The sequence below is a fragment of the Flavobacterium sp. P3_A6 genome (assembly GCF_056403035.1).
The window spans coordinates 57,672-115,342 of record NZ_JBFUGG010000015.1 but is presented as its reverse complement, the minus strand read 5'-3'; the positions used below and the strand labels follow the sequence as shown (position 1 = coordinate 115,342).

The 57,671-nt window shown below is 36.5% G+C and carries 36 protein-coding genes (2 of these 36 cut by a window edge); 7 read left to right on the top strand and 29 right to left on the bottom strand.

The features are described from left to right. The 25 genes from AC1DVP_RS14885 to AC1DVP_RS14765 all read right to left on the bottom strand — a co-directional run. A protein-coding gene (locus AC1DVP_RS14885; RefSeq protein WP_477184282.1) for an alpha-L-arabinofuranosidase C-terminal domain-containing protein crosses the window boundary here: on the bottom strand, positions 1-404 show its 5' end (the start). Its footprint begins 1,294 nt before the window's first position; 404 of the gene's 1,698 nt are visible here — the first part of the coding sequence; the start codon lies at positions 402-404; its stop codon lies beyond the left edge, outside the window. Positions 405-1,515: 1,111 nt separating this feature from the next. Then, a complete protein-coding gene (locus tag AC1DVP_RS14880) occupies positions 1,516-1,749 on the bottom strand; it encodes an L-rhamnose mutarotase (RefSeq protein WP_477184274.1) in 234 nt (77 codons plus the stop codon). Positions 1,750-1,927: 178 nt separating this feature from the next. Then, complete coding sequence (locus tag AC1DVP_RS14875; protein WP_477184273.1) at positions 1,928-5,086, bottom strand: glycoside hydrolase family 2 TIM barrel-domain containing protein; 3,159 nt, start codon at positions 5,084-5,086, stop codon at positions 1,928-1,930. 152 nt (positions 5,087-5,238) lie between these two features. Next, entirely contained in the window at positions 5,239-7,143 is a 1,905-nt protein-coding gene (locus tag AC1DVP_RS14870; protein ID WP_477184272.1) for a T9SS type A sorting domain-containing protein, read from the bottom strand. A 53-nt stretch (positions 7,144-7,196) separates the two neighbouring features. After that, positions 7,197-7,550, bottom strand: coding sequence for an L-rhamnose mutarotase (locus tag AC1DVP_RS14865; RefSeq protein ID WP_477184271.1), 354 nt, complete (start codon positions 7,548-7,550; stop codon positions 7,197-7,199). Between the two features lie 80 nt (positions 7,551-7,630). Continuing rightward, positions 7,631-9,268: an alpha-L-fucosidase gene (locus AC1DVP_RS14860; RefSeq protein ID WP_477184270.1), complete on the bottom strand. Its 1,638-nt coding sequence runs from the start codon at positions 9,266-9,268 to the stop codon at positions 7,631-7,633. Between the two features lie 108 nt (positions 9,269-9,376). Beyond that, a complete protein-coding gene (locus AC1DVP_RS14855) occupies positions 9,377-10,999 on the bottom strand; it encodes an alpha-L-fucosidase (RefSeq protein ID WP_477184269.1) in 1,623 nt (540 codons plus the stop codon). A gap of 95 nt (positions 11,000-11,094) precedes the next feature. Then, positions 11,095-13,011, bottom strand: coding sequence for a cellulase family glycosylhydrolase (locus AC1DVP_RS14850; protein ID WP_477184268.1), 1,917 nt, complete (start codon positions 13,009-13,011; stop codon positions 11,095-11,097). A 183-nt stretch (positions 13,012-13,194) separates the two neighbouring features. Further along, the gene (locus AC1DVP_RS14845; RefSeq protein WP_477184267.1) at positions 13,195-14,727 is read right to left on the bottom strand and encodes a glycoside hydrolase family 43 protein; all 1,533 of its coding nucleotides are present in this window, start codon (positions 14,725-14,727) and stop codon (positions 13,195-13,197) included. A 211-nt stretch (positions 14,728-14,938) separates the two neighbouring features. Then, entirely contained in the window at positions 14,939-17,374 is a 2,436-nt protein-coding gene (locus AC1DVP_RS14840; RefSeq protein WP_477184266.1) for a glycoside hydrolase family 2 TIM barrel-domain containing protein, read from the bottom strand. Positions 17,375-17,594: 220 nt separating this feature from the next. Then, on the bottom strand, positions 17,595-19,439 hold the full coding sequence (locus tag AC1DVP_RS14835; RefSeq protein WP_477184265.1) for a glycoside hydrolase family 127 protein: 1,845 nt from the start codon (positions 19,437-19,439) through the stop codon (positions 17,595-17,597). Positions 19,440-19,927: 488 nt separating this feature from the next. Beyond that, on the bottom strand, positions 19,928-21,943 hold the full coding sequence (locus AC1DVP_RS14830; protein ID WP_477184264.1) for an NPCBM/NEW2 domain-containing protein: 2,016 nt from the start codon (positions 21,941-21,943) through the stop codon (positions 19,928-19,930). 181 nt (positions 21,944-22,124) lie between these two features. Beyond that, a complete protein-coding gene (locus tag AC1DVP_RS14825; RefSeq protein ID WP_477184263.1) occupies positions 22,125-23,594 on the bottom strand; it encodes a cellulase family glycosylhydrolase in 1,470 nt (489 codons plus the stop codon). A 184-nt stretch (positions 23,595-23,778) separates the two neighbouring features. After that, entirely contained in the window at positions 23,779-25,245 is a 1,467-nt protein-coding gene (locus tag AC1DVP_RS14820; protein ID WP_477184262.1) for a cellulase family glycosylhydrolase, read from the bottom strand. 93 nt (positions 25,246-25,338) lie between these two features. Then, entirely contained in the window at positions 25,339-26,847 is a 1,509-nt protein-coding gene (locus tag AC1DVP_RS14815; RefSeq protein WP_477184261.1) for a glycan-binding surface protein, read from the bottom strand. A 13-nt stretch (positions 26,848-26,860) separates the two neighbouring features. Continuing rightward, on the bottom strand, positions 26,861-28,444 hold the full coding sequence (locus tag AC1DVP_RS14810; protein WP_477184260.1) for a RagB/SusD family nutrient uptake outer membrane protein: 1,584 nt from the start codon (positions 28,442-28,444) through the stop codon (positions 26,861-26,863). 25 nt (positions 28,445-28,469) lie between these two features. Then, complete coding sequence (locus AC1DVP_RS14805; protein ID WP_477184259.1) at positions 28,470-31,661, bottom strand: SusC/RagA family TonB-linked outer membrane protein; 3,192 nt, start codon at positions 31,659-31,661, stop codon at positions 28,470-28,472. A gap of 1,431 nt (positions 31,662-33,092) precedes the next feature. Further along, positions 33,093-33,506, bottom strand: coding sequence for an ester cyclase (locus AC1DVP_RS14800; protein WP_477184258.1), 414 nt, complete (start codon positions 33,504-33,506; stop codon positions 33,093-33,095). A gap of 82 nt (positions 33,507-33,588) precedes the next feature. Beyond that, a complete protein-coding gene (locus AC1DVP_RS14795) occupies positions 33,589-34,077 on the bottom strand; it encodes a YybH family protein (protein ID WP_477184257.1) in 489 nt (162 codons plus the stop codon). 101 nt (positions 34,078-34,178) lie between these two features. Further along, the gene (locus AC1DVP_RS14790) at positions 34,179-34,760 is read right to left on the bottom strand and encodes a Crp/Fnr family transcriptional regulator (RefSeq protein ID WP_477184256.1); all 582 of its coding nucleotides are present in this window, start codon (positions 34,758-34,760) and stop codon (positions 34,179-34,181) included. Positions 34,761-35,189: 429 nt separating this feature from the next. Continuing rightward, the gene (locus AC1DVP_RS14785) at positions 35,190-36,710 is read right to left on the bottom strand and encodes a DUF5605 domain-containing protein (RefSeq protein WP_477184255.1); all 1,521 of its coding nucleotides are present in this window, start codon (positions 36,708-36,710) and stop codon (positions 35,190-35,192) included. 190 nt (positions 36,711-36,900) lie between these two features. After that, entirely contained in the window at positions 36,901-38,271 is a 1,371-nt protein-coding gene (locus AC1DVP_RS14780; protein ID WP_477184254.1) for a glycoside hydrolase family 43 protein, read from the bottom strand. Between the two features lie 59 nt (positions 38,272-38,330). After that, a complete protein-coding gene (locus tag AC1DVP_RS14775; protein WP_477184253.1) occupies positions 38,331-39,917 on the bottom strand; it encodes a glycoside hydrolase family 43 protein in 1,587 nt (528 codons plus the stop codon). 553 nt (positions 39,918-40,470) lie between these two features. Beyond that, positions 40,471-44,490, bottom strand: a complete 4,020-nt coding sequence (locus AC1DVP_RS14770; RefSeq protein ID WP_477184252.1) for a hybrid sensor histidine kinase/response regulator transcription factor — start codon at positions 44,488-44,490, stop codon at positions 40,471-40,473. Positions 44,491-45,009: 519 nt separating this feature from the next. Continuing rightward, entirely contained in the window at positions 45,010-46,548 is a 1,539-nt protein-coding gene (locus tag AC1DVP_RS14765; protein WP_477184251.1) for an alpha-N-arabinofuranosidase, read from the bottom strand. Positions 46,549-47,629: 1,081 nt separating this feature from the next. On the opposite strand from AC1DVP_RS14765, the gene AC1DVP_RS14760 reads away from it, so the two are divergent. Both AC1DVP_RS14760 and AC1DVP_RS14755 read left to right on the top strand, forming a co-directional pair. Continuing rightward, entirely contained in the window at positions 47,630-48,067 is a 438-nt protein-coding gene (locus tag AC1DVP_RS14760) for a MarR family winged helix-turn-helix transcriptional regulator (RefSeq protein ID WP_477184250.1), read from the top strand. A 109-nt stretch (positions 48,068-48,176) separates the two neighbouring features. Then, entirely contained in the window at positions 48,177-49,397 is a 1,221-nt protein-coding gene (locus AC1DVP_RS14755) for a serine hydrolase (protein WP_477184249.1), read from the top strand. Between the two features lie 47 nt (positions 49,398-49,444). On the opposite strand, the gene AC1DVP_RS14750 is transcribed toward AC1DVP_RS14755, so the two are convergent. Continuing rightward, positions 49,445-50,299 carry an EamA family transporter gene (locus AC1DVP_RS14750; protein WP_477184248.1) on the bottom strand — a complete coding sequence of 285 codons (855 nt, stop codon included), beginning with the start codon at positions 50,297-50,299 and terminating at the stop codon, positions 49,445-49,447. A 170-nt stretch (positions 50,300-50,469) separates the two neighbouring features. Here AC1DVP_RS14750 and porX point away from each other — a divergent pair, with 170 nt between their 5' ends. The 5 genes from porX to AC1DVP_RS14725 all read left to right on the top strand — a co-directional run bounded on the left by porX (position 50,470) and on the right by AC1DVP_RS14725 (position 54,949). After that, complete coding sequence (porX, locus tag AC1DVP_RS14745) at positions 50,470-52,023, top strand: T9SS response regulator signal transducer PorX (RefSeq protein WP_477184247.1); 1,554 nt, start codon at positions 50,470-50,472, stop codon at positions 52,021-52,023. Positions 52,024-52,176: 153 nt separating this feature from the next. Then, positions 52,177-52,584, top strand: a complete 408-nt coding sequence (tsaE, locus tag AC1DVP_RS14740; protein ID WP_477184246.1) for a tRNA (adenosine(37)-N6)-threonylcarbamoyltransferase complex ATPase subunit type 1 TsaE — start codon at positions 52,177-52,179, stop codon at positions 52,582-52,584. 9 nt (positions 52,585-52,593) lie between these two features. Beyond that, positions 52,594-53,070, top strand: coding sequence for a GNAT family N-acetyltransferase (locus AC1DVP_RS14735; protein WP_477184245.1), 477 nt, complete (start codon positions 52,594-52,596; stop codon positions 53,068-53,070). 275 nt (positions 53,071-53,345) lie between these two features. Then, the gene (locus tag AC1DVP_RS14730) at positions 53,346-54,539 is read left to right on the top strand and encodes an alanine dehydrogenase (RefSeq protein ID WP_477184281.1); all 1,194 of its coding nucleotides are present in this window, start codon (positions 53,346-53,348) and stop codon (positions 54,537-54,539) included. A gap of 35 nt (positions 54,540-54,574) precedes the next feature. Continuing rightward, positions 54,575-54,949 (top strand): DUF4258 domain-containing protein, encoded by a 375-nt coding sequence (locus tag AC1DVP_RS14725; RefSeq protein ID WP_477184244.1) that lies wholly within the window; start codon positions 54,575-54,577, stop codon positions 54,947-54,949. Positions 54,950-55,071: 122 nt separating this feature from the next. Here AC1DVP_RS14725 and AC1DVP_RS14720 read toward each other — a convergent pair whose 3' ends face one another. The 3 genes from AC1DVP_RS14720 to AC1DVP_RS14710 form a co-directional block, all read right to left on the bottom strand. Beyond that, positions 55,072-56,025, bottom strand: a complete 954-nt coding sequence (locus tag AC1DVP_RS14720; protein WP_477184243.1) for a phosphoribosylaminoimidazolesuccinocarboxamide synthase — start codon at positions 56,023-56,025, stop codon at positions 55,072-55,074. A 125-nt stretch (positions 56,026-56,150) separates the two neighbouring features. Next, positions 56,151-56,990, bottom strand: a complete 840-nt coding sequence (locus AC1DVP_RS14715) for a Cof-type HAD-IIB family hydrolase (RefSeq protein WP_477184242.1) — start codon at positions 56,988-56,990, stop codon at positions 56,151-56,153. A gap of 215 nt (positions 56,991-57,205) precedes the next feature. Next, on the bottom strand, positions 57,206-57,671 hold the 3' end of the coding sequence (locus AC1DVP_RS14710; RefSeq protein ID WP_477184241.1) for a PhoH family protein. Its footprint extends 488 nt past the window's final position; 466 of the gene's 954 nt are visible here — the last part of the coding sequence; its start codon lies off the right edge, out of view — the gene reads right to left on this strand; it ends in the stop codon at positions 57,206-57,208.

Here is a 57,671-nt window from a genome sequence, read left to right as displayed (position 1 = left end):
AGGTCGCCTCCATTTTCGTTTCCTATCTCAATATATTTCATATTGAACGGTTTAGGATGGCCATTTTTAGCACGAATGCTTCCCCAAACTGAAGTCTCTGACCCATTTGCATATTCTATTGCATCGAACGCATCCTGTACCCATTGTCCCATTTGATCCATGGGTACAAAATCTCTATGCGACATTCCGACATTTATACAGAACAAAGGCTCAGCACCAAGATCTTCTGCCAGCTGCAGATATTCGTGATAACCTAAACCCTGAGTAGCATTGTAGCCCCAGTAATTCCATGAGGAGGTACGTGTATCGATGTTTCCAATTGTTTTTTTCCAGTTGTGCATTTGTTTGAAATTATCTCCCTCTACCCAGCAGCAGCCTGGAAACCTGAAAACCTTAGTCCGCATAGCATTAAGGGCTTCTGCCAGATCTCTCCGGAGTCCATGGCCCTTCCACGTTTGATCAGGCATGAGCGAAATCATATCCATATGTAAGCGGCCATTACCTTTCGCGCTTATCTCAATATGGGCTTTAGGGTCGCTGCCTGCCGCCGTTAAATTAACTGTATAGTGTTTCCATCCCTCATCAAAATCTTTCACCTCGGCATTGGCCAGCTCGATACCGGCAGCACTTACAATACTAACCTTGAGCGGTGCATTGAAGCCTTCGACACTGCGTGCTGCTAATTTGAAGGTGTATGAATTGCCTTTAACGATATTCATTCCCCAGAAACCATAGTTTTCAAGCTTAAATTCTCCTTTGGCCTCAATAGAAAGATATTTCCGATTGAATACGTTTAATCCTCCAACTGGGGGATACAGCGCATCTACATTAATAACCGAAGCCTTGCTGGTATCATTCTGTGTTATAAATTTCCAGTTTTGAAGGGTGTCAGAATCCTCAAACGAACGATTCCTTATAAGCTCTGGGTAAAGACCACCATCGGTTGAATGGTTAATGTCTTCGAAAAAGCTTCCGAATAATGTTGATGGAATATGATGTCCCGGTGTGTTGACTTCGACAGTAATTTTAGCCTTATCTGCTTTGTTCGTCTGAGCGTTCAGAACAGTACTCAATCCGCAAAGCAGTAAGCCTGCAATAAGCTGTTTATTTATGTCTTTTTTCATTCGTTTCTTAATTTTTTTCATTTATAGTTAACTGTAACATAGGCGGCGGTTACTAACCCCACCAGATTATTGGCAGTTCTCAGTTCGTCTGGCCTTATCTGACTCTTTACAGCTGTGTCGCTTGTGGAACTGCCTGTTGAAATAATATTTTTAAAACTCTTTTTATCGGATAATATAATTTATTACTACTACAAATTTCAAGTTGGTATTATGAGTTATTATTATTTTTACAGAGTATAATTCATTGGATAAAAGAATCAGGTATGCACAAAACACGGTCTCAAACTACTGTCTTGTCTATTACCAATCTGTCCAATGCTAAAATAAAATCTGTCAATATTTTACTAACTATTTTTTTACTTGCTGGTTCATCATATATACAATCACCCATTTATTTGTCCATTTTATAAATCCGATCCATCAATTGCCATTTTTGGTCGGCGGTTACCTCAACAGAGCTGTCCTGAAATTGCGACATATGTGCTTCCCATTCACTTTGATGTGGCTTTAATGCTAATTCTGTCATTGCCTTGTCGTGATCAAAATCTGTTGTGGTATCCATAATCATGAAAAGTTTTGTTCCAAGAAGGTAGATTTCCATATCGGTAATCCCTACTTCTTTCATGCCCTAGGTTATTTCAGGCCATGCAGCCCCTTTGGCGTGTGCTTTTTTATAGGCTTCAATCAATAATTGATCATTACGCAATTCCATGGTTTTGCAGTAACGTTTAAATGAAATTTGCATTTTTTTTATAATTAATTATATAAACAACACCTATTATTTTTATTCAAATTACAATTAACTACAGTTTATTAACATATTCCATAATAAATCCAAAGTGATATGGTTTATTACCGGAACTGGTGTATTTTTCCATTGTTTTGGCACCCCAGGTATCATCACCACCAACTCCATGAATATTCAAATCAATATTCAGGTTAATAAAATCACGTTTCGGAAGCTGGTAATCGTGTCCGGTGTTCTCCAAGTCGTCTTCCGTATATGGCCATGCGCGGAAATTCAGAGGCTGTAAACCTGTTATTTTAAAGGTTTCATTGTTTTGAGCCTGTAAAGAGAACCAGCGAACGTCGCCGCGATTTGCATTGTCTTGCGGCACCGGATACGGAACTGTGAAATTTTCTAATGCTAAATGGTATAAACCAATCAGCGAAGCTGTTTTCCTATCCGGGTAATTTTCATAAGGCCCTCGACCATACCAGTCAATAGTACTATAGTTATTCGGAATACGAACCCTCATACCAAATTTGGGAATCAGTGGAATAGTGTCACCCAAAGGAGTATATGTTGCCTCGACTTGTAATTTTCCTGTGCCATTTAATTGGTAATTCAGCGTATAATTGGCACCAACTTCAGGCAGGTTCATATCAAACTTAACAGCTGCTAAATTGCCTTGTTTAACTATATTAACATTTTTAACAATTCTGTTTTCTGCTGCTTTTTTCCATTTGCCTAATTCTATCGAATAACCGCTTTGCTTTTGATTATCGTTCGGCGTTTTCCAAAAATAGGGCTCAAGGTTGCCTTTCAACAACTCTTTACCATTTGCTCTCCAGCTTACCAATGAACCATTTTTTCGGTCAATGGTAAAGGACATTTTTTCGGCTTTTAGTTCAATTTGCAAAGCTGATTCTGTTACAATTACCTGTTTTTCAACCGGTGATATATTAGTCCAGTTATAGGGTTTGATAATAAACTGCTCACGGGCAATGCAAAAACCCTCTTCTGCCCAAAGGGTTGCAGTCTTGAGCCTAACATAAATATTCAATCCTATTTCTGAGGAAATCGTACCTGCCAATTGTGGCGAAGGAACCATTATATCTGAAGATGTGCCCGGTAAAATGTCATCACAATTAAGTTTGCCTTTTTGTAACGATTTACCATTCGATGTATATTCGTATTCAAAATCAAATTTGTCAAGCGACAGGAAATCAAAATGATTTGTAACCTTAACTGTTATGTCCTTATCATTTAAAAGCTGAAATGCTACTTGTTGATACACTTTCTGAACCTCAAAATAATGAGGGTGTGGCTTTCTGTCGGATGAAATCAAACCTTTCATAGTGAAAGTTCCATCGTTTGGCTTATCGCCAAAATCACCGCCGTAAGCCCAATACTCATCATCTTTCAATTGATAATCATCCGGGTGTTCGGTGAGTTTTAGGGGAGAACCATCCTTTTTCTTTGCCAGACCCTGATCTACCCATTCCCAAATGGCAGCACCGGTAAGGCTTGGATCGGCATAAATTACATCCCAGTATTCCTGAAGATTTCCACCTGAATTACCCATTACATGCGCATATTCACGCATAAATACTGGCCTGTCTTTTATTTTTTCCCCTAACTTTTTCAGATCGTCAGGATGCAGGTAACCTTCATCGTAAATATCTGATACACTACGATCTGTATCAGAATATACCGGTCGGCTTCTATCCAGCTTCTTTACGGTATCCGCCATGGCTACAAAGTTTTGTCCGCTGCCTCCTTCATTTCCTAATGACCAGAAAATAACGCAGGGATGGTTTTTATCCCGCTGTACCAACGCAACGGCTCTTTCTACATGCTGCTTTTTCCACATTGGGTTATCGCCCATTTCCTTATTTCCAAGACCAAAACCGTGGGATTCCTGATTTGCTTCGTCCATTACATAAAAACCGTATTTGTCACAAAGTTCATAAAACAAAGGATCGTCAGGATAATGGCAGGTACGTATCATGTTGATATTTGCCTGTTTCATCAGCTCGAGGTCACGAATCATGATATTACGGCTTACATGCTTACCCGCACGCGGGTGCTGCTCATGGCGGTTCACACCTTTAAGTTTAACACCTTTACCATTGACATAGAGTACATCTCCCCGAATTTCAATTTTACGAACGCCAAAATAACATTCAGCCTTGTCGACAATCTCATTCTTTTTATTTTTGAGTTTTAAAATAAGACGGTATAAATCCGGTGTTTCGGCAGACCATAGCTTGGGATGTTTTATCAATGAATTCAATTCGATTGATACTTGCTTTGATTTTTGAATCACCACAGCTTTCTTGGAAAAAGAAAGATCAACCCATTCCCCTTGTGCAGAAAAACCTGAAACTTCAGCGTCTGCGTACAGCCCTTCATTATTTTGGTTTGAGCGATTATCGATATTCAGGCCAATAGAAATGTTAGCGTTGTCAAACGAATTGTCCGGCACAGCTTTTACAAAAAAATCGCTGATATAGGTTTTGGGACGGGCAATTAAATCAACATCCCTGAAAATACCACTTAATCGCCACATATCCTGATCTTCCAGGTAACTGCCGTCACACCATTTGTAAACTTCAACAGCCAGTTTATTCGCTCCTTTATGGATATATTTTGTTATATCAAATTCGGCCGGGGACATCGAATTTTCGCTATAGCCAACTTTTTGTCCATTTATCCAAATATAAAATGCTGATTGCACGCCTCCAAAATTGATGAATACCTGTTTTTGGTTCCAGCTTTCAGGAATGGTAAAGGTGGTACTATAACTGCCCACCGGATTTCGCTGAAGGAAACTCGTAAAATGTTTTTCAGGTTCGTTGGTAACTTTTGGAAAATCAGGCTTGAACGGATAGACAAAGTTAGTATAGATCGGAGTCCCAAATCCTTGGAGTTCCCAGTTTCCCGGAACCAGAATGTTGTCCCAATTTTTTGTTGAATAATTCTCCGTATAAAAATCAAACGGCCGCGATTGCGGATCAGGCGACCACTTAAATTTCCAGATACCGTTAAGCGACTTAACCATCGAATTATTCATTTTCTCTTCAGACAAGAAACCATACGCATGGGGATTTTCTTTGTTTATGCCATTAATATCAGGGTTTTCCCAATCGGGAAGACTTTGGGCATTAAGAAAATTTATTGAGAAAAACAGGATTCCCAAAAAGAGTTTTTTTATTATACTGATTGATTTATTCATACTTGTTGTATTAGTAATCTTATTCGGTTTTAAGAATAATTTCAGGTTCTTTAAGCGTTTCGGGCACTGTCTTTAATTTAATTATGCCAGCTTATTTATTAGTTTTAACCAGTGTCTATACAATATCCATTAAATGCATGGGCTGGCTAATTTTATCGGGCAATTATAAAAGGTATCGTTTTTTTATACCTGCTGTTTTTTACTGATAAGAAATACGAACCAGCAGAAAATGCATTCACATCCAGGGTATGTACTACTTGTCGGTCACTATTTACAGTAAAAACTTTTAATCTTTGTCCTGCAAGATTATACACTGTTATTTCCGTAGGCTCTGCAATTGCCAAATCAAATTTTACCTGAAGTTTATCGCTTACCGGATTAGGGTAAATCACCACTGTTTCACTAGCTGGCAATTTTTTCACATCATTAACCGATAATTGGGCAGCATTTGCCTTAAGCAAAACTGCGGTAGTTGACAAAGCAGGTACAGTAATCGTAAATGAATTTGAATTAACATTTACAGTATTCTTTTTTAAGGCATTATTAGCATGAGATACAAATGTTTCTGTTGCTGGGAGTGAGGAAAGCTGTAATGTTTCGGAATTTCCATTTTCAGCAGAAAAACCATTAAGGTTTACCGTTACAGTACGTGATGCATTCATATCTTTGTTCACAATCATTACAGTCATCGCGTCTCCAGTTTGGCTAACAGTGGTGTAAGCCGAAACTGTGTCCTCAAGTGAAGAAGTGCTGGAAACACTATAATCTTTAGCGTAGCGGCTAAAAAGATGCAAAGTTTCCCACATACCAACAGACCAGTTCCATGGGCTAAATAATTCAACGCCATTATTGGCAAATGTGCCCAAATGCGAAGCATATATAACAGATTCAAGGCTTGGATTACTGCTTGACATGGTTCCCCATTCGCTTACACCAGTTGTTATGCCGTGGTTTGCACCAAAATGTTCGGTTAACCAGTCGTTGATGCGCTTGAAAATATATTGTTTTTTAGGTGTGTTCTCCCAACCACCTGTAATTGTTTTAATACCGTTTGAACCCGGATAATCATAATTTGTATCATAATAAATTCGGTGTCCCTGCAATGCCGCTGCATCATTATTATTATACGAAGGGTAGTTGTGAATATCTAACACATCGACCAATTTGATGCCGGTTGCTTTATACTCATCGCCAAGGCGTTTTATAAAATACTCAATCCATGGATAATACCTGCCATCGATGTATATACTTTCATTTGACCATTTGTACCATTGCCATTCAGAGGTTGTAACAGGCCCGCAGAGCTTGATACCAGGATATAAAGCTTTCGCTTTCTTTGCTAATTCAATATAACGATCCATAAAAGCAGAAGCCGATAGTAACGTTGGCATAGCCCAATCATGTGTGCCGTTCCATATATCTACCTCGTTGTCCATATTCCAGTATACAAACTGGTCTTTGTTAAGTCCTTTACCTCCGGCTCCAAACCAATCATTTAGAATTCCCACCGAAGAGTCGGCTGGCCATGCCTTACTGAACAAATTAGGATTTCCGTCAACTAGGGCCTTACCACCGCCGTTTGGATCAGGAGTTCCTCCACCAGCCAAATTCTGATTAACACCGGACCAGTATTGTGCCTGATTGTATCCCCAGTCATTGAAGTTATTATTGGTGTTGGATGCAACTCTGCCCAGTAGCTGAAAAGCATACATGCCCTGCATATCAGGAAAGCTGGTATTGATTTTTTGCGCCGAGACACTCCAATCAGTAGCATAAACATTATTATACCAATCGGGATGAACAGTAAGTTTTGCCTGCCAGTTATAGGCTGATGCATTATTACCACCATTCAGACGGGCAAAGCGCAAACCTGCATCTTTATAAAATTGGTCGGGGTGGTCAAAGAAGTCATTTTTTCCATAGATGTTTGGTGATACCTTTTTTTTGTTTACAGCAGTATTTACTGTAATCTGAACAACCTGAGCAAATGTTGCAATACTGGAAAGACAACAAAAACTTACTACAAAAAAACTTTTTTTTAAGAACAAAAATTTCATATCTATACCAAATTTTATTTATTTATCATTATAACTTTTTTTAAGTAGGCAGTTTATTTGTCCATTTTATAAATCTGCTCCATCAATTGCCATTTTTGGTCAGCGGTTGCCTCGGCAGAACTGTCCTGAAATTGCGCCATATGTGCTTCCCATTCACTTTGGCGCGGCTTTAGTGCTAATTCTGTCATTGCCTTGTCGTGATCAAAATCTGCTGTGGTATCCATAATCATGAAAAGCTTTGTTCCAAGAAGGTAGATTTCCATATCGATAATCCCGACCTCTTTCATACCTTGGGTTATTTCAGGCCATGCAGCCCCTTTGGCATGCGCTTTTTTATACGCTTCAATTAATGCTGGATCGTTACGGAGTTCCATGGTTTTGCAGTAACGTTTGAATGAAATTTGCATTTTTTAAATTATTAATCTGTTATTAAATAATAATGATTTTTATTGCTTTAGCCTTTGCTGGCAATAGCTCAATTTGGCTATTATTGTTTTATTTTTAATACTATGGCGATATCGTTCGGGATAACTTTTGGTTTTGTAATTACCAATGAATAGCCCGACTGTTTCCATAAAAGTTTCTCTTTGCTTCCAAGGATTTMAATACTCTTAATTTTACCATTATATCTATTCTTACCAAGCAATTTCAAGCTAATGTTATCTGAAGGCACACCTAAAAGAGTGGCGTAAAGAATTTTCCCTTTTTGATTATAGCGAATGTCATTGGCAGACAACTTTACTTTTCCTTCATTGAAACTTTGGTTGTTAACTGGTTTTACCGCTTCTGAAGCAGGTCCCTCACCATAGAGCTTCCACGGGCGTGTATCAAAAATGCTTTCTTTGTTCACATCCATCCAAGCTGCTATTTTTTCAAGAATTGCAACTTCCTTATCATCGATCGTGCCGTCTCCCTTAACAGGAATATTTAGCAGCAGGTTTCCATTTTTACTGACAATATCAATCAGCATGTGGATTACTGTAGCTGCGGATTTGTATCCATTATTTTCATAAACTGACTTACTGTAGTGCCAGTCGCCAATACAGGTACATGTTTGCCATGGAAGATCCTGGGCTTTATCCGGAGCACCTCTTTCTACATCCCATACCATGCATTTTTTTTGCTCATCGTTCAGCATTTTCCCGAACAGGACAGCCTCCAGCTTGTTATTGTGGGTTGCCATATTATGGTTATAGAAATCAGCCGCAATTTTTAATCCCGCATCGCTTACCGGGTAAAGCGGCAGTACGCTATCATCAAAATAAATCAAATCGGGATTATACTTGTTGATAAGGTCTATGGTACGATTATAGAATTTTTCACAGTAAGCCTGCGAAGGTATTGATGCACCATTGCCCCAATCCCACTGATTCCACAGCGCAAATATATCTTTATCACTTTTTTCGCTCAAAGGATGATTTTGGGCATAAAGCTCCTTCGGATCAAGTCCTTCCCACCATGTTCCTTTACCATCGGCTTTGGTAAGTTTTCCGTCGTACGGAACACCTGCCAGCGCTCCATTTTTATCTGATCGCTGGGATGTCTCAAACCATGTCCATGCATGTGAAGCGTGTACACTAATTCCGAATGGAAGGCCATATTTTTTAGCCGCTTTTGACCAGCCGGTCATAATATCTTTCTTAGGCCCTACACGTACCGAGTTCCATTCCTGGTATTTGCTGTCCCATAAATCCAGATTGTCATGATGATTTGCCATCGCAAAGAAATATTGGGCTCCTGCCCGTTTGTAAAGGGCTACAAGTTTTTCAGGATCCCAATTTTGGGCTTTCCAATCACGAATAACTTCTTTAAATCCAACTTTGGACGGATGCCCGTAATGTTCAACAAACCATTTATATTGGTCTCCCCCTTCATTATACATGAATCTCCCAAACCAGTCTCCCTGTTCGGGCTGGCACTGCGGCCCCCAATGCGCCCATATCCCAAACTTGGCATTACGGAACCATTCCGGAGTTTTATATTGCTGCAGTGATTGCCAAGTCGGCGCAAACTTTCCGGCAGCAACTGGTTCATTACCCTCTCTAATTGGTGATACATAATTTTCCTGAGCCAGCATAGGAAACGAGAGCAGCATACAGGCTGCTATAAATAATTTACATTTCATTTTTTATGTATGTGTGATTTAACAATCTCTTTTATTTTTGTCCGGTATATCGTCCGGTATTAACAAACAGTTCAGACATTACAATACTTTCCACTTCCCTCCCAAAAATTACTTTTGTATCTTAAAAACTACTGCGATATTATTGGGGATAATCTTAGGTTTTTGGATCACCAGCGAATCAGGATATTGTTTCCATGAAAGCTTTTCATTGCTGCCGAGTACTTTAATGCTCCTGATCGTGGCATTATCTTTCTTTTTGCCAAGTGACTTCAAGCATATTCTATCTTCAGGGACTCCTAATGCAGTAGCATACAGTATATTCCCTTTCTGATTGTAGCGAATATCTTTTGCTGAATATTGTATTTTCCCTTCATTAAATCCCTGGCCATTAATAGGGTTTGATACATCAGAGGTAGGGCCTTCACCGTACAGTTTCCAAGGGCGGGTGTCGAAGATGCTCTCTTTGTTTATATCCATCCAGGCGGCGATATTTTCAAGGACTGCCACTTCCTTGTCATCAATAGTACCATCTCCCCGAACCGGGATGTTAAGCAATAAGTTACCATTTTTGCTAACGATATCAACCAGCATGTGTATCACTGATGCTGCCGATTTGTACCAACCGTTCTCATAGAGCGACCTACTATAATGCCAGCTTCCGATACAGGTACATGTTTGCCAGGCATCAGATTGTATATTATCAGGCGCACCACGTTCCACATCCCATACCATACATTTTTTTTGTTCTTCGGTCAGTATTTTACCAAACATAACAGCTTCAAGCTTGCCTTTGTGGCTTGCCATATTATGGTTGTAGTAGTGGGCTGCTATTTTTAACCCTGCATCGCTTATAGGATAAAGTGGCAGAGCAGTATCATCAAAATACAGTAAATCGGGATTAAATTTATTGATGAGATCGATAGTACGGTTGTAAAATTTGTCACAGTATGCTTGTGAGGGTACTGATGCACCATCTCCCCAATTCCATTGCTTATTAAAATCTCCGCTTTTACTACGTTCATGGTTTTGGGCGTAAAGCTCCTGTGGGTCAAGCCCCTCCCACCAGGTTCCCTTGCCATCGGCTTTTGCGAGTTTTCCATCATAAGGAATTCCTGCGAATTCTCCTTTTTTATCGGCTCCCTGAGCAAATTCATACCAAGTCCAGGGACGAGAAGCATGAACACTCAATCCGAACGGTAGTCCGTATTTTTTCGCCGCCCCAGCCCAGCCCGCTACAATATCTTTTTGAGGGCCAACACGTACGGAATTCCATTCCTGATACTTACTATCCCATAAATCCAGGTTGTCGTGGTGATTGGCCATCGCAAAGAAATACTGGGCACCCGCACGTTTATATAATTTCACCAATTTTTCAGGATCCCAATTCTGGGCTTTCCAATCATGGATTACTTCCTTAAAGCCTGCTTTGGAGGGATGACCGTAATGAGCGACATGCCATTTGTAATAGTCTGAACCTTCTTCATACAAACCACGTGCATACCAGTCTCCCTGCTCTGCCTGACATTGCGGACCCCAATGCGCCCAAATTCCAAATTTGGCATTTCGAAACCATTCCGGAGTTTTATATTGCTCCAGCGATTGCCAGGTTGGTRCAAACTTTCCGGCAGCAACCGGTTCATTACCCTCCCTAATAGGCGATACATAATTTTCCTGAGCTGTCAAAAAATGTGAAAACAGGATACAAGCCACTATAAACCGGTCAATTTTCATATGTCCTTTATACTTTTATATTTATACTTTTTTCAAATCTCAACAAACAGACTTACTAAATCGTTCCAACAACATTGCTGAGATAAAAACATTATTTATTTTTTAAGAATCTTAAATGATTTTGAGAAATTTAAGTTTACTCCTTCAACCTGTACTATGTATAATCCTGATTTCAATGAAGACCCCATTAACAATTGCCCTGATTCAGGAGAGGATTCTGCTGCTTCTATTTTTTTTCCAGTAATATCAAAAATGCTGACACGAATTGGTTCATTCAATTTTGTAGCTTCAATCTTAAAATCATTAACAAATGGATTTGGAGAAAAATCTATCGAAAAGTTTGGCTCCTCTGCAATATCATCTTTAGACATCGAACCCATTTTGGCGGTTTGTCCATTCCCCACTGTAGTGATCGTCCACTGCTGGTTATTATGGTTGCTTGCAGCCCATTGGCCTAAATCAGCACCGTTGGTCTTTATACCCATTCCATCGAGATATAATCCGGTCGCCTTATTCTTAAACTTAACATAGCTTCCAGCAGTTTCGCGTGTCCAATATTGTGCATCACTACCACTAAAACTGTATTGCCCTGCAGCGGAACCATTCGTATTTCTATACATACCATCAAGATACAATCCTGTAGCACGATTCTTTAACATCACATAGTTTCCAACCGTCTCTATGGTCCATTGCTGGTTAAAACTTCCTCCACTAGGCCATTGTCCACAGTTGGAGCCATTTGTGGTTCTGCCCATTCCATCGATACGCAAGCCAGTACCACGGTTGGCTAAAGTAACGTAGGTAACAGAAGGTACTGCTGCAGCATTATATCCTGCAATAATGGCATCAAACAGAGGCTGATCCTTTACCACATTATTAGCTCTGTCAAACATAAAACCTGTTTCAAAATAGTATGGTATAATACCATTTGCTTTAGCCTGTTTAGTCACATATCCTGTCCAGTAATCCACAGACTGGTTATGCTTATTCAGATCTTTAGGAAGATAATTCGCGTTGTCAATGGCATTCCTTTTCCATGCTCCATATTCCCCCAGTATCACAGGGATACCTTTATCAACAAAATTCTCTTTTATCCTTTTGAATTCATTATCGATCAAAGTCTCTTCTTCACCTGTGGCGTTGCGCTCTGGCTCAATAGTAGAATGATTCCCGGCTCCCCAATAGTAAACCATCTTGCCCCAACTTGCATCTCCCTGCGTTAATATCGTAAATGTAGAAGGCGTGTAGTCATGCACCTCGAGCATCAACTTGTTAGGAATGTTGTCTGTTGGAAACGTAGTCATCAAATCAGCAGTTCTATGAGGATCAGTGTCAGGTCCCTGCACAACCAGTACTCTATAACTGTTTCTTCCACCCGTAGAGCGAACTGCCTTGATGAATGTTTCATGAAAACCATTAAGTATGGCCATCCCCTGGGCATCTCGAACATCAGGTTCATTCGTACCTGCAAAAAGAAGGTGCTCATCAAAATCACGCATGGTGGTAGCAATCTGCTCCCAAAGCGCTTTTTGTTTAGCGTTAACCGAGTCTTTCATAGTTTCATTAATATTATCTTCCAGCCAGCCAAGATCCGCATGAGCATTTAGTACCACATACATATCATTAGCCACACACCATCCAACTATTTCTTTCACTCTGGCAAGCCATACAGGGTCAATTTTCATTTTTGCCGGATCGCTTAAATGACCCCAAACCCAGCCAGTGGCAAGCCGTACAGTATTGAAACCTTTTTGTTTTACAAATTTCACATACGATTCGGTAACTTTACCAGTCCACTCACCTTCTTCTGGGGTTACCATGGTATTGCCAAAATTTATTCCCAAATGCATTTTTGCCCCCAGTTGCACGGCATTACTGGACATACCCGTAGCATCGGCTGGTTTTGGGGAGGTATTATAAGACGGATAGCTCACGGGTTGTGAATATGAAGAAAGAAAAATCATATTAACAATAAGTAATACTAATACTTTGTAAAAATGTTTGAAATTCATAATTTTAATGGTTTAATTGGTTAGATAGTATAGAAACACTTTAAATATTATTCTACCTTTTTGTTTCAAATTCTGAATCATCTGAACTCAAAAAAGCTTTATTGCCTTTCATCCTTATTATTATGACCAACAAAGAAAGCATGGGGATACATCTGTGCTGTTAGTTACAAGACCAGTAACGGATTAATAAATGAATTTCCATTCATCAAACAAAAAATCTTCTCCATTAAATACAAAATAAATATTCCCAACTCCTTTATCTATTTTCTGTCCTATTTTCTTTGAGAGTGTAGTCCATTCCTTCCCATCACATGTAAGAGAAACAATAGGTGTGCCTTTCAAATTATTTACATACACATCAATTTTACCTTTTCCTTTCACCCTGGCTTCAAATTTTTTAGGAATCTGTTTGCTGAAATCAGCTCCCCGAACCATGAGACATTGTTTATCTGCTTTTCCTTTGGCAGCCATATTGCCCACATTACCAACAGCTTCAAACTGGACTTGCCCCGAAGTGCCTGCTGTAGTTTCTGCCTGCTGAAGAACAAATGGATTTAATGGGTTAAGTTGTGACGGACCTTTAAAAGTTGCTTTGCCCATAGGGATATTCACATTCTTTTCATCCACTTGCATTTCTTCGATACCTACATTACGAAAACCACCCTTAGTGCCAAAATAATCCTGTAAATACATGGCATGGTAAGCAATATAATATTTCTCTTTAAACTTGAACAGGTGCGTGTGATTGTTTGTCAAAGGCCCCACATTAACATCGCCTGTATTCTTAAAGTAATTATCGCGATACTTCCAGCTATCCGGATTTAAGGGTGTTTTACTCGTCATATAGGACATATTGCATTGGGTTGGTTTATCAATATTCGTATAAGGCCATTCAGTACGTGGTTCCCAACTCGTATTATAGGTATAAACCCAGGTTCCATTGATAAAGTTAAGATCGCTGGCCTCAAAAAAATAAGGAGCGGGGATCTTGGCAACATCGCTCGCCAAACTGATCATATCTGCTCCTAATTTGACGATTCTGGCATTATCCGGCATATATTTGGTTTTAGGCGTTCCGCCTCCAAAAGTCAGCCAGCCTGTACCCTGGTCGTCAATAAGAACTCCGGGATCGAATGGAGCATCTACATCTACACCGGGAACAGAACGGTCAACTATGTTCTTTCCTAACGGGTCACTCCACGGACCAACGGGAGAGGTGGAAGTAAGCACGGCTGAGCCAACACCGCTATTGGAGTAATACAAATAGAAGTGAGTCTTACCATCTGCTTCCTGTCTGGATGTAATGGAAGGCGCCCAGGAATTCTGACTCCATGGTGCCAGCTTTGCAGTATCTATGAGACCATGATATGTCCAGTTGACCATATCATCGGTAGACATCATGACCAGTGTATGGATATGCTCGTATGAATTTTTCCCTTCCTTTCCTACATGCTCGTACTGTTGATGATCATTCGTGGCATACACATAAATTCTTCCATTGTATTCTACAGCTGTCGGGTCGGCCGTAAACATAAAATCTAATAATGGATTCGCATCATTGGAAGTAAGCTTCGGCGAAACATTTGCGAATTTTTCTACCAGGTTTTCTTTAAACTTTTTCGATTTACCTGCACTGGTCTGAGCTTCTGCAGATTCTCTGCCTCCCAGAACAGCCATAACAACGGCTGTACTTAATAATACTTTTTTTCTAAACATGCTTTTTTTATTTTACCCAAAAACGGATACTCGTTAAGGGTTAATTTCAATTAATTATTATTCTTTAAGCAACTGTAACAAACAGGTTAATCCTTCCCCGGGGCGAGTGAATGCTTTTATAATTTTCTTTTATAATGCATCAATTTTTTGCTCCACACAAACCTATTCCGTGTCCTGTCCCCTGACTTCAATAAATATTTTTTTACTCAAATCAGGGCTTAACTGTTTTGACATTTAAAACAGCCTCAGGTAAACCCGGTGAACTAACTGTAAGCTTAATATCTCCAGTAATGTGAGTGCTTTTAATGACCCCCAAGGCGCGTCCCTTCCATGCTTTGCGTGAATTGCCAACGTATGGATCGAAGTCTTGCAAATCGGCATTATCAACTCCGGCAATTATACCCGGACCTTTAATTTTGAATTGCAAAGGGTTCGCGGCATTCGGTTGAATTATTCCATTTTTGTCTGTTAATTCTATTGTTACATAAGACAAGTCTTGTCCATTTGCCAATATTTCTTTCCGATCAACAGTTAGTTTTATGTTTGCAACATCGCCGGAAGTTTGAAGAACTTTTGATTCAATTTCTTTATCATTTTCTACACCCACAGCTTTTAAAATACCAGATGAATAAGGCACATAAAATGTAGCTTTAAACTGCTGCTCCTCAGCCGTTGCTTTTTCTTCAATGAGTTTATCATTGAGATAAAGTCGAACTTTGGGATATTTTGAATAAACTTCAACCTGAACATTTTTCCCTTCAAACCCCGGCCAAGTCCAGCTTTCCCAGGTAGGCCCTGACGTCCACCAGTTGACTTTAATTCCCAAAGAAGGTTTTTCCGGCTCACGTACTGCCATATATAATTTTTCGGTATTGTTATATAACAGACTTCGATAATGTGAAATAGGTTTTCTCCAACCAATCACATCTATGTCGCCGCAATAGCCTCCATGCCATGGATACATTTCGGGTGCATCAACAGTATAATACCAACCGCCTATTCCTGATTCTCCCAGATAATCCATAGCTGTCCATACAAAATCTCCGATAACATAATTATTGTTTTGCACCATCTTCCAATTGTCAAAAGCATCTTTCGCAAACGACTCTGTCTGAAGAATAATACGCGAAGGAACTCTCTTATGGTCATCCGGTGCGTTGTTCATTTTGTAATTATAACCGGCAACATCGTGTACCGCAAACAGCGAATCAAAAATAGTCCAGGGTTTATCATTTAACTCACACACAGCGGATGTAACAGGACGGGTGTTATCTATTTTCTTCAGCGCTTTTGCAAGCATTGCAGCGGTTTCTACAGCTTGAGGTTCGCCCCTCTCCACTATTTCATTGCCTATGCTCCACATAATAATCGAAGGATGGTTCAGGTCACGTTTAACCATTGCTTCCAAGTCACGTTGCCACCACATTTCAAAATATTTGGAATAATCATGCTCGTTTTTTTTCCATTTCCAGCAATCAAATGATTCATCCATCACCAGTAGGCCTAATTTATCACAAGTGTTTAAAAAAGCTTCGGAAGGGGGATTATGTGACGTTCTCACCGCATTAAAGCCTGCGGATTTAAGCAACTCAATCTTTCTTTCCTCCGCACGATCAAAAGCGGCCGAGCCCAGGCAGCCATTGTCATGATGTACATTGCCTCCATTTATTTTTACTGTTTTTCCGTTAAGCCGAAAGCCATTTTCGGCAGTATATTCTATGGAGCGTATACCAAAATTGGTTTTCGTATCATCCACAACCTTGTTATCTTTTATTATCTGCACCTGTGCTTGGTACAAACTGGGAGATTCCGGTGTCCACAGTAAAGGATTTAAAACCTTGATGATCTGTATAACTTCCTGTTTGCTCTTGGCAGGTAATTGTACCTTCGTTTGATTATCCGCAACGCTTTTAGAATTTCCAGCTAGTATCTGGGTTTTAAGGATAATATTTTGAGGCGAACTTGTTTCATTCTCTACCAAAGTTTTTATCTGAACGCTTGCCTCTTTTGAAGACACCTCAGGAGTTGTAATGGCTACGCCCCAATTGTCCACATGTACAGCGTCAGTAACCATCATCCAGACATGCCGATAAATACCTGAACCACTATACCAGCGGCTGTTCTTATGTTGGGAATTGTCCACCCTTACTGCAATGACGTTTTCCTGGCCAAAAGCAAGATGAGGCGAAAGGTTATAACTAAACGATGAATAGCCATAAGGATATGTTCCCAGCGATACCCCGTTAATAAACACTTCGGAATTCATGTAAACCCCCTCAAAATAAATGGAAACATTTTTACCTTTCCATTCTTGAGGAACTTTGAAAGTTTTCCGGTACCATGCCACACCGGCCGGAAAATATCCTCCATCTTTCCCTGTCGGATTTTTACGATCTATTTTTCCTTCAATACTCCAGTCGTGAGGTAAGTCGAGCTTACGCCAATTCTTCTCGTTGATTTTTTTCGATGCGGCTGTTAAAGGATCTCCTAAAAAGAATTTCCAATCATTATCAAATAACTGCTTTCGCTCAATGCCAGCAATATTTTGCGCATAACATGAAAAAAAACAGCTTGCCAAAAGCACGAACACCGACGCTCTTAGTTTTGTATAATAGGATTTGTTTGTATTTGAATTTAGCTTGTACATATTTGTTAAATTTTAGGAAGATGCCTGCCTAAGAAATTATTTATTGGTTATCGTATTTTTTTTAAACTCTTATTTTGTTTCACTTATTTTTGACAAAATATATTACATTATATAAATGAGAGACATATAAAGCTTCGTTGCTTATAAATCGAGCTCAGATTAAAAGATATTATCCTGCTATTTAACCGGCGTAAATTTATACAGAGCCACTCCATGAATTTCACTCAACTTTTCTAGATAACCATACCTTCATCTTCCCCACCCCTCTGTTTGACCATGTATAATAGGGTATAAAAATCGGTTTGTCAGTTCCTTTTAACCCGACTATATTGCCTTTAAGAATGTTAACCTGGTTAGATAAAATATTTTTGTTCTCAACAAAAAATTCATCATTGTCATGAATGGTCATTTCAGATAATTGTCCGGCATTGTCAATCTGTTCTGTACAGTAAACAATAGGGCCATATTCAAGAGCGACGAGGTCTTTGTTTGATTGTACTTTTTCATTGGTAATAAGACGTCGGACATTCATAGGAATTGACCATTCGATTTTGTCTCCCTTAGTCCAGTTTCTGTTTATTTCAAGATAACCGTTATTCATTGTCAGGTTTTCATTTTTACCATTGATCTTCAGATTCATTGTTCCGGAATTTACTCCTATGTATTGATAAAGAGTCCCGGGAACAGGCTTATTCACTGCCCATCCGGGAATACGGAGCTTTAAGGTAAAAGCTGTTGCTTTCTCCGGATTAACTTCAATATTAACCTGCCCATTCCATGGATATCCAGTTTGTTGTTTTACTTCAACCTTTGTATCTCCTACAATTAACTTCGCTTGATTAGACATAAAAAGATTGATATATAAATCTTTTTCATGAGTAGCATAAACGAGCCCTGGTACTGTGGGTAAGAACCGGATTAAATTGGTTGGGCAGCAAGAACACTCAAACCAGGACTGGCGGGTACAGGAACCATGGTTAAAAGTATATTTGGCATCCGACTCTAATGGATTTGGATAGAAAAATTTATTCCCATTCAAAGAAATACCAGCAAGCAATCCGTTATACAATGTTCTTTCAATAATGTCGTAATATTTTGATTCACCAGTCAGAAGAAATAATCTATGGTTCCAATATACACTACCAATAGCAGCACAAGTCTCGTTATATGCTGTGAGATTGGGTAATTCATAATTATCTCCGAAAGCTTCTCCATCATGTCTCGAGCCGATACCTCCTGTAATATACATTTTCTTGTTGACCACATTTTCCCATAGCTTATCTACAGCATTCAGATAAGCCTGATCTTTATAGATGGCAGCAATGTCAGTCATCCCTGCATACATGTATACGGCTCTTACTGCATGTCCAACTGCTTCTTCCTGTTTAACAACAGGCAAGTGATCCTGGTTGGAGTTTCCATACAATTGATGAGTCGTTGGATCTCCTCTCCAGTCCAGATAAAGTTTTGCCAGTTCAAGATACTTTTCATTTTTAGTAATAAGATAGAGTTTGATTAATCCCGTTTCAACAATCTGATGCCCCGGCGGAATTTGAAGCTTGCCAGGACCGAAGACAGCCACCAGCAAGTCAGCATTTTTAATGGCGATATCTAAAAAATTTCTTTTGCCCGTGGCGATGTAATGTGCCGATGCAGCTTCAAAAAGATGTCCGCTATTGTATAACTCATGGCTCGCACTTTCTCCAGCCCATCGTTTCCCAGCCGGTTTATACCAATTTGCGGGAGAAGTTGTCGGGTCTATGGTCATCCAGGTAGTAATATATCCATCTTTCTCCTGTCCGATTTTAATAATGGCGATAATGGAATCAAGGTAGGCATGAAGAACAGGATTAGGATTGCTGATAAGCGAAAAAGAAGCTCCTTCTATGATCTTATATAAGTCTGAATCATCCCAGGGCATTTTCCCGTGCACCTTGCCTTTTTTCATTCCACCCGCAATAAGAAAACTTTCCATTCGCCCTTCCTTTGAACATTTGTCAAAAGCATAAGGAATGGTAGTATCCTGAATGACCTTAATTTTGGGTAGCCAGAAACTATCGGTCAATACTACATTTTGAATATTTAATGCTTTAATAGGATAATCGCTATACTTTGTTTGTGCTTTTGTACAAAAAGCACTAAATATTGATATTAAGAGAAAAATAAAATTTTTCATTAATTTGTGTTTAGTTGAAAATTTATTTAGTGTTTTTTTTTTCATATATCCGTACGAAAAGGTATGGCGGGAAGCCCTACCTTGTTAATTAAATTACAATCAAGGTTATCCGCCCCCAGGCATAACGAACTGCGACGGAAAAATCTACTTTATCAGAAGTTACAATAATTTCATTATCTTCTATTTTTGCAGAAGCCCAATAAAAATTTTGGCCATTGCCTGCTATGGTAAACCTTTAAGGACTTCATTGTTACGAGCCTCAAGGCCTGAACCAAATATTTTAACAACCATAACCCTGCATATTAAGTTTATCCCAAATGATTACCAAGTAAGCTTCCTTACTTGGTAATCGAGTCAGGTTAAGAGATCTGATCCTGCTATTTAACCGGCGTAAATTTGTACAGAACCACGCCATGCAACGGAACCTTCACCGAAAGAGCCTCTTTGTCCGCATGGATTGTTGTAATGTCTTTCTGCCGCCAAAGATCACGCACCTTTTGCTTTCCTGAAATACCAAGCTTATTCAGATCCTTGTAAGAGATATCCACTTTCTCCAGACCGAAATTGCAAAAGCCTACTGCACGACTGCCATCCTCCAATTCTTTTGCATAAATGCGCAGATCTCCGATAGTCTGAACACAGGTAGCCTGTTTGCCAAGAGCATCCTGATTAACAGCAATCACTTCATTGTTTGTCAATAAATTCAGGGTAAAAGCATCCAGCTTTTCCATATCGCAGCCAATTAACAGAGGAGTAGAGAAAAGGCTCCAAAGGCTGACGTGAAGATACTGCTCGTCTGGTCTAAGCAAGGTCGGATGAAGGTTCCCCCAGCCTACATGTCCTACAACCAGCATGTCCGCATCGTTCCAGTTACCGGGTTTAGCGAAGGCTGCAGACTGATCCTGAGCCAATGCAATGCCTTTAACGTTGGACCAGTTGTCCGTTATATCATTCGTTGTACGCCAGGAGTTTCCATTTACCGAATCGCCCCATTTCCAAACATCCGACATTCCGTACTGACACAAGCTGAAAACAATGTCGCGGGGCTGCTGACGGATGTACTCTCCCATTAGTTTGTATGGTTTGACGGCCGTAGCCAATTGATAACCTCCATTGTAAGAGATAGAGATTACTTTGCTTGGGTCGTTATCAGGTATTCCATTTAACGCCCCTCCATAACTGCACCAATCGTATTTCAGATAATCGAAACCCCATTTGGCATACGTTTCGGCATCTTGCTTTTCATGACCATAACTGCCGGCACAGCCACCACAGGTCCAGGGGCCGGGACTGGAATAGATGCCGATCTTCAAACCGAGACCATGCACATAGTCTGTCAGGGCTTTCATATCTCCAAACTTTTTATTGGGAACTATAGTACCAGCCTCGTCCCGCAGCCTGCCCTGCAGGGAAGGATCTTTCGAATCGCGGTTATTTTGCCAGTAGTCGTCAATATTTATATAAGTCCATCCGTAATTTATAAGTCCTGTTTTCACCATTATTTCCGCGGCGCGCTTAACTTTTTCACCGGAAACTTCATGAGCGAAACAATTCCAGCTATTCCAGCCCATTTGCGGGGTAAGGGCAATTTTATCACCACAGATAATGCGTAAACTTTTTTCGGCTGTGCCTTTCGCATTCTTTGCCTTCAATTGAACAGCGTAAGTGCCGGCTTTTTCAAGCTTGCCGGTGATAAGTCCTGTTTTTGGGTCCAGCTTTAGTCCCTGAGGCAGGCCGGTAACCTGAAAGGTCATTGGACGGTCTCCGGTGGCAGGTATCCTGAACTGAAACGGAGAGCCCGGGCGGACACCAAAAACGCTTGCGCTATTGATCTTCGGTTTTGCCGATGGTTCAGGGGTAAGAATGTAGGGCTCACTTGGGACAGGATAAAAAGTAGCAAAAGTTGATACGCCGACCGCCTCAAATTTTGCATCTGCCCAGTCGGCATGATCGCTGCCACCGTTTCCTGCGTCTATTACCCGCAGCTCAAGTTGTTTCACACCCGAAAGTTTCACACTACATAGCCGTGCAGTATCATCTTCATGCATTACACCGCTCGACCAAAGCTTTGCTCCATCGCCGTATACAATAAACTCTACGTCGGGCTGACGCCCTTTCACCTCATCATCAATGCCAACCTGCGCGGTAAACGAATCTGCCTTACCATCAAGCCGAATAAAAAGAGAGCTTTCCGCATGTGTGCCGAAGCCGCGCTCAAATGTTTTGCCTGCGATGGTCATGATGTTGTCATCAACCGTCCTGTTTTTTTTAGGTATGCCCCAGCCCTGTGAAGCTACGCTGAGATCCAGCTGATCCAACCAAACAGTTTGTGCTGAAAGAGTACCGTTAACGATCAGCAGTAAAATAATTTTATAAAAATGTTTAAGTATCATTTTTTGTTTTTTTTTCAGAATCAATAAATTTTAAATCCCATTGTTTCACTGGGAATTCTTTATTAAGTAAATCTGTGACTCCTAAGAGTCACAGATTTTTTAAATTCAGTCCTTACTTAATGGTACCAATACATGATACCCTGCAAAACTGTATTTTTATTTAGTTATAGCGTCTTACTTTTTAATTATATCCTGCTTTAACGGCATCTAACATAGCCTGATCCWTTACCTTATTATTAGCTCTGTCTAACATAAAACCTATCTCCCATAAGAATGGCACCATACCATTAGCTTTAGCCGTTTTGGTCACAAAAGTTGTCCAGGCATCTACAGATTTGTTGTGCATCTCCGTATCCAGAGGAATCTGCACGTCGCCATGCTCGGCAGAACGCCTCCATGTTGCATATTCACCAAGCATCACAGGGATACCTGCATCAACAAACTTTTTAATCTTTCCTAATTCTACACGGAGATCATCCTCTTCTCCATCAGGCGCGTTGCGCAATGGCTCAATAATAGAATGGTTCCCACCCCCCCAGTAATAACTCGCTTTGGTGTCCGCATTATATACTCCATCTTTTGGCAGATTAAAATGCCAAGGTCCATAAAAATGTACCTCAAGCATCAAACGATTAGGTATTTGGTCATGAGGAAGCGTAGTTGGAGTCATCAGCTGAGAAGTTTTAATAATGTCAGTTGAAGGTCCCTGTACAACCAGCACTCTATAACTATTTTTACCTCCGGTAGCGCGAACTGTCTTGATGAAAGTTTCGTGATAACCATTAAGTATGGCCATCTGCTCGGCATTCTCTACCGAAGGTTCATTTGTGCCGGCAAATATAAGGTGCTCATCAAAATCACGCATTTCTGTAGCAATCTGCTGCCATATCGCCTTTAGCTTCGCATTAATCACCTCTTGGTTTGCCGCATTGACATTTTTTTCCAGCCAGCCATCATCCCCGTGAGCATTCAGCATCACATACATATCATTATCCACACACCATTTAACCACTTCGTGCACACGTTTAAGCCATACAGGGTCAATTTTCATTTTTGCCGGATCGCTTAAATGACTCCAAACCCATCCGGTAGGAAGCCTTACAGCATTGAAACCTAATCCTTTTACAAATTTCACATACTCTAGGGTAATTTTACTATTCCACTCCCCTTCGACTGGAGATTCCATGGTATTGCCAAAATTTATTCCCATAAGCATTTTATCCGATAATTGCATCGCTGTACTGCTCATTCCTGTTTCATCGGGAGCTTTAGACGTTAAATTATATGATGGATATAAATTACCTGTTTGTGTAATCGTAATTCTTCGGGCCTGACCATTAGCTGCCTCAACAGTTAGTACAACAGACCTGGTAAACTGGGTTTCGTTACTTGCAGCAGTTATTGTTGTGGCTGCAGTCCCATTATCGCCACTCGCTTTGCTTAACTGCAACCAGGATGTTGCCGAATTACTAACACTCCATGCACTGTTTGCCTCAATGGTAATTTCTTCTGATGTACCTCCTTCCGGTTCAAAAGAAACAGTTGTTGCTGAAACCGATAATTGTGGTTCCTCATCGTTTTTTGAACAAGAGACCGAAAATCCGGTAATGATCAGCAGTAGTACAATTTTATAAAAATGTTTAAGTCTCATTTTTTACTTTTTAGAATTATTTATTTCAATTAATAAATTTCAAGTTTAAAAGTCATGATTCCAGTGAGATTCCCTATATGTAGTAAATCTGTGACTCCTAAGAGTCACAGATTTTTTTAAATTCAGTCTCTATGCATGAACCTCTGCAAAACTGTATTTCTATTTAGTTATAGCATCTTACTTTTTATTTATATCCTGCAACAATGGCATCATACATAGGTTGGTCCATTACCACATTATTCTTTCTGTCAAACATAAAACCTGTCTCCCAATAGAATGGCACAATACCATTCGCTTTAGCCTGCTTGGTCACATAAGTTGTCCAGTAATCTACAGACTGGTTGTGCTTAGCCAGATCCTTAGGAAGATAATTCGCGTTGTTAATGGCATTCCTCCTCCAGGCTGCATATTCACCCAGCATCACAGGGATACCTTTATTAACAAACTTCTCTTTTATCTTTTGGAATTCAGCATCGATCGCACCCTCTTCAACACCGGTGGCGTTGCGTTCCGGCTCAATAGTAGAATGATTACCAGCCCCCCAGTAGTAAACCATGTTTCCCCAACTTACATCTCCTTCCGTTAGTAGCGTAAATGTAGCAGGCGTATAGTTATGTATCTCAACCATCAACTTGTTAGGAATATTGTCTTTTGGCAGCGTATTCATCAGATTATAAGTTAATTCACCGTTAGTCCTAGGCCCCTGCACAACCAGCACACGGTAGCTGTTCTTGCCTCCGGTAGCGCGAACTGCATTAACAAATGTCTGGTGGTAACTATCGAGTATGGCCATCTGCTCGGCATTATCAACCGCAGGCTCATTCGTGCCTGCAAATATAAGGTGCTCATCAAAATCACGCATTGTTGTAGCAATCTGCTCCCAAACCGCCTTTAGTTTAGCATTAACGGACTCTTGCTTTGCCGCATTGACATTATTTTCAAGCCAGCCAGCATCTCCGTGAGTATTCAGTACCACATACATATCATTAGCCACACACCATCCAACTACTTCTTTCACTCGGTTAAGCCATACTGGGTCAATTTTAGCATTATCCGGATCACTTAAATGACTCCAAACCCAGCCAGTTGGAAGCCGTACGGCATTGAAACCTTTTTGTTTTAAAAATTTTACATACAATTCTGTAATTTTACTATTCACCCACTCCCCTTCGTTTGGTGATTCCATGGTATTGCCAATATTTATTCCCATAAGCATTTTTCCCGACAATTGCATCGCTGTACTGCCCATTCCTGTTTCATCGGGAGCTTTAGGCGATAAATTGTATGATGGGTATAAACTACCTAATTGTTTAACCGTAATTCTTCGAGCCTGACCATTATCTGCCTCAACAGTTAGTATAACAGAACGAGATAATTTAGTTCCATTACTTAAGGCTGTTAATGTTAGTACAGCAGCCTCACCATTGCCGCTTGTTTGGGTTAATTGCAACCAAGGTGAGGAATTACTAATACTCCATTTACTGTTTGCTTTAATGGTAATTTCTCCAGATGTACCTCCTCCGGCTTCAAAAGAAACAGTTTTCTCTGAAACCGATAATTCTGGAGCTTCATCCTCATTATTGGAACAAGAGACCGAAAATCCGGTAACGATCAGCAGTAGTACAATTTTATAAAAATGTTTTACTTTCATTTTTTACTTTTTAATAATTAGTATTTTTTTTATTTAAGACCTGCAAAAATTTTAACTTTTATGAAATAGATGCAGGTCTTTACTTAAAAAATGTTATTTAATTTTCACAACCCTAATATTGTCAATAGCGGCATAAAAACCTGTTGTTGTTTTAAAAGAAGCGAAATTTTTAAGTGTCATATTATAACTACTCGCACCAGTAGACCCTAATAATTGGTTTAAACGAGAAGCTGATTCACCATCTCCTAATGTGAGAACTTTTGATCTGAATTCAGACAAAGGAATAGTTACTGTTTGCCAACCATTCGTTTTATAAGCAAGAGTCTTATTAGAACCAGGGATTTTCCAAGGCTCATAACGCGCTACAAAATTATCACCTGCAAATTCAGTTCTAATATAAAGAGTACCACCATCCCATGGGTGAGCCACACTTATTTCAAATTGAAGCCCCCAGTTTTCAACAGGATCTGAAATATTCTCCGCAGGTATCCATTTATTACCAGTATTAGAATTACCTAATGGGGCGTACTTACTGGCACCGCCATCTAAAACAGGAGTATTAAAATACACGTACATAGAATTATTTGTTCCCATCGAACCATTAAAATCGGCTACGGGACCAAAAGCTAAAGAAATATCTCCCCACCATTGGTACCCAAAATAATCACCCCACTCAAAATTTGCTAAAAGACCTAACCATTTGTTATTTTGAGTATTTATATCATAAGGAGTAGAAACCGTTCCATAAGTATTAACAATAGTCACTTTTCCACTAGTGTAGCTCCACATATCAGGAGCTGTAAACTCTACATAAGTACCATCCGGATCTTCGGTAAAAGCTGTAACAGCCTTACTTCCAAAACTAAAACTTGAAATACCATTCAAATTTTTACCATACACCCTTACCAAATCACCTTGCGAAGGATTTGCATTAGAAACAGCATAAATTTCCGGAACGATTAAAACATCAAATTCATAGGTACCAGATGCAGCAACAAGCACTCCTGCCCAAGGCATTGGCTTATTAATTACCGGAAGTATAAATCCTACAGAACTACCATCATCTGCCGTTTTAAATGAAGAAATATCCATGTCGGCTAAAGTCAATTTTTTAATCAAATATAAATTGGTGCCGTAAATATAAATTGAATCACCAACCTTAGTAGCAGCAGTCATCGAATTGCCTGTGATGGTAGCTGGCGGTGGAATTACATCAAATTTAAAAGTAGTTGTTCCGGTATTGGTAACATATTGTATAGTATTAACAACATCAGGATCAATGTTATTAAAAGGCAAAGACCAAGGAACTTGTAAAACAGCTGTGTCGTCTGAAAACAATCCACCATCGAACTTAGCTGGACTACCATTAAAACTTATCTTAATGGCTTGTTTTAGATTCTTTCCATGGATTACAATCCATTGCCCAGGGACAATTTTTGTCACTAATGTATCATTAGGAGCGGCTGCATAATTCCTTACTGTTGTAATAACAGGAGCACCATTTAAATCATCATCGTTATTACAAGAAGTTAACATTGTAACAATCAACATCATACTTAAAAATAGCAAATGACTAATACGGTTATTTAATAATTTTTTCATATTTATATATTTATTATTCATAATAAGGAACTGAAGGTTGATTCAATTTTGGATTAGCAATTATTTCTGTTGCAGGCAATTGTAAAGTAAAAGTGGCAACAGTTGCAGGATTAATAATAGCTATAGGATCTTTAGGTGTAGCTATTTCAGTATCTTTATTATAGTCAAATACTACTCTTTTTTGATTATTAAGAAGATCAATGGCTTTTATAGGATTATAATAAGAAAGTCTTACCAAATCATACCAATATTGTCCTTCACAAGCAAATTCAACCCTTCTTTCATTTAAAATTACATCTGTATTAAGTACCGTTACCGGATCTACCCCTGCACGCTCTCTTACCTTATTAAAATACAATAACGCATCAGCATTACTTGTAGAACCATTATTACCTAAGACAGCCTCAGCATACACTAAATAAACATCTGCTAATCTCAATAATGCATTATGCTGTATAGAACCCAAAGCTGACATTGCAGGTGTATTGTTGTCTGCTTCATTACCTATAATATGTTTTTTCATCCATGGTGCAGTAGCAGTATAGCCACCACCAGCAGCATTTAACTCGGTATAATGGTCTCCAGTGAGCATAATACTCACTTTACGTCTTATAGAATCCTGCCTAGTATACGATAAATACAAATCATAACTAGGTGATGGAGCTCCCCAAGCATTCGTTTTTTGAGGGTTAATTTCATTGCTTGGCGAATATGTCAACAATTGATTTCCTTCCATCCATCCTGTAGTCGCAGACCATTGTAGTGCAAATAATGATTCTGGATTATCATTGAATTGTGTTCTAAAAAGATCTTTATAACTCGGAAGTAAAGTTAAGCCGCTGTTTTCAATTACATCTTTTGCATATTTTTTTGCCAAATCCAAATATTCCTGATTACGTGTACTACCACCTGTTTGACCTAGTCCTGCCATAGTTAAATACACTTTACTTAACATTCCCTTTGCTGACCAGCTAGTTACCCTACCTTTCACATCAGCTGCAGGAAGATTTTTGACAGCAAAAGTTAAATCTTCAGTAATAAATCGATACCCATCTGCTACTTTATTTTTGTTTACTAAAGGAGTTTCTATTAACTTCGAATTATCTTCAATGATAGGCACTTCTCCCCATAACATAACAAGATGATAGTATGCCATGGCTCGAATAAATCTTGCTTCGGCTATTGCAGCATTTTTATCTGCTTCAGAAATTGTTGCAGGCGCTCTTTCTATAGCCTTAATTGTGGTATTACATTGAGCCACTATAATATATAGCGCATTCCAGCCGGTTGTTAAACGTCCGTTGGCTCCTGAAAGCGTAAACGTGTTAAGTTGCACAAGATCTACACCTTGATACGGCAGGATCAGGTTTCCACTTAATATGTCCCCTAATGGAAGGTATGCGAGGTTATTCCATTGTGCCCATGTTTTACTACCATAAAGTGCCGCTGTAGCTAACCTAAGCTCTTCTTTTGTGTGATAAAAATTTTCAGTGCTTGTCTCTGACTGAGAAGGTCGGTCGAGAAAATCATCCTGACAGCTTACTGCAAAAAACACAGCAAACAAAACACAAATCATTTTTAAATTTATATATTTCATAATACGTTATTTTATTTATTTAAAATTAAAGTCCCAAGTTAAGTCCTAAAGTTAATGTTCGGGATTGTGGATAATAACCGTAATCAATTCCAGCCTGTAATGGATTCCATGAACCCACTTCTGGATCCATCCCTTTGTATTTTGTAATAAGAAAGGCATTGCTAACATTAGCATACACACGAAAAGAGCTCAAATGTATTTTTTGAATCAACTTTTCGGGAAATCTATATCCTAGAGTAATATTTTTACATCTGATAAAAGATCCATCTTCAACATATTTGTCAGAGAAACGATGATTCAAATTACTATTATTATTTTTAAGTCCAACAACTGTAGTGTTTGGGTTGGTAACATATACGTTGTCAACATCTGTAACCGACCCATTTGGATCTTTTAAAGCCAAAACTGCATGCTCTTTTAATGATGTTAAGAAACCATAGTTTGTTGAAGGATCCTCTCCATTAATCCTCATTGCATTTATTACTTTATTACCAACATTAGCACTAAAGAAAATATTCAGGTCAAAACCTTTATAAGTAAAGTTATTACCAAGACCTAGTTGAACAACTGGAATAGGAGAGCCTAAATAGGTTCTATCTTTTTCAGTAATTACGCCATCACCATTTAAATCTTTAAATTTAAGATCTCCATACCATACTCCCCCAGAATTTGGCGTAATTGGCAATGGAGCACCATCTGTTGTAGTAGGTAAAGCATGTGTTTTAAAATCATCTGCAGTTGCAAATACACCCCCATCTACTTTGTAACCATAAAAATCACCTATAGATCCACCAACTACTGTTTGAGCAATTACTTCATTATTAAAATATCCAGGCAAAGAAGCCCCGCCTGTATTTAATTTTAATACCTTGTTTTTATTATGAGATAGCGTAAAATCTGAACTCCAAGAAAAATCTTTAGTAGTTATATTGGTAGAATTCACATGAAGGTCTATACCTCTATTTCCAACCGATCCAATATTTATATATGGAGCACCTAATGCTCCTGCAGAACCACTAGTAGTTGTTCCAGAATAACCCCCTAATGGGATTTGCATTAACAATCCATCTGTCAAACGATTATAGACATCAACTGAAAAATTAAGCTTCCAATTAAAAAGTCTTGCATCAATTCCAGCATTACTAGATTCTGTTTTTTCCCATTTAACGTCTGGGTTTCCTAAACTAGCAGTAAGCTGCGAATTTCCTGACAATGCAGTTGAAACTGATTGCAGCATTGATAAATAAGCATTGTCTCTAACATTTTGATTATTAGTCAAACCATAACCAATCCTTAACTTTAATTCATTGATTATTTTTGATCCTTTTAAAAATTTCTCATTATTTAATTTCCAGGCGAGTGCTCCTGAATAAGTAGATACCCAACGCGTATCTGGTGCAAATTTTGAAGAACCATCTGAACGTAAATTAACTGTCAGCAAGTATCTGTCATCGTAAATAAAATTCACACGCCCAAAATAAGATTCTTGCGCACTGTCTCCTCTCGTTCCCCCATTGGTCGCTGTTGCTACATCGCCACTACCTATATTGGTAACATTGTCAGAAATGAAATTTCTCCTTCCTGCTGAAACATTTTCAAACTGAGACAGCTGTGACTCATGTCCTGCTAACACATTGACGTTGTATTTATCTTTAAAGACCTTATTATAAGTAAGATAACTCCTAAAAGTAGTGAAATAGTTTTGTTCATAGCCATATTTTGCTTCATTCACTAATCTCTCAGCTAACCCAAACTTATATTTAGGATAATATTCATCAGTTGTTCTAAATGAAAAATTACCTGATACCTCATTTCTAAATGACAAATTCTTGCTAAATGTTATATCTGCATACAAATTACCAAATATCTGATTTCTTTTAGGTTGAATTTTATTAATAAGAGCAAAAGCAACTGGGTTTACACGTTTTGTAATCCATCCTTCGCTGCTTTCTTCTCCAGCATAGCTGCCATCAGGATTTCTTACAAGAATATCTGGTGTTTGACTTAATGCTGCTCCAATAACACTTGAACCTGTTGAATTTACATTCTCATCAATATGGGTTAACTGTAAGCTAGTTCCAATTTTTAACCACTTTGTAGTTTGATTGTCTAAATTTAATCTTAGCGAAGCTCTGGCAAACTCAGAACCCAAAGCTATACCATCCTGATTGAAATAAGCACCTGATAATAAATATTGCGTTTTATCATTCCCGCCGCTTAAAGTAAGCACATGGTTTTGTACCGGAGCTCTTCTAAACAATTCATCTTGCCAGTTTGTGCCCAGACCTAAATACTGAGGATTGGCAAATTCTGGTCTTTGATCAAAACCCCAGCCATAACCAGTATTTCTGTCATTAATAAACTGAGCATATTCTCTTAAATTCATAGTAGAATATTGCTTGATCAACTCTTGGTATCCAGTTGAAAATTCATAAGAAATTTTTGGAACGCCTTCTTTTCCCCTCTTAGTAGTTACCACAATTACACCATTAGTAGCCTGTGAGCCATAAATAGCTGTTGCTGATGCATCTTTTAAAACATCAAGAGACTCTATGTCAGCAGGATTAATAGCAGCTAATGGATTTGTACCATTAGGCCCACCATAACTTTGACCAATTATAACTCCATCAATTACATATAATGGAGAACTATTACCAAAAGAAGACAAACCGCGTATTTGTATATTAACACCACCTCCTGGTTGACCAGATGTTTGCATCACCACTACACCTGCTACTTTTCCTTGCAGCGCTTGATCAAAAGTTACGGGTACTGTTTTACGAAGTTCATTACCCGATATGGAAGATATCGACCCTGTAAGATCTTTTCTCTTTGCGCTACCATACCCAATTACCACTACTTCGTCTAATGCCTTTACATCATCTTTCAAGCGAATAGTCAATTGACCGCTAGTGGTAATCTTTATTTCCTGCTTTATAAAGCCTATATAACTTAGAACAAGTGTTTCTCCAATTTTAGCTTTAATAGAAAATGAACCGTTAGCATCAGTAGATATAACATCTTTAGTTCCTTTAAGAGAAACGGTAACCCCAAAAAGTGGCAGGCCATTTGAATCTTCTAATACAATTCCTGTAATTTTTTCGTCAGGATTTTGAGCTGAGGCCAAGCTAAATGAACAAAGCATTAGCAGAAAGGCATACTTACTAAGGAGATTTTTTGCTTTTACAAAGCGTTGAATTACATGTTTTTCATTCATAATTAAATTAGTTTTGAGTTAGTTAATTAAGTGGTTTAATTTTACATGAAAAGAATGTCTTTTGTCATGAAACCTTTTTAATATTTGTTATTTCATTGTCTTATACATTTCCATGTAACGTTGGGAACAAATTAACAATAAAGCAATGCCAAACTACGGCTCATTTTGTATCTAAAAACGGTACCAATTGTTGCAATTATAGAATTACCATAAAAAAAAACCTATAAATATTTAATTATCACATTTAATGTCTTAAAAAACTGTTATTTCAATAATTTAAAATAGATCCTGATTCGAGATAAACTGAACATATAAACATTTGATTTTTAACATTAAGTTTGCATATTAGAGGAGTTTCTTTAACAGAATTCTATAGATTTTGGAGGAGCATTTTGTCTGCCGGAAAGATGCTTTATTTGCTGTTCTTTTTAAAATCAATTTTGCTGAAAAATAGAATCGTATGAAAGCTCCTAACATCACAAATTAAACTCATTCCAGAAAAGGGCAAAATGGAAATAGAAACTGTTAAGTGAGCTTCAAATAATTTTAGAAAAGACCTTCAGTATTCTTCAGAAAGATACTTTGTTTTTAATCCGGGTTCGATTATTAAAAAAGAAGGTTTTGAGTTGATTTAAAGCTTTCGCTGAAGAATTATAATTTAAAAACACCAAAGTGTTGTAGAAGCAAAACTGATTTACACGTGTAGAATATATCTGGATGTACCAAAGAATTTAGTGTATTTCGAATGAATGGAGATATAATTTGGCTATTGAATTATAGCAAGGGTAATTATGTTGTAACATGTTCGACCGCTATGCCATCCATCGCCATCGCTGTCCATGTACCAAGAAAACTAATATTTTCATGTTTTTTAAATACCTTGTTAACATTTAATTTATCAACAAGGTATTAAAATTATAAAACAACAACTGTTGTAAGTAAAGCAAGCCACACTGAAGGATTCGTGCGGCAGCGGAGGGGAATATAATTATTTCCTTAGTGCAAATCTTTTTTACTGCACATAAATAGATATTCAAATAAATCAATTTAGCTAATGTGATTTAATATCAAGATTTAATTTTCATATACAGTAAATTCTTATATTTTAACTGAAAGTCTTTTTAAAACCTGCATAAAATGATTTCTAAACAGGCTCTTGAGAACCACAAAGACTCCATTAGGTCATGGAAGTTTTATTTATTGGGAATGTATGATCTTCCTAAGTTTATAAAGTTTAGAACCTAAACTCTACAGTCCTCCCTGTCATTACTAAGTTATTAATCCTTAAAATAGCTTGTGCTACGATTTTACTGTGTGTTAACTATTGATAACTTACCTAATTGCAAAAAAATCTCGTTCCTCACCTACAGGATTTTCAGTTCCATCTACCCTATGCTTTATTATCTGTCATCTTTATCAGAATATTATTTTTTAATTCGTAGGTACTGCTCCTATTTGTTGCAATAATGCTAATAAATCAGGTTGTCCATATTCTTCTGTAATCTGATTATCAGTAAGACGATAGAAATTAGTGGCTTGTACTTTAATGCTATTTCCAGTTGCAGGGACTCCAAAAAAAGTTCCCTTATGTGTACCAGTCATTGTAAAACGAATAGCAGATTTATCATTTTCTGAAATTATTTCTTCTAAATGCCATTGGATATCAGGAAATCCTTCACGCATCATCCAAATAGTTGCCAAATATCCTGCTGGACCAATAAGAGGCTCTACTTGACCTGGAACATAAAATTTTGCTGTGGGACTAATAAGCTGCTGTGCCAAATTTTCATCGGCAGTATTGATAAATTTAACAAATTGCTCAAAGAAGTTTTTATGATTTGTCATGATGTTTTATTTTTTTTTAATGAAAAAATAGTAGCGAAACTTTAAGTTACTTCGCTACGATTAATTTAATGTGTGACTTGAATTATTTCGATTTGTTATACATATAACGAGCTATTTTCCATGCTCCGTTCTCTTTTTCAAATACAAATAGTTCACGATTTTCATCTGGCAGGGTTTGTCCGCTTGCTTTGATAACGAATGAACCTTTTGAAGTTGACCTTGCAAAAGCTATATTCCCATTCACTTCAATTTCAATAATAGAAAATTTAAGTGAATAGGTGAAGTTATCAAACACATATTGATAAGTTCCTTTTACAGCATCAATTCCATCAGCTGTAGGTGCTGCATTTGCTATTAACGAACCATTTTTAGTGTAAAGTGTAATTACCTTTTCAGTATCCGAAGCATTTAATGCGTCTTGATAAGTGAAAATTAATTTTTCGATTGCTGCTTTTTCTGTAGTTTTTGTTTGTTCCATTTTCTTGTTTTTAAAATTATTAGTTTGACTTTGTGCATCGTTAAATACCAACATTGAAGTAATGATTGTTACTGATATAATTACATTTTTCATTTTTTTGTCTTTAAAATTATAATGTAAAAATACAATGTCAATTTGCCGTGAGCCAATAAACAATTTTAAGAAATAGTCTTAATATATATTAAGACTAAAAGTTACTTAATGGGCATATCACTACGAATTTTGCTAAGAAATTCAGGTGTAATACCAAGATAGGAAGCTATTTGAGTATTTGGTAATCTTAATGCAAGCTTTGGATATTGCTCCAAAAAATCTAAGTAACATTGAAATGCATTTGAGCTAATGTTTTGCAATAAACGATTTTGAAGTTCGATATATTTTTCTTCAATAATAACCCTGAAATTTCGATCAAACTTAGGTACATTAACGAATAAGTAAAGTAAATCTTGTTTTTCGATTTGCAGAATAAGTGAAGGTTCAATTGCTTCAATAAACAGTTTGCTTGGCTTCTCTGAATAGAAACTTCCTAAATCCGCTATCCATTCATTTTCGACTGCAAAACTGATATTGTGTTCACCTCCTTTTTCATCAATGCTATACATTTTAAAACAGCCGTTAACTACAAACGTGTAATGTTTGCAAACAAAACTTTCCTGCAAGATCATTTGCCTGCGCTTAATTTGTCGTTGTGTCGTCCTTTTATCTAATAATGAACTTTCTTCTTTATTTAAAGGAAGATAATTTTTAAAATATTCGATGATGGGCTGTGCAGTCAATTTCTATTTTTTTTCGTTTTGATCTTTTGCATGTCAATAACATTAGGCCGGTCAAGTGATGAACTTAGAGATATAATTTCAAATTTAGCATTCCTCATTTTGACAAACCTTATTAAGCAGCTGTTTTTTAATCTTCTTTAATTCAKTCAAATTTACGATTAAAATATTTTATTTCAACGGGTTTGCAATCCGTGCCCACAATGGAAAGATAGCAAATTCAAAGTAATATGATAGAAAGTTTTAAAAGCACGTGACACAATATACATGTCCTGACTTGGGAGTAATTAAAACAATAACTAATTATTATAAAACAACATCCCGTCTTTCTATAAATAATAGCTTTTCCGGGATTCCTTGTTTCCGTAATAAGTTCAATATCCCAAAAACACGAACTAAACACTTCCTTCATTCACAATTACGTTAGACGAATCACATTATTTTAGTGATGCGCAACGCTGTAAAAGGTTTTTGCGGAAGTTGAATTAAACTTTTTCCACTAAATTCTCCCTTAACAGGTGTAATTGTCATATCCCATGCATTGATAATTTCAATTTTATATTTTGAATTTTCGGGTAGATATACAATTTGGCTGCGTGACTGGTCAACACTAAAATAGTGCAGAAAATATTCATCTTTAAAAGCAACATATGAATACGGCACCCAAAATTCCGTATTGATAATTGGCGTTAAATATCCTGGGGCAGATTCAATTATATTTCTTAAAAACTTAATCCTTTCCTGACTTTGCCCTCTGAGAACTCCTCCTTTTGACCACCACAAAATATCTTGCGATTCATATCCCCATTTAACGGGATTTTCAGTAACATACGTTTCTCCATGTCCAACAAAGCCACCATTTATAACACCACGCCAAAATTTGTTCACCATCTCCTGAGCTGATATATTCCCCCACGGCCAATTAATATTTCCTTCGTACCGACATTCATCATAAACTATTGGTTTTTTATATTTTGACCTTAATTCCTTTGCTTTATAGGTATCTTCATTCTGTATGCTCACATGTGTGATCAAGGCGTTTTCGTGGTCATAGAGGTTAGCTCCATTGTGTATTGAACGCAAGTGATTGTATGGGTCTTTTTCGGCAAATAACTGAATAAAATGGTCCCAGTCAACTGTATTCTTAGACTTCATAAAATCATATTCATTAGCCAGACTCCACCATACATTTTTATAGGCAGCAAAGCGGGCAATAATATAATTGATATATAAATCATCAGTTTTTCTGTCCATTTTTTGAAATCCCCAACGGTCGTAAGGATGAAAAACAATTAAATCGGCTTCGATGCCAAGTGAATCCAATTGCGCTATCCTTTTCTCAATATTCTGAAAATATACAGGGTTAAATTTCGTGTAATCCCAATCAGTTAAAGGCTTTCCCTCAAAAGGATACAAGAGTGGCTCGTTTTTATTCCAATCGTAGTCTTTAGGGAAAATACACATGCGCATTTTGTTGAAATATCCATTAGCAAGGGTTTTCAATGTTAATTGGGCAAGACTATCTCCTTGATGAACCCATGCATAACAGGTTGTACCAAAAGGGTAATATGGTTTATTGTCTGAATAAGCAAAATTAAAAGTATCTTTCACTACAACTTGTCCGTGATTGCTTTTGGTATTTGAAAAACATTCAAATTTGCCTTTTTTATTGTTAAGCGATTTTAAATTGCTTGATGTGATATAAGTCCAGGCACCTGTCGCTTGTGGCATAAAACGGATTTTATATATCCCATTTCCATCATAAAAGCCTGAAACTATTTTTATGTTCTCACCATTTGTAAATTTAGCACTTAGTTGTACATCAGTGAACGGATTACCTTTTGAGTCACCATTAAGAACGATCTCATAAATACGCCATTTTTCAACTTTATTTTGAGCCGAAATACTCAAAAAAGATAAAGAGACTGTCAATAATAGTATTAATCTACGCATAATTGTAATTGTTTAATAAATATCATTCCATATGACATTCCTTCGGTACGGGCATCCTTATTTTTAACATCAGAAACATATCCCAAAGAGTCTCCTACTTCAAAATAGATACGGTTTGGACCTTCAAAAACATCGTGGTCTGCTTTGTCTAATTTCTTTTTTAGACAACAGATTGCTTTTTTTGTAAAAATTATTTTAAAAATTTCCAATAATCAAAATACAGTATATCGGTCTTGGCTTCTCCTTTAAAAACAAAATACAAATCGTGAATTCCTGAAACTTTTTTAACATCAATTGTCTGCAATGCCCATTTGTCATTGCCTTCCGTCATTGGTACATTTACGGTTCCGATTAACTCTCCGTCTTTAGTGTCCAATCGTATCTCCATTGAAACATTTCCGTTGTGCGTTGTGCCAATTCTTGTCGTGAATTTCGAAGCACCTTTACGGAAATCCACTTCTTTTACTTTGATAAAAGCGTCATTGTATTTTGCCGTAATAAAAGTGCCGGCCACATTATCTTCCATCGACTTCACTCCTTCAGACCAGGCAATGGTTTCAGCTTCCGTTTTGACATAAGGGTTTAATGGATTTAAACTCTGTTTAATGCCTTCTGTCATATTCATTTGCACAATCGAACCATCTTTATTAAACCTGGCTTCTTCTACACATACTGAACGGGTAAAACCACCACCTCCCGGCAATGCACCATTGTGATAGAAAAAATAGGACTGCCCCTTAAAATCAATTATACCGGGATGATTGGTAAAAGAATTTCCTTGTGTAGGCATGACGACACCTTGATATTTCCAGGGTCCTGTTATACTTTTACTGGTTGAATAACCAATATGTTCCGATATTGGTCCTGCGGCAAAAAATAAATAATACAGACTATTGCGTTTATACAGCCATGGTCCTTCCTCATAAGTGGTAGGTCTTATATTATTTTTTTCTCCTTCTCGTTTACCGAAAGATTCCAGAGTGTTGGGTATTTGTTTCACTTCACCCGAACAGGATATCATGTCCTTATTCAGTTTGACGTAATACAAGCCGGGATTTCCCCAAAACAAATACGCCTGGCCATCCTTATCTATAAATGGGGTAGGATCAATATCGTTCCAGGGATGATGATTGATAAGTTTCTTACCGATAGGGTCTTTAAACGGACCATAAGGGCTATCTGAAACCAAAACTCCTATATTTCCGCCATGCATGGGACAGTATAAATAAAATTTACCATTTCGTTCAATACACTGAACTGCCCAGGCACCATTCTCCTGCTTTGCCCAACTAAAATCTTTTAGAGAAGCAACTATTCCATGGTCTGTCCAATTGACCATGTCGGTTGATGTATAAAGTGACCAATTGAGCATTTTAAAACCCTTGCCGTCAGCATTGGCATCGTCTTCATCATGACTTGTATACAAATATACTGTGCCGTTATGTACCATTGGTGCCGGATCTGCCGAATACTTGGTTTGCACAATAGGATTTTGTGCTTCTCCAATGGAACAATTTAAGATAGTTATAAGTGTCGCTATAAGTTTATAGGTATGTTTCATTTTAGTTATTTAGTTAATACAAATCCTCCGTTCGGCTGGATAATTATTCATAATTTATCTTAATATTTAATTCTGAACCAATCAAAATCAACATGCCCACCGGTATTTTTTGTGGCGTAATTAAACAAGCCAAAGCGGTACCCCATAAAATGTGGGATATCATATTTCATTTTCAATATATTTCCAATAGGATTCCACACTTTTCCATCTAAGCTGTACGAAAATTTAGCTTCATCTTTCCCATTAAGAGTGTAAAGGTTTTTAGCTTCATCGTTCATGCCGGTAAAATCGCAATCGATTCTGAAGTAAATTTTGTCTTGACCCAATGGGATTCGTTGTACTTCGACAGGCTTATCATTATCAGCATTGATCATTACTATCGACTTTTGACCTGCGTCAATTTTAACCCCCACCAATCCATACTTTTTTTGGAGAACTGAGAATCCGGCAAAATCGCCGTCTTTCATTTTGGATACATCCAGGGCAACAGAAGCTGAGCTGGTTGGACCAATAGTGCGTTGTGTAAGTGTGTTTCTGGCCTGAAGAAAATCAGTGTCGATTCTTCCTGTTTTGAGGCGCAGGAATCCTTTTCTTTCAGTTACAGACCACAGCGCATTATCCGGATTATGATTCCATTGCCATACTAAAGGAAGTGCTGCCTGTCCTTTTTTTCGGTTGAATTCATCAGAAGTAACTAAATTCGGAATCAAACCTTTACTGGCTGGCAGGTCTAATGTTTCCGGTACTTTGCCGTTTTCTCCTAATACAGGCCAACCGTCTTCCCACTTAACAGGAACGAGATAAGGAACGCGGCCAACAGCAGCATAATCACGGAAAAGATAAGAGAACCAACGTCCATCAGGAGTGTCTATCAATCCGCCCTGAGCAATTCCCCTGTCCTGTAAGCCAACTTTTCCTTCCCAGGGGCCGTTGATATTATCTGCTCTATGTATAATTACAGTTCGCATTTCACCGCGTGGCGCGCAAATATTAAATAGATAATATTTCCCTTTTACTTTAAATAATTGAGATCCTTCAGCTCCAAGGCCTACTTCTTTTCCTGTTGGTGCACTGGCATTTTCGATGAGAACTCTCTCCGGGACGCCTTGTTTAACTCCTGTCAGATCGTCATTTAATTCAACAATTTTTAGTCTTTCCGCGTTATAAATTAAATATACCTTGCCATCATCATCAAAAAACAAGGAATGGTCATGAAGCGCTGGCTTGAAAGAAACCCTTTGCCAATTTCCTTTTTCTATATCTTTTGTTTTAAAAATATAGGTTTCACCTGTGGTTTGCGCAAAAGTCGTTACATAATACATGCCCTTGTGGTAACGCAAACTGCTTGCCCATGAACCTTTACTATAGGTGTTTTTTCCTTCTGTCAAATTTAGTTCCGGCATATCGGCCAAAGTATCGTAGGCATAGTTAATAATTTTCCAATTGACAAGATCTGTAGATTTCATAATGGGCACACCCGGATTCATGTGCATCGTGGTACTGCTCATATAATAATTTTTACCAACCCTGATCATAGACATATCAGGAACATCAGCAAAAATTATTGGATTTTTGGCTTGCGCCAAACCAACGGCCTGAACAAACAAAATAAGGAAGGCGAAAATAGGCCTGATTTTTTTTCTCATAATTTAAAAATTGGTCGATAGTTTATAAATGGTTTCAGTAAACAAAATAACAAGAAAACAAGGCCATACAACGTTTCCTTTTGTATCTAAAAAGTACGCCAATTGTATTAAATGAAAACCTATATCAAATACATTTATAAATCAATCTGAAATTTTATGGAATTATGTCAATAAGATTTGGAAATAGTATCATTCATTGACCAGGTTAAAAATTAAGTAGTAACCCGTTGGGTGTAATTAGTTTTTGATGATAATTTTTCGTCAGTTCGAGTGATTTTCGATAGAAAATTGTATCGAGAATAGAAAAATTATCATTAAAAACGGTTCTCGATACACGTCACTTCGAGTGCGAAGCGTATCGAGAAGTTTGTTCCGTTTCTCTGCACAAAAAACACTCGAACTGACGTTTTTAATAATTACACCCAACGGGTTAACTAGTATAAAAAAAAGTAGTAAACCTAAGCTTACTACTCTCTAAAATTGTACTTGTATTTGTTAAATCCTCTATCACTTTTTTAGAATTAGGCATTTTAATAATTCCTCTCAACAGATATTATTGCTGTTTATATATGCGCAAATATTCAGAAGGTAAGGAACCAAATTCTTCCCGAAAGTACTTGGCAAATCTTTTTGGGGAATTAAACCCTACTTCATATGCTATTTCGGCAATTTGCATTTGGCTTTTTTCAAGAAGCTGGCGTCCACGTTTTAATCGTATGGTTCGAATAAATTCGATTGGTCCTTTACCGGTAATGGCAATTAACTTTTTGTATAAATGGCCACGGCTTAGGCCTAAAGCTATACTTAGGGTTTCAACAGAAAAATCAATGTCGCTTATATGTTCTTCTACCACCTTAATAGCTTTGGCTATCAGGGCTTCATCCAAAGAGGTTATGGTAATTTCTGCAGGAGAGACATCTAATTTTTGGCTAAACGAGACATGACTTTTCTCTGTCCAATCTACAAATTTTTGAATGCGCAGTTTTAGTAAAATAAAATTAAAAGGTTTGGTTATATAATCATCAGCACCAAGTTCCAAACCTTCCATTACATGTTCTTCGGCAGTACGTGCTGTCAATAGGATAACCGGAATATGAGACCAATAAATATTAGTTTTTATTTGTCTGCAAAGTTCTATTCCGTTCATAACAGGCATCATTACATCACTTACAATAATGGTTACATTAAACTTATGCAGCAATTTCAGGGCCTCTTCTCCATTATTGGCAGTTATTACATAATATTCATCCTCCAGATTATCTTTAATAAATTCACAAAAATCATTATTGTCATCTACAAATAATAATATTTTTTTATTTGTAATGATATTTGTTACTTCGTCTTCCTCAATAGCAAATTCGTCTGAAATATTTTCTGTTGAATACTCTTCTACCGTACCTAAATCAGCTGTTTTAATTGGAATCTGGAAGGTAAAAACACTACCCTGAGGCACATTATCTGTAACATTTATTGATCCTCCGTGAAGATTGACATATTCATGTACAATATGTAATCCTATACCCGCTCCGGTTTTTTCCTGTTCCTGCTGAGCCTGATAAAACCGTTCAAAAATATGTTCTTTTTCTTTGTTGCTAATACCAGATCCTGTGTCGGAAACACTTACAGAAACAGTATCATTTGCTCGTTTTATATGGATACGAATAGTACCACCATCCAGAGTATACTTGAATGCATTTGAAAGTATGTTTGTAAGTATCTTTTGAACTTTATCCCGATCAAATGACATTGTTAAACTTTCTACATCAGTGAACAACAATAAATTAATATTACGTTCTTCTGCATAAACACAAAATGAAGTGTAAATTTCATTAATAAAACTAACAAAATCGCCGGACTTTAAATTCAGCCTTTCTACACCAACATCCAGTTTATGAAAATCAAGCAGTGAGTTTATTAATGCCATTAGCTGTTGTGCATTTTTATACATAACACTCAGCTTTTTTCTCATGCTTTCGTTGGCTGCATCTTTCAATAAAATCTGCAAAGGGGTAATAATGAGCGTGAGAGGTGTACGCAAATCATGGCTGATATTGGTGAAAAACCTTAATTTTATCTCATTAATATGTATTTCCTTATCATGATCAATCTGGATACGATGCTGCTCCAGTTCTATAAGATGCTTTTCTTTTGTTTTATGAACAAAAAATGTCAGCGCACTAATAATTAAAATTGCATATATGATAAAAGCCCAAATTGAAAAATAGAAAGGAGGCATTACATTTATAAATAATTCTGTTGGAACATTATTCCAGACACCATCACCATTACGTGCTTTTATTAAAAGTCTGTAATTACCTGTTGGAAGTGAAGATATTACTATTTTATTTTTTTGAGTAGGTACCCATTGTGTATCAAAACCTTCTATTTGATAAATATATTTTACTTTATCAGCATTCAGTAAATTTCCTGTTGTAAACTGTAAGGAGATAAGTTTATCATCATGCCTGAAATTTAACTCGGAAGTTAATTGCATCGGGTGTTCGAGCAGCTTACGTCCATCATAATAGGAGTCGACCTGAATAGTATTATTCCCCACTGTCAATTCAGTAAATATAACTTTTGGTGTAGATTGGTCTTTTTCAGACATTTTATTCGGATTCAAAATAGTATATCCTTCCACATTACCAAGCAGAATATCTCCATTTTGTAGTTTACAGACAGCACGGTCATTAAAATAATTATTCATAAGTCCATCTTTGACTGAATAATTTTTACTTGAAAAAACAAATTCTCTATTTGATGCCGGCATAACAGTAAGTATTGAAAGTCCATTACTTGTTGTTACCCAAATATTATTGAGATTATCTTCTGTTATACCTTTAATTGAATTATCACATAATCCATTTTCTTTATTAAAATAATAAATAGTGTCTTTTTTTTGATTCCAGATGATCAGTCCTTCATTACTGCCTAACCATATAATGCCACGTTTATCTTTATAGACATTTGAAATTTGATCTTGGGGAAAAGTTTGATTTCCTTTCTTATTGCTATGATATAAAGTCTTTTTGTAATTCGTAATATCAATTACCAAAAGGCCAAATACAGTACCAATATACATTTTATCACCGCCATCATAAGACATATCCAACGCATAAACAATATCATCAAATGGGGTAATCACAGCATTAAAATTATCCGAGTCTGATTGTAATACCTGAATTTTTCCACCCAATGATCCTATCCATAGATTTCCATACCTGTCTTCTTTTAAATTCCAAATATTATTACTGGTTATTTTGCTGTTCTTTGTAGTATACTGGGTTATTTTGCCATTTTCATAACAAAAAAGCCCTTTTTGATAGGTACCAATCCAAATACGATGCTTCCTGTCTTCCAGTATAGATATTATGGCGATGTTTGGAACTGGAAGTTTCCTAACGGTCTCTGAGTTTTTTTCTTTTATATATAATCCGTTTCCATCTGTTCCCAACCAAATATTTCCATGATGGTCTCCCATTATAGACATGATATCGGAACATTCAGGATGTCGGAAATTGATAAAATTCCGGAAACTTTCATGATAAAATGAAAGTCCTTTTTTATTGTATCCAATCCAGACAGTCTCATTGTTGTCTTTGTACAGACACTTCACACTGTTCGATGACGGGCCTGTCTCGACCCATGGATCAGATGCTACATTTTTAAACAAATCTTTTCCTTTGTCATAGATAAACAATCCTTTATGGTCTGTTCCTACCCAGATTTGTCCCGGCTGATTTTCGATAATACTTGTTATATGATTGGCTTCGGTTTTTAATTTTGAAGGCAATTCAAATCTTTTCCACTCTTCAATTGAATTCTTTTTGTAAAAAACCTGTTCACTTTTATCCGAACAAATCCACAGTCCATTATTGCCATCTATATAAATCATRTTGGCGGCATTAATAGCATTCTGTTTTATAAAGTCAGGTAATTCTATGAAGGTTAAAACCCCGGAATTTTTATTCAGTTTCCAGCAAACTCCTGAATTATATTGAATTGCGTACAGAAATTTACCATTATCAGCAATAGAAATCTCCTCTTGTAAAGGAGTCTTTAATTGGAATACAGACGTCTTTTTTTTCTTAAAATCATAAAAGAACACCTTCTTTTTGTTTAGCACCCAGAGATTACGATTTTTATCGACAAAAACTTTAGCATTAAACTCCGACTCTATCCCCAGATTGAGCAACAACAGTTTTGTGTCTGAAAAAGAATCTTTATCTCTTTTATATACCATGTAAGAGTATCCTAAGTCTATCCAGATATTACCCAGGCCATCTTCCTGCAATTCAACTATATTATTTGAAGACAGAGCATTAGATACACCGGGATGCATTTTATAAACCTTAAATCCATATCCGTCGTATCTATTTAGTCCAGACTCTGTACCAATCCAAAGAAATCCGTAACTATCTCTCAGAATAGCTTTTACATTATTATTTGAAAGACCTTCATTAGTTTCTAAATGATGAAAAACATAGGACGACTGCCCTATAATATTTTGGAAAGATGCAATCCAAAATATTACGAGTATGTGTATGCAGATTTGTCTTATATTCTTTTTCATACTAAAATGGTCAATCGAAAATTAGAGCCGATAGGCAAATATTTAGGCTGAATATGCTCTTTATTTATTTTAAAGAATTTTATTTTTTCTAAAATTTAAAATCAATACTATCTGAAATGTTTTGTGATTTTTCTCATCAGGTCTGCTTTGCATCACGCTTTATTTCAATAAATTCTGATTCATAAGGAGCGATTGTAAAACTGTCTCCATAATTTTATCAAAAAAAGAACGCTCCCGGATTTTCTTTTTATTTGTATCTCTTTTGACTCTGTGCTAATATTCAAATATAACAAATGTTTTTGACCTTTCTGTCTTGGTATCATTTTGAATACCTTTCGAATATTTCGTTTAGCTTTCTATTTCTTCAAAAATTGCAATTCGTATCCCAAATACATCACTTAAACGGCCTGGACTTATTGGCACAAATACTTTCCCTGTTCGAGATTTTCACATCAAATCCAGAGCAACTTATTACTCTTCTGTTATAACTTCATAATTGCAATTTATGAATCTACTCTTTTACTTCCCTTCCAAGACCACAACAGAAAAAGGCGGGATCGTAACTTCTAAGATATCATTCTTTATCGAGAATTTATTAAAAACAACCGGAGTTATCTTGTTTGGATTCTCAAAAGTATTATAATCCTGAACTTTTGAAGAAGACAGTACAGATCCTTTAATATTTTTGATTCCTAGTTCTTTTAAATCAATTTTAATTTTATTTTCTAATTTTAAATCAATATTCACAAGTGAAATATGAGTTAAACCTGCTTTATCTTTTGAAGCTGAAACTGAAACTGCCGGTAATTCTTTTTTATCAAAAACATACTTTGGAGATTCAATTTTTAAAAGAATCAACTGAGCATCCTGATGTACATTATACATTTTCATTACGTGATAAGTGGGAGTAAGTACCATTTTTTCTTTATCAGTCAAAATTACTGCTTGCAAAACGTTTACTATTTGAGCCAAATTTGCTCCTTTTACTCTATCTGCATGATTGTTAAACACATTCAAGGTTAGGCCAGCAATCATAGCGTCTCTCATTGTATTTTGTTGATATAATGGACTTGCCCCTTCATCAGTATCATACCATCCGCCCCACTCGTCAACTACCAAAGCAGTTTTCTTTTCCGGATCGTATTTATCCATGATTGCAGTGTGTTTTTGAACTAACTCTTCCATTTTAACAGCCGCATTCATGGTTTCAAAATACTGGCTTTCATCAAATTTTGTAGATGCTCCTTTCTTTTCCCAATTGCTAACTGAGTACCAATGTAAAGCAACAGCTTCTATTAATCCTTTAGGAATATCCCGCATTAAAACTTCTGTCCAATGATAATCATCGCCATTTGCACCCGAGGCTACCCTAAATAACTTTTTATCACCCTTTCCGTCTGGTAAAAAAGTAGCATACTGCCTGTATAAATTAGCATAAAATTCTGCAGTCATATTTCCGCCACATCCCCACATTTCATTCCCGACTCCCCAAAGAGTGACTTTCCAAGGTTTTTCTCTACCGTTTTTCTTTCTTAATTCGGACATTGGAGAACCTGATTCATAATTTACATACTGAACCCATTCTTCTAATTCACGAGGCGATCCGCTTCCTACATTTCCTGCCAAATAAGGTTCTGCTCCCAGAACTTCACACATATCTAAAAATTCATTAGTTCCAAAACTATTGTCTTCAACAGCTCCTCCCCACCAACGATTCACAATACTTGGTCTGTCTTTTTTAGAGCCTATTCCATCTTTCCAATGATACGTATCAGCAAAACAGCCTCCAGGCCAACGAAGATTAGGTACTTTCAGTTCTTTCAATGCTTTAATTATATCATTACGAACACCTTTCGTATTTGATATATTACTGTCTTCTCCAACAAAAAGTCCACCATAAATACATTTTCCCAAATGTTCTGCAAAATGACCATAAATATTTTTATTAATGATGGTTTTGTTTTCTGTTTTAGCAATTGTTATCTCTGTAACTTTATTTTGCGAAAAAACATTTTGAAAAATAAAAGAAATACAAATCAACAAAAAGAGCTTTTTCATATATGAAATTATTTGTTAGTGTTTATTATTTTATAAAAATTTAAGGAACAAAGCATCATTTATTTTTTTAAAAATCGTAACCTATTTCCTTTTATTTCGGGTAAATTCAGAAATAGCAAAAAAATAAAAAAAAACTTTTTTTTGATCATTTGCTTTTTTGTTTAAAATAAAACTAGGGAGACTACTAAACTCCCTAGTTAACAAGCAAACTAACTTAAAATTTAACCATTCAATTTTAAAAATTGTCATGCTTAATGTATACTTGGAGCCACCTCAATTTCAGCTCCTTTTTACATTAACTCCACAGCAAAGAAGCAGATGCCTCTGTAATTTCAAAGCCCTTACTAATTTCTGGAGTCCATTTAGTGTATTATTGTTTTGAAGCTGTGTCAAAACAATATTTACAAAAAAAGTTAGACTTACCAGAGTGAAAAACTTATTCATACAAATAAAACTTCTATTAAAATGATAGTTCAATGCTCTTTTAACAAATTAAGTTAAAGTCAAATATTAAACACACCACTCCTATTCTGCTTGTCATGCAACAAAAAATTGTATATGCAAATCTCATTAAAACATCGTTATGTCATGGTATTCTTTTGTATCAAGAAACTATCTCATTTGTTGCAATTACGATATTTAAGCTGTGCCGGCTAAAATTACTTGAACTTAATAGTGTAAAAAAAATAGGCTAGGGAGAGAAAATATCCATCATAAAAGAAAACTTCCAAAATCAAAGAGAATTTGAAAATCCATTCAAACACGACATTTTCGACTGTTAATCCCATTTAGATATATATAATAGTCTAATGTGTGTAAAAAAAGTAATTCAGAATATTTTATAATGCTAAATGGTATAATCGGCTCTGGCAAAGATGTGTTAGAAGTTTTAAACACCAATAAACTACCTCAAAGCAGAGCCCCAGAGGTAGTTTATTCTCTTTTTTTTATATTTTTTTTTTGAAAAAAGACTTTTTATGTACCCTTTTAAAAACAACCTTTTTTTTAAATTAAAAATAAATACAAAAAAAACACACTATATAATTGATATATCAATTATATTTGTATCAAACAATTTAAAATGAAAAATAATAATCCAACAGGAACTGTTCTCTATACAATTGAACAAACAATTAAAGAATATAGAAAATTTTCACAAAAAAACATAAGCCAAATAGTAAGTGATATTACCGTTGACCAGTGTTTATTACTAATAATTCTTAACAAAAACTCAACTTATTCTCAAAAAGAAATTGCAGAATTAATTTTTAAAGATAATGCATCAATTACAAGAATTATTGAATTAATGGTACAAAAGAATTATCTAGTAAGAAAAATAAACGAATCAGATAGAAGGAAATTTAGCCTCGAAATCACAAAAAAAGGCAAAAACACAATTGAATTATTATCCCCAATTATACAACAGAACAGAAAAACTGCTCTTGAGGGCTTATCACAAAATGAAATTGATTTACTCGACAAAACACTAAGTAAAATAATCCTAAACTGTAAAAAATAAAATGATAAAAATCCATCAAATACTTAAATCGACCCAAATTTTAATATTTTYCTTTTTGCCATTATTAATTTTTGGACAAAAAGACRTATCGAATAATMTTGCAAAATATATGGAGGCACAAGTTAAAGTTAATAATTTTAGCGGGACAGTCCTAGTGTCGAAAAACGGCACTGTTTTATTAAAAAAAGCATACGGCTTAGCAGATTATGAATGGAATATTAAAAACACWGTAGATACTAAATTTCAATTGGCTTCGGTAACAAAACAATTTACAGCTACAGCCGTTCTTCTATTGGTAGAAAAAGGAAAATTATCACTTAATGATCATCTAAGTAAWTTTTTTCCGGATTACCCAAAAGCCGATAGTGTTACTATTCATATGCTATTATCTCATTCTTCAGGACTTGCTTTAGGTTTTAAAGAAATTGCATTAAGCACTATGAGCAATGATTCTGCCTATTCTCAAATAAAAAAAATGCCTTATGAATTTTCACCGGGAACTAAAACTGCCTATAGCAATATAAGCTATTATTTGTTAGCTAAGATTATAGAAAAAGTTTCAGGTGAGAAATACGCCGTTTTTTTAAGAAAAAATATATTTGAAAAAGCAGGTATGAAAAATACGGGTGTCAGTAATAATGATTCGATAATCTCAAAAAAAGCAAAGGTTTATTGTCGGGCGGAAAAAGGATTTATCCACAATCCCTATATCAATTGGGGAATTAACATAGGTCATGATGGCGTCTATTCCACCGTTGAAGATTTGGCTTTATGGGACAATGCGCTATATGGAACCGCTGTTTTGTCTGCAGAAATGAAGAAACTAATGTTTACATCCTATAGCTCCGAAAATTGGGGATATGGATTTATAATTAATCCATTTTATAATCACGGACATCAGCTAATTGCTCATGACGGAGGTTTTTTTGGCACAATGACTTCTTTTAACCGATTTACAGATGACAAAATTTTTGTGACTGTACTTTCCAATAACGAATCATTTTCATACATCATAGGTTATGGCCTTTCAGCAATTGCATTGCAAAAAGAAGTAGAACTTCCATACAAACATTATCAAACAAAAATAGATACTACCATATATGACAAATATGCAGGCCAATATGGCAAAATTGAAATATTAAAAATTGACGGTAAACTTTACTACAATAGTAAAGAAATGGAACTCCTGCCTGAGTCCAATACAAAATTTTTTAGAGCGGACAATAACGACAGGACTATTGAATTTATTCAGGATAAATCCGGTTTTTTCAATTCTATAATTTTGACTAAAGGAGGAGTGAAAGAAGAAATAAAAAGAAATATCCCTTAAAAACACGAACAATTCACGCATTTAACTTTTTCAATCTAGATTATTCTCTAACTCAACTGGGAAGCCACAATAAAAACAATTGCAAGCAATGCCAAAAACAAACCTGCAATGTTTAGTTTAGTTACTTTTTCCTTGAAAACAAAAACACCAACAAGAGTCCCAATAACAATAACTCCCAAATTCATCCCCGCAAAAACGGTCGAAGGATTTTTGGCGAATGCCTGATGTGCCTTTAAATAAAACAAGATATTCCCAAAATTGAAAATTCCAACCAAACCTCCAAAAATGATACTCTTGAAATCCATTTTAGCCTTTCTGAAAAGTATTTCATAAACATTAAAAAGTATCATTATTACAAATGCTATCGAAAAAAGAACGAATAAAGAGGTGGTAAAAGGCAATGTAGAAGTCACCGCAATTTGCTTAAAAAGCAGATCTATCACTCCAAAACCAAGCAATACAAGGGTTGGGTAAACCCATTTGTTTTCTTTGCTTTCGGTAGGTTTGTCCAAAATAAGAATGATTGCCGGAAATCCGAACAAAAGAGCCGTCAATTTAAGTCCACTGAATTGCTCTCCAAAAAACAGCCAAGCTCCCAAAATGGAGATAATCAGTGACAATCGCTGGGCAACATCGGTTTTTACGATTCCCATGTGTTTTATCGAAGATGCCAGAAAAAGAAATACTACGGGCAACAAAATACCCAAAGGAATAAAGATTTCCCATGGCGAAGAAGTATTTAAAACCGTTAAATCGGGACTGAAAACCAAATAACACAACGCTAGAGCAAATGCATAATTATAAGCCACAATCAGTGTGGCAGGTATTTGATAGCGACGTGAAATTTTGAAAATCACACCAACCGTAACACTGCAAATTACGCTCAGAATAAGAAATAACATAGTTCTATTTTTATTTCTGTAAAAATACTGTTTAAACCTAGAATCTGCATTAATTTTCTGTTCACAACAATCAAAAATACTGGCTGTTCTATTTATTTTTAATCAATTTTATACTATTTTTAATATTATTTAAGTTCTATACAACTAAATTGCACTAAAATAAATCGAATATGGAGAACATAAAAATACTTTGGGTTGATGATGAAATCGATTTGCTCAAACCACATATATTATTTCTGGAGAAAAAAAACTATAGCGTAACCACTTGCAATAATGGCCGCGATGCTATTGATATTTTTGACGAAAACAATTTTGATATAGTTTTTCTTGATGAAAATATGCCTGGAATGAGCGGTTTGGAAACATTATCGGAGATGAAAGAAAAAAAATCTTCAATTCCGATGATAATGATTACCAAAAGCGAAGAGGAATATATTATGGAAGAAGCCATCGGTTCCAAAATCGCCGATTATCTTATCAAACCTGTAAATCCAAATCAAATTTTGTTGAGTTTGAAGAAAAACTTGGACAATTCCAGGCTAATTTCGCAAAAAACAACTTTGGACTACCAAAAAGAATTTCGAAAAATCACCATGGAAATGGCGATGGTCAACTCATATGAAGATTGGGTGGAATTATACAAAAAACTCATTTTTTGGGAATTGGAATTGGAAAATATTGACGACCAGGGAATGATTGAAATTCTGGAATCCCAAAAAGTGGAAGCCAATTCGCAATTTGGAAAATATATAGAACGCAATTATGAAGACTGGTTTGAACCAAAAGCAGACAAACCGATTCAATCCCATAATTTATTCAAAGAATTGGTCGTTCCGGAGATTCTAAAGAAAGACAAACCAGTACTTTTTATTGTAATTGACAATCTGCGCTACGATCAATGGAAAGCTTTTGAAAGTGTTGTGGGTAATTACTATAAACTGGAAAAAGAAGTTCCTTATTTCTCTATACTTCCTACGGCAACACAATATGCCAGAAATGCTATTTTTTCAGGATTGACACCACTTGAAATGGAAAAACAGTTTCCGCAGTATTGGAAAAATGACCCGGAAGAAGGCGGTAAAAACTTGTATGAAGCCGAATTTCTAACCGCTCAAATTAAGCGTTTAAGACTCGATATAAAAGAAGATTATTTTAAAATCACCAATTTGGCTGGAGGAAAAAAACTCGCCGAAAGCTTTAAATCACTAAAAGACAATGACCTTGTAACAGTGGTTTATAATTTTGTCGATATGCTTTCACATGCGAAAACTGAAATGGATGTGGTAAAAGAACTGGCTTCTGACGATAAAGCATACCGCTCGCTAACATTGAGCTGGTTCAAAAACTCGCCGTTATTGGAAATTATTCAGCAAGCTCAAAAATTAGGATTCAAACTAATCCTGACTACCGATCACGGAACTATTAATGTAAAAAACCCGTCAAAAGTAGTTGGTGATAAAAACACCAGTCTGAATTTACGTTACAAAACAGGGCGTAGTTTAACTTACGAACAAAAAGATGTTTATGCAGTAAAAGAGCCAAAACTCATCGGTTTGCCAGCCATAAATATGAGCAGTTCTTATATTTTTGCAAAAAATGATTTGTTTTTGGCTTACGTAAACAACTACAATCATTATGTGAGTTATTACAAAAATACCTATCAGCACGGCGGAATCTCATTGGAAGAAATGATTATTCCTTTTTTGGTTTTCAATCCGAAATAGTAGAAAAAGTGGTCAGTGTTCAGTTTTTTAGTTGTCAGTTATTCTCCTTATGAATAAATTTGTAGACTTATATTAAGTTTCTGAAAACTCATATAAAAAAACCACAACAAGAAACTGAACACTAAATAACCGAACACTGAACACTAAAAAAGAATGACCATTACATTTTCAATAGAACAGCTTCCAGAAGTAGCCCAGCAAATTTTAGAGCAAAACCCAAATAAAGTAATCCTTTTTAATGGAGAAATGGGCGTTGGAAAAACCACTTTAATCAAACAGCTCTGCAAAACATTGGGTGTTCAGGACGCTACCAGCAGTCCCACTTTTTCATTGGTAAATGAATACCAGACTAGCAATAATCAAACCGTTTATCATTTTGATTTTTACAGATTAAACAAGGAAACAGAAGCTTTGGATATGGGTGTTGATGATTATTTGTATTCTGGAAATTGGTGTTTCATCGAATGGTCCGAAAAAATTGCTAATTTGATTCCGAAGGAACATAGTGTAATAAATATAGAATTATTGCCAACTGGTGAGCGTTTATTAGCATTAAACTAGAATAAAATTATGGTATTAGATGCCAATAAAGTCGAAATCATCCCTTTTTCAGCCGAATTAAAGAAACACATTAAAATCTTAAATTTAGAATGGCTTCAAAAGCATTTCAGAGTTGAACCCAAAGATGAAAAAGTATTATCTGATCCTCAAGGCGAAATAATAGACAAAGGCGGAATGATTTTTTATGCCCAATACAACAATAAAATTGTGGGTACAGTTTCATTATTAAAAATAAACGATACTACATTTGAATTAACCAAAATGGCAGTATCTGATGGAAATCAAGGATTAGGCATCGGTAAAAAACTAATGGAGCATTGTTTGAATAAGGCTAAAGACAAAGGAATTCATAAGCTGATTCTGTATTCCAACCGAAAATTATTTCCAGCGATACATTTATATGAAAGTTTTGGCTTCATTGAAATCCCTGTCGAAGAAGGTATTTATGAAAGAGCCGATATTAAAATGGAGAAAGCATTACAATAGCACAAAAAAATTTGGACACAGCGATTAGGTTTCAGAACAGACGCATGAATTACAAAAATGACCGCAGATTCGCTTATTTTTTTAACAGAATTTACTGGTTTTATAAAGCCAAATTTACGCTAATTCCGCTGTAAGCGATTAATTCATTATAAAATTTTAAATTAAAATCTGCAAATCTGCGGTAAATAACTCACTTGTTTACTCTCAATTTGGTACCGCAAAACATCATACTTTGAATCTTTTTTGTAAATTGTACCACTAATTACATGAAATCAATGTCTCTAAGTCCATTCACGAAAGAACAATTACTGCCTCAAGAAGAGAAACTAGAAATAGCTAGACACAAAAGCCAACTTTTTATAGGGATCCCAAAAGAGAACAGCTACCAAGAACGACGCATTTGTCTAACCCCAGATGCCGTGAATACCCTTACCTATCAAGGACATAGAGTAATGATTGAATCTGGAGCTGGCGCAAGTTCCAGTTACAGTGACAAAGAATACAGTGAAGCTGGAGCCGAAATCACCCAAGACACCAAAAAGGTTTTTGGCTGTCCGATGATTTTAAAAGTCGAACCGCCGACAATTGCCGAAATCGAAATGATGCATTCCAAAACGATTATTTTATCGGCAATACAATTAAAAACCAGAAAAAAATCATACTTCGAAGCTTTATCCCGCAAAAAAATTACTGCACTCGCATTTGAATACCTGAAAGACACTGACGGCTCCTACCCTGCCGTAAAATCTTTGAGCGAAATTGCAGGTACCGCTTCTATATTAATTGCCGCCGAATTAATGATTACCAATGAATTTGGAAAAGGACTGTTATTTGGCAACATTACGGGAGTAGCACCTACCGAGGTTGTGATTCTTGGAGCAGGAACTGCCGGCGAATTCGCCGCCAGAACGGCCATTGGGCTTGGAGCCAGCGTAAAAGTTTTTGACAACTCAATTACCAAACTCCGCCGTCTGCAAAACAACTTAAACCAGCGTATTTTTACTTCAACCATTCAGCAAAAAGCATTACTCAAAGCGCTAAGACGCTGTGATGTAGCCATCGGTGCTATGAGAGGAGCAGAACGATGCCCGGTTGTAGTGAGTGAAACCACGGTCGAACACATGAAAAAAGGTGCCGTAATTGTTGACATAAGTATTGACACTGGTGGCTGTTTCGAAACATCAGAAGTTACAACTCACGAAAAACCAACCTTTATTAAATATAATGTTTTGCACTATTGTGTTCCTAATATTCCTTCCCGTTATTCCAAAACAGCATCTCTTTCCATAAGTAATATTATCACTCCTTATTTACTGCAGATTGCCGAAGACGGCGGTATTGAAAGCGCTATACGCTGTAACGCAGGCCTAAAAAACGGTGTTTATCTGTATCATGGCATACTTACCAACAAAGCCATTGGCGATTGGTTTGATTTACCCGATAACGATATCAATTTAATTGTTTTTTAACTAAACTTTCCCATACCTTTGCCGAAAAAATAAATATGAATTTTATACAGCGTTTTGCCTACTATTTAATAGGTTTAATAATGGGAGGATTTATTGTAGCCGCTATATTCAGCGGAAAAGATACCCGTTGCAATTATTTCCCAAATGCAAGGGTTTTGAGTGATTTAAGCACTAAACCTTTTTTCTATTCCGACAAAGCATCCCTTATTTTATCCCAAAAATGGATTGATACCACAGATATCAAAAACACCCTCAAACTTGGAGATGTAGATTTTGATAAAAGTAACGTTCCATATAAAAAAGGAAAACTATACGTTATCGAAGGCAAAACAAGAAAAAACCAGCAAATCATAATAAAAGTAATTAATTACGAAAACAAAGCTGTTCTTGAAGACATCAATAAAAAATAATTCCTAAAACTCTTCCTCACCGAAGAGTTTTAGGAATTATTTTTTTGGAGCAAAAAAACCATAACTCAAATCAATGAATTATGGTTTATATATATTATCGCTTTTTAGCGATTTGACTCTAATTAACGTTGTGCTAAATATGCTAAAACATTTTTCTCAATACGCTCATTAATATTTGAAATATCAGCTTTTACAAACTTTTCTCCAAGAATATTTTCGTATAATTCTATATATCTGTCCGAAACAGTTTCAATATATTCATCTGTCATGTTTGGAATTTGTTGACCTTCTTGACCTTGAAAACCATTCTGAATCAACCAGCGTCTCACGAATTCTTTAGACAATTGTTTTTGCTCTTCGCCTTTGTCTTGTCTCTCTTGATATCCTTCTGAATAAAAATAACGGGAAGAATCTGGAGTATGAATTTCGTCAATCAATACAATTACACCGTCTTTGGTTTTACCAAATTCATATTTAGTATCTACCAAAATCAAACCACGGCTTGCAGCAATTTCAGTCCCTCTTTGAAATAAAGCACGGGTATATTTTTCCAGAACTAAATAATCATCTTCAGTAACAATTCCTTTCGCAAGGATATCTTCTCTGGAAATATCAGCATCATGTTCTCCGTTATCCGCTTTGGTTGTTGGCGTGATAATCGGTTCTGGAAATTTATCGTTTTCCTTCAAGCCTTCTGCCATTGTAACGCCGCAAATTTGTCTTTTGCCTAGAGCATACTCACGTGCCGCATGTCCGGAAACATAGCCTCTAATTACCATTTCTACTTTAAAAGGTTCACATAAATGACCAACAGCAACACTTGGATCTGGAGTTGCGATTAACCAATTTGGCACAATATCTTGGGTTAATTCCATAAATTTTGTGGCAATCTGATTTAGGATTTGCCCTTTGTACGGAATTCCCTTTGGCAAAACGACATCAAATGCCGAAAGCCTATCGGTTGCAATCATCACAAGTAAATCATCATTTATATTATAAACTTCCCTTACTTTTCCGCGATACACTGATTTTTGATTCGGAAAATTAAAATTGGTAGTGGTAATTGTATTGCTCATTAGTAGTGTGTTATTGTTATTTTTATGAATGCAAATTTAAACTAATTAATAGAGAACGCAAGGGGAAAACCAAAAGTTCTATTTGCATGCTAAAAACCTCTTTGGTAATATTTTTTATTATTTCGCTATGCTTTTATTTTCTTTAGCTTAGTACCAATCCCATCTAAATTCAAAGACAAATATCTGGCAACGCCGTCTTCATTATTATTTGAAATCACTTCCAAATGAGACAATTTTTCTTTTAAATTTTCTGGTGCATTTCCCATAATCAATCCGATTCCTGCAGAACTCAGCATTTTCTCATCATTAAAACCATCACCGAATGTAATGGCATCTTCAAAAGAATATCCTTCTTTTTCCAGAATTTTTGCTATCGCTACACTTTTATCTACAGATTTATCCATAAATTCTAAACAAATAGGCAAACTAAAAGCATGATGAAAATCATCGGAATGGCTTTCAAGAATTTTTTCTTTTAAGTCTACTAATTTTTGATGATCTTCATGGGTGAAAAATATTTTTATAGCATTGAAATCTTCCAGCTCATTAAAATTCACTACCTGAGGAGGATATGCTAAATCTTTTTGGAAAGCATTGAGTTTCTTATTCGTTTTGGAAGTTTGCCAAACAGTTTCTCTAAATAAAACAGTTGTAATCTCTGGATCAATATTCAATGCTAAAACGGATTTCACTGATTCCCCATTCATATCAAAAGAGTACAGCAGTTCTCTTTGCGGTGAATGAATTCTTGCTCCATTTGATGTTACTAAATAAACTGGAAAACCCAAATTATTAACGATTGCCATGGCGTCCATGTGATGACGGCCAGTGGCTACAATAATTAAATAATTTTGTTTGTGCAGTTCTTGAAAAACAGATTTGGTATAGGCAGATATTGTGTGGTCTGAGTTGAGTAATGTTCCGTCTAAATCGCTTATTACTACTTTAATTTTTTGTTTCGGCATTTTTAATTCAATTTCATTTTAATCACTGCAAATTTATCGTTTTTCAATAACACTCCCCAAAAAGTCCATTTCATATGTAATGCATTTAACTTAATTATATAGATCTGTTAACTTTAATTAGCAAAACAAACAGCAACTTCCATTATTATATACAAAAAGGAGAAACTCAATTGCGAGCTTCTCCTTCTAATTTTAATTATTTCGTCTTTATAACTTTAATAATCATTGTTTTCAATTTGCTTGTAAGCATCAATTACTTTTTTAACCAATCGATGACGCACTATATCCTTATCATCAAGATAAATAATACCAATACCTTCAACGTCCTTTAAAACCAGTAAAGCTTCTTTGAGCCCTGATATTGTTCTTCGCGGCAAATCGACCTGACCAGGATCTCCGGTTATCATGAACTTAGCATTTTTACCCATACGCGTCAAAAACATTTTCATTTGCGAATGCGTAGTGTTTTGTGCTTCATCCAAAATTACAAAAGCATGATCCAAAGTTCTCCCTCTCATAAAAGCCAAAGGCGCAATTTGGATAATTCCTTTCAGGATATAATCTTCCAGTTTTTCGTTGGGCAACATATCCCGCAATGCATCATATAAAGGCTGCATGTATGGATCCAGTTTTTCTTTCATGTCACCAGGAAGAAAACCAAGATTCTCACCAGCTTCAACA

Bases quoted from the DNA above. Each gene is read 5' to 3' on its own strand.
- AC1DVP_RS14760 (WP_477184250.1), top strand. From the start codon at position 47,630: ATGAAAAATAATAATCCAACAGGAACTGTTCTCTATACAATTGAACAA.
- AC1DVP_RS14865 (WP_477184271.1), bottom strand. From the start codon at position 7,550: ATGCAAATTTCATTCAAACGTTACTGCAAAACCATGGAACTCCGTAAC.
- AC1DVP_RS14720 (WP_477184243.1), bottom strand. From the start codon at position 56,025: ATGAGCAATACAATTACCACTACCAATTTTAATTTTCCGAATCAAAAA.
- AC1DVP_RS14725 (WP_477184244.1), top strand. From the start codon at position 54,575: ATGAATTTTATACAGCGTTTTGCCTACTATTTAATAGGTTTAATAATG.
- AC1DVP_RS14730 (WP_477184281.1), top strand. From the start codon at position 53,346: ATGTCTCTAAGTCCATTCACGAAAGAACAATTACTGCCTCAAGAAGAG.
- AC1DVP_RS14800 (WP_477184258.1), bottom strand. From the start codon at position 33,506: ATGACAAATCATAAAAACTTCTTTGAGCAATTTGTTAAATTTATCAAT.
- AC1DVP_RS14870 (WP_477184272.1), bottom strand. From the start codon at position 7,143: ATGAAATTTTTGTTCTTAAAAAAAAGTTTTTTTGTAGTAAGTTTTTGT.
- AC1DVP_RS14840 (WP_477184266.1), bottom strand. From the start codon at position 17,374: ATGTACAAGCTAAATTCAAATACAAACAAATCCTATTATACAAAACTA.
- porX (WP_477184247.1), top strand. From the start codon at position 50,470: ATGGAGAACATAAAAATACTTTGGGTTGATGATGAAATCGATTTGCTC.
- AC1DVP_RS14795 (WP_477184257.1), bottom strand. From the start codon at position 34,077: ATGAAAAATGTAATTATATCAGTAACAATCATTACTTCAATGTTGGTA.
- tsaE (WP_477184246.1), top strand. From the start codon at position 52,177: ATGACCATTACATTTTCAATAGAACAGCTTCCAGAAGTAGCCCAGCAA.
- AC1DVP_RS14715 (WP_477184242.1), bottom strand. From the start codon at position 56,990: ATGCCGAAACAAAAAATTAAAGTAGTAATAAGCGATTTAGACGGAACA.
- AC1DVP_RS14820 (WP_477184262.1), bottom strand. From the start codon at position 25,245: ATGAAAGTAAAACATTTTTATAAAATTGTACTACTGCTGATCGTTACC.
- AC1DVP_RS14880 (WP_477184274.1), bottom strand. From the start codon at position 1,749: ATGAAAGAAGTAGGGATTACCGATATGGAAATCTACCTTCTTGGAACA.
- AC1DVP_RS14845 (WP_477184267.1), bottom strand. From the start codon at position 14,727: ATGTTTAGAAAAAAAGTATTATTAAGTACAGCCGTTGTTATGGCTGTT.
- AC1DVP_RS14765 (WP_477184251.1), bottom strand. From the start codon at position 46,548: ATGAAAAAGCTCTTTTTGTTGATTTGTATTTCTTTTATTTTTCAAAAT.
- AC1DVP_RS14750 (WP_477184248.1), bottom strand. From the start codon at position 50,299: ATGTTATTTCTTATTCTGAGCGTAATTTGCAGTGTTACGGTTGGTGTG.
- AC1DVP_RS14805 (WP_477184259.1), bottom strand. From the start codon at position 31,661: ATGAATGAAAAACATGTAATTCAACGCTTTGTAAAAGCAAAAAATCTC.
- AC1DVP_RS14780 (WP_477184254.1), bottom strand. From the start codon at position 38,271: ATGAAACATACCTATAAACTTATAGCGACACTTATAACTATCTTAAAT.
- AC1DVP_RS14815 (WP_477184261.1), bottom strand. From the start codon at position 26,847: ATGAAAAAATTATTAAATAACCGTATTAGTCATTTGCTATTTTTAAGT.
- AC1DVP_RS14785 (WP_477184255.1), bottom strand. From the start codon at position 36,710: ATGCGTAGATTAATACTATTATTGACAGTCTCTTTATCTTTTTTGAGT.
- AC1DVP_RS14850 (WP_477184268.1), bottom strand. From the start codon at position 13,011: ATGAATTTCAAACATTTTTACAAAGTATTAGTATTACTTATTGTTAAT.
- AC1DVP_RS14830 (WP_477184264.1), bottom strand. From the start codon at position 21,943: ATGATACTTAAACATTTTTATAAAATTATTTTACTGCTGATCGTTAAC.
- AC1DVP_RS14735 (WP_477184245.1), top strand. From the start codon at position 52,594: ATGGTATTAGATGCCAATAAAGTCGAAATCATCCCTTTTTCAGCCGAA.
- AC1DVP_RS14875 (WP_477184273.1), bottom strand. From the start codon at position 5,086: ATGAATAAATCAATCAGTATAATAAAAAAACTCTTTTTGGGAATCCTG.
- AC1DVP_RS14810 (WP_477184260.1), bottom strand. From the start codon at position 28,444: ATGAAATATATAAATTTAAAAATGATTTGTGTTTTGTTTGCTGTGTTT.
- AC1DVP_RS14775 (WP_477184253.1), bottom strand. From the start codon at position 39,917: ATGAGAAAAAAAATCAGGCCTATTTTCGCCTTCCTTATTTTGTTTGTT.